The 40,518-nt window shown below is 32.0% G+C and carries 42 protein-coding genes, 1 tRNA gene and 2 pseudogenes; 26 read left to right on the top strand and 19 right to left on the bottom strand.

Translation table 11 applies throughout. From position 1 onward, the window contains the following. Positions 1–140, bottom strand: a pseudogene (locus tag AW732_RS09055) (ammonia monooxygenase); the annotation flags it as partial. A 254-nt stretch (positions 141–394) separates the two neighbouring features. On the opposite strand from AW732_RS09055, the gene AW732_RS02500 reads away from it, so the two are divergent. From AW732_RS02500 to AW732_RS02510, 3 genes are all read left to right on the top strand, one after another. Then, positions 395–964 carry a methane monooxygenase/ammonia monooxygenase subunit B gene (locus AW732_RS02500; RefSeq protein ID WP_067958067.1) on the top strand — a complete coding sequence of 190 codons (570 nt, stop codon included), beginning with the start codon at positions 395–397 and terminating at the stop codon, positions 962–964. A 92-nt stretch (positions 965–1,056) separates the two neighbouring features. Further along, the gene (locus tag AW732_RS02505) at positions 1,057–1,374 is read left to right on the top strand and encodes a hypothetical protein (protein ID WP_067958069.1); all 318 of its coding nucleotides are present in this window, start codon (positions 1,057–1,059) and stop codon (positions 1,372–1,374) included. A gap of 37 nt (positions 1,375–1,411) precedes the next feature. Then, entirely contained in the window at positions 1,412–1,939 is a 528-nt protein-coding gene (locus AW732_RS02510; protein WP_067958071.1) for a hypothetical protein, read from the top strand. Between the two features lie 140 nt (positions 1,940–2,079). Here the strand turns inward: AW732_RS02510 and AW732_RS02515 are convergent, their stop codons facing one another. Further along, positions 2,080–2,349 carry a hypothetical protein gene (locus tag AW732_RS02515; RefSeq protein ID WP_067958073.1) on the bottom strand — a complete coding sequence of 90 codons (270 nt, stop codon included), beginning with the start codon at positions 2,347–2,349 and terminating at the stop codon, positions 2,080–2,082. A 110-nt stretch (positions 2,350–2,459) separates the two neighbouring features. Continuing rightward, the gene (locus AW732_RS02520) at positions 2,460–2,792 is read right to left on the bottom strand and encodes a hypothetical protein (RefSeq protein WP_067958076.1); all 333 of its coding nucleotides are present in this window, start codon (positions 2,790–2,792) and stop codon (positions 2,460–2,462) included. A gap of 124 nt (positions 2,793–2,916) precedes the next feature. Between AW732_RS02520 and AW732_RS02525 the strand changes: the two genes are divergently transcribed. From AW732_RS02525 to AW732_RS02590, 14 genes are all read left to right on the top strand, one after another. Then, positions 2,917–3,366: a 30S ribosomal protein S15 gene (locus AW732_RS02525; RefSeq protein WP_067958078.1), complete on the top strand. Its 450-nt coding sequence runs from the start codon at positions 2,917–2,919 to the stop codon at positions 3,364–3,366. Continuing rightward, the gene (locus AW732_RS02530) at positions 3,366–4,787 is read left to right on the top strand and encodes a DHH family phosphoesterase (RefSeq protein ID WP_067958082.1); all 1,422 of its coding nucleotides are present in this window, start codon (positions 3,366–3,368) and stop codon (positions 4,785–4,787) included. The genes AW732_RS02525 and AW732_RS02530 overlap by 1 nt, the downstream gene beginning before the upstream one ends. Beyond that, positions 4,750–4,992: a KEOPS complex subunit Pcc1 gene (locus AW732_RS02535; RefSeq protein ID WP_067958084.1), complete on the top strand. Its 243-nt coding sequence runs from the start codon at positions 4,750–4,752 to the stop codon at positions 4,990–4,992. The genes AW732_RS02530 and AW732_RS02535 overlap by 38 nt, the downstream gene beginning before the upstream one ends. A 1-nt stretch (position 4,993) precedes the next feature. Further along, complete coding sequence (serS, locus tag AW732_RS02540) at positions 4,994–6,259, top strand: serine--tRNA ligase (protein ID WP_067958160.1); 1,266 nt, start codon at positions 4,994–4,996, stop codon at positions 6,257–6,259. A 40-nt stretch (positions 6,260–6,299) separates the two neighbouring features. Next, on the top strand, positions 6,300–6,911 hold the full coding sequence (locus AW732_RS02545) for a 30S ribosomal protein S3ae (protein WP_067958086.1): 612 nt from the start codon (positions 6,300–6,302) through the stop codon (positions 6,909–6,911). A gap of 26 nt (positions 6,912–6,937) precedes the next feature. Beyond that, positions 6,938–7,369 carry an RNA-binding domain-containing protein gene (locus AW732_RS02550; protein ID WP_067958088.1) on the top strand — a complete coding sequence of 144 codons (432 nt, stop codon included), beginning with the start codon at positions 6,938–6,940 and terminating at the stop codon, positions 7,367–7,369. 177 nt (positions 7,370–7,546) lie between these two features. Then, on the top strand, positions 7,547–9,010 hold the full coding sequence (locus tag AW732_RS02555; RefSeq protein ID WP_067958091.1) for an NAD(P)/FAD-dependent oxidoreductase: 1,464 nt from the start codon (positions 7,547–7,549) through the stop codon (positions 9,008–9,010). Between the two features lie 40 nt (positions 9,011–9,050). Then, positions 9,051–9,845 (top strand): AAA family ATPase, encoded by a 795-nt coding sequence (locus tag AW732_RS02560; protein ID WP_067958096.1) that lies wholly within the window; start codon positions 9,051–9,053, stop codon positions 9,843–9,845. Beyond that, positions 9,846–11,408 carry a VWA domain-containing protein gene (locus AW732_RS02565; protein WP_067958099.1) on the top strand — a complete coding sequence of 521 codons (1,563 nt, stop codon included), beginning with the start codon at positions 9,846–9,848 and terminating at the stop codon, positions 11,406–11,408. 87 nt (positions 11,409–11,495) lie between these two features. Then, the gene (locus AW732_RS02570) at positions 11,496–13,061 is read left to right on the top strand and encodes a pyridoxal-phosphate dependent enzyme (RefSeq protein WP_067958104.1); all 1,566 of its coding nucleotides are present in this window, start codon (positions 11,496–11,498) and stop codon (positions 13,059–13,061) included. A 28-nt stretch (positions 13,062–13,089) separates the two neighbouring features. After that, complete coding sequence (locus tag AW732_RS02575) at positions 13,090–13,545, top strand: ASCH domain-containing protein (protein WP_067958107.1); 456 nt, start codon at positions 13,090–13,092, stop codon at positions 13,543–13,545. A 57-nt stretch (positions 13,546–13,602) separates the two neighbouring features. Next, complete coding sequence (locus AW732_RS02580; RefSeq protein WP_067958109.1) at positions 13,603–14,163, top strand: TATA-box-binding protein; 561 nt, start codon at positions 13,603–13,605, stop codon at positions 14,161–14,163. 8 nt (positions 14,164–14,171) lie between these two features. Beyond that, entirely contained in the window at positions 14,172–14,393 is a 222-nt protein-coding gene (locus AW732_RS02585; protein WP_067958111.1) for a hypothetical protein, read from the top strand. Between the two features lie 69 nt (positions 14,394–14,462). Continuing rightward, positions 14,463–15,044 (top strand): hypothetical protein, encoded by a 582-nt coding sequence (locus AW732_RS02590; protein ID WP_067958113.1) that lies wholly within the window; start codon positions 14,463–14,465, stop codon positions 15,042–15,044. Here AW732_RS02590 and AW732_RS02595 read toward each other — a convergent pair. Both AW732_RS02595 and AW732_RS02600 read right to left on the bottom strand, forming a co-directional pair. Next, positions 15,039–15,713 carry a hypothetical protein gene (locus AW732_RS02595; protein WP_067958115.1) on the bottom strand — a complete coding sequence of 225 codons (675 nt, stop codon included), beginning with the start codon at positions 15,711–15,713 and terminating at the stop codon, positions 15,039–15,041. The genes AW732_RS02590 and AW732_RS02595 overlap by 6 nt on opposite strands. Positions 15,714–15,810: 97 nt before the next feature. Next, positions 15,811–15,993 (bottom strand): hypothetical protein, encoded by a 183-nt coding sequence (locus AW732_RS02600; RefSeq protein WP_067958117.1) that lies wholly within the window; start codon positions 15,991–15,993, stop codon positions 15,811–15,813. A 110-nt stretch (positions 15,994–16,103) separates the two neighbouring features. Between AW732_RS02600 and AW732_RS02605 the strand changes: the two genes are divergently transcribed. Further along, entirely contained in the window at positions 16,104–16,445 is a 342-nt protein-coding gene (locus AW732_RS02605; RefSeq protein WP_067958119.1) for a P-II family nitrogen regulator, read from the top strand. A gap of 153 nt (positions 16,446–16,598) precedes the next feature. Here the strand turns inward: AW732_RS02605 and dusB are convergent, their stop codons facing one another. Continuing rightward, a complete protein-coding gene (gene dusB, locus AW732_RS02610; protein WP_067958121.1) occupies positions 16,599–17,561 on the bottom strand; it encodes a tRNA dihydrouridine synthase DusB in 963 nt (320 codons plus the stop codon). 31 nt (positions 17,562–17,592) lie between these two features. Next, positions 17,593–19,737, bottom strand: a complete 2,145-nt coding sequence (locus tag AW732_RS02615; RefSeq protein WP_067958124.1) for a thrombospondin type 3 repeat-containing protein — start codon at positions 19,735–19,737, stop codon at positions 17,593–17,595. A gap of 118 nt (positions 19,738–19,855) precedes the next feature. On the opposite strand from AW732_RS02615, the gene twy1 reads away from it, so the two are divergent. Then, entirely contained in the window at positions 19,856–20,887 is a 1,032-nt protein-coding gene (twy1, locus tag AW732_RS02620; protein WP_067958126.1) for a 4-demethylwyosine synthase TYW1, read from the top strand. On the opposite strand, the gene rdgB is transcribed toward twy1, so the two are convergent. Both rdgB and AW732_RS02630 read right to left on the bottom strand, forming a co-directional pair. Further along, a complete protein-coding gene (rdgB, locus tag AW732_RS02625) occupies positions 20,847–21,413 on the bottom strand; it encodes an RdgB/HAM1 family non-canonical purine NTP pyrophosphatase (RefSeq protein WP_067958129.1) in 567 nt (188 codons plus the stop codon). The genes twy1 and rdgB overlap by 41 nt on opposite strands. Then, entirely contained in the window at positions 21,397–22,017 is a 621-nt protein-coding gene (locus AW732_RS02630; protein WP_067958163.1) for a KEOPS complex kinase/ATPase Bud32, read from the bottom strand. Before AW732_RS02630 ends, rdgB begins: the two co-directional genes overlap by 17 nt. 36 nt (positions 22,018–22,053) lie before the next feature. Here AW732_RS02630 and AW732_RS02635 point away from each other — a divergent pair, with 36 nt between their 5' ends. Further along, on the top strand, positions 22,054–22,371 hold the full coding sequence (locus tag AW732_RS02635; RefSeq protein ID WP_067958132.1) for a hypothetical protein: 318 nt from the start codon (positions 22,054–22,056) through the stop codon (positions 22,369–22,371). Positions 22,372–22,374: 3 nt separating this feature from the next. Here AW732_RS02635 and kae1 read toward each other — a convergent pair whose 3' ends face one another. Further along, the gene (gene kae1 / locus AW732_RS02640; RefSeq protein WP_067958133.1) at positions 22,375–23,358 is read right to left on the bottom strand and encodes a KEOPS complex N(6)-L-threonylcarbamoyladenine synthase Kae1; all 984 of its coding nucleotides are present in this window, start codon (positions 23,356–23,358) and stop codon (positions 22,375–22,377) included. Position 23,359: 1 nt separating this feature from the next. Next, entirely contained in the window at positions 23,360–24,547 is a 1,188-nt protein-coding gene (locus AW732_RS02645; protein WP_067958135.1) for a redox-regulated ATPase YchF, read from the bottom strand. A 72-nt stretch (positions 24,548–24,619) separates the two neighbouring features. On the opposite strand from AW732_RS02645, the gene AW732_RS02650 reads away from it, so the two are divergent. Next, positions 24,620–25,168 (top strand): AAA family ATPase, encoded by a 549-nt coding sequence (locus AW732_RS02650; RefSeq protein WP_067958137.1) that lies wholly within the window; start codon positions 24,620–24,622, stop codon positions 25,166–25,168. A gap of 31 nt (positions 25,169–25,199) precedes the next feature. After that, entirely contained in the window at positions 25,200–26,711 is a 1,512-nt protein-coding gene (tgtA, locus tag AW732_RS02655; RefSeq protein ID WP_067958138.1) for a tRNA guanosine(15) transglycosylase TgtA, read from the top strand. A gap of 39 nt (positions 26,712–26,750) precedes the next feature. Here the strand turns inward: tgtA and AW732_RS02660 are convergent, their stop codons facing one another. Then, complete coding sequence (locus AW732_RS02660; protein WP_007403030.1) at positions 26,751–27,053, bottom strand: 4Fe-4S binding protein; 303 nt, start codon at positions 27,051–27,053, stop codon at positions 26,751–26,753. A 142-nt stretch (positions 27,054–27,195) separates the two neighbouring features. After that, positions 27,196–27,408, bottom strand: a complete 213-nt coding sequence (locus AW732_RS02665; protein ID WP_067958139.1) for a hypothetical protein — start codon at positions 27,406–27,408, stop codon at positions 27,196–27,198. 112 nt (positions 27,409–27,520) lie between these two features. Here AW732_RS02665 and AW732_RS02670 point away from each other — a divergent pair, with 112 nt between their 5' ends. The 4 genes from AW732_RS02670 (at position 27,521) to AW732_RS02685 (ending at position 30,128) form a co-directional block, all read left to right on the top strand. Continuing rightward, a complete protein-coding gene (locus AW732_RS02670) occupies positions 27,521–28,786 on the top strand; it encodes an MBL fold metallo-hydrolase (protein WP_067958141.1) in 1,266 nt (421 codons plus the stop codon). Position 28,787: 1 nt separating this feature from the next. Continuing rightward, positions 28,788–29,630, top strand: a complete 843-nt coding sequence (locus tag AW732_RS02675) for a DNA glycosylase (protein WP_067958143.1) — start codon at positions 28,788–28,790, stop codon at positions 29,628–29,630. A 33-nt stretch (positions 29,631–29,663) separates the two neighbouring features. After that, positions 29,664–29,738, top strand: a tRNA-Arg gene (locus AW732_RS02680). Positions 29,739–29,777: 39 nt separating this feature from the next. Next, positions 29,778–30,128 carry a hypothetical protein gene (locus AW732_RS02685; protein WP_067958146.1) on the top strand — a complete coding sequence of 117 codons (351 nt, stop codon included), beginning with the start codon at positions 29,778–29,780 and terminating at the stop codon, positions 30,126–30,128. Here AW732_RS02685 and AW732_RS02690 read toward each other — a convergent pair. The 6 genes and pseudogenes from AW732_RS02690 to AW732_RS02715 form a co-directional block, all read right to left on the bottom strand. Continuing rightward, on the bottom strand, positions 30,125–30,586 hold the full coding sequence (locus tag AW732_RS02690; RefSeq protein WP_067958148.1) for a plastocyanin/azurin family copper-binding protein: 462 nt from the start codon (positions 30,584–30,586) through the stop codon (positions 30,125–30,127). The genes AW732_RS02685 and AW732_RS02690 overlap by 4 nt on opposite strands. Positions 30,587–30,638: 52 nt before the next feature. After that, positions 30,639–32,237 carry a cytochrome b N-terminal domain-containing protein gene (locus tag AW732_RS02695; RefSeq protein WP_067958150.1) on the bottom strand — a complete coding sequence of 533 codons (1,599 nt, stop codon included), beginning with the start codon at positions 32,235–32,237 and terminating at the stop codon, positions 30,639–30,641. Then, positions 32,221–32,826 (bottom strand): Rieske 2Fe-2S domain-containing protein, encoded by a 606-nt coding sequence (locus AW732_RS02700; protein ID WP_067958153.1) that lies wholly within the window; start codon positions 32,824–32,826, stop codon positions 32,221–32,223. The genes AW732_RS02695 and AW732_RS02700 overlap by 17 nt, the downstream gene beginning before the upstream one ends. Before the next feature lie 45 nt (positions 32,827–32,871). Further along, positions 32,872–36,672 (bottom strand): S8 family serine peptidase, encoded by a 3,801-nt coding sequence (locus AW732_RS02705; RefSeq protein WP_067958154.1) that lies wholly within the window; start codon positions 36,670–36,672, stop codon positions 32,872–32,874. An 8-nt stretch (positions 36,673–36,680) separates the two neighbouring features. Continuing rightward, positions 36,681–37,619 (bottom strand): hypothetical protein, encoded by a 939-nt coding sequence (locus AW732_RS02710; protein WP_067958157.1) that lies wholly within the window; start codon positions 37,617–37,619, stop codon positions 36,681–36,683. A 142-nt stretch (positions 37,620–37,761) separates the two neighbouring features. Then, positions 37,762–40,518: pseudogene (locus AW732_RS02715) on the bottom strand (hypothetical protein); the annotation flags it as partial.

Consider the following 40,518-nt stretch of genomic DNA (forward strand, 5'->3'; position numbering starts at 1 on the left):
GTTTGATGGAGAGAACCATCAACGAAGTTGTCTACTTCGACTGATGCTGCAGTGGATCCCATAGCTATGACGATGAGCCAGATTTTCTTTAGTCTCTGGATCTCAACTTCTTTTGGAATTAATGCGGGCATCTGTGCCATGGTTACATATGGGTAAATTCGGCATATAAAGCAAGAGTTCATAAATTCAAGATTTTATTGAAAAAAATATAATTTTTTTATTATTAATTTGAAATAAATTATTTTTAATACATTAAATTTAACAAAAATTTTATTGTTTATTCATTAAATTCATTGTATAGCATTGATGGTTAACATTAGAATAACGTCGATCCTCGTCAAGAAGGTAAAACATATAACGATGAAATCTACCTCTCCATTAATAGGGATATAATATGGTCGAAAAAAAGATTTTCGTATTCGGACTAGCTGTCGTACTTGCACTAGGAACATTAGGATTCAACTGGGTTGAATCAATAATGCCAACTGCAGATGCACACGGTGTCCAAGCACAACTCCAAAGTCGTTTCATCAGAATAGAAGATGAAACCTTCAATAGACAATCCCTACAAACTGGCGAAACCTTGACACTTCAAGGAACACTAGTCAGTCTTGTAGAAAGAGACCTTAGAGGATGGTTATCCATTTTCTCAGAGTCAACCAACGCAGGTAACAGATGGGAAATGTTAGCAAGAGACCCACCAGGAAACGTCTTTGACATTGCTGGTAACTCAGTTGTAGAATACTCATTGTCTGCAAAAGCACTTGAAGCAGGTGTATACCACGTACACACCCAACTCAACGTAGCTCAAGTTGGTCCAGGACTCGGTCCAGGTCAAACAGTTGTCGTAGAAGGTGACCCAATTGTCAAACCAATTCCATATACTAACATCGCATATCAATCAGTTATGATCGGTGTAGGATATGTAATCACGTTTGCAACTAGACCTTGGCAAGTTATCTAAAATAACCCAACCTTTTTCATTTTATAGATACTTCTTACGCTTTGCGTAAAACTATCAGGAACTTTTTATTCACAATAAAACAATAGAAAAAAATGTTAGATTTTAAAATCACAAAATTAGATCTCAATCAAAGTTATTTTTTTGGAGAAGTTGAATTTCGGTCAGATATATACAAAGTAAATATTCAAAATGAACGAAGAGGGAAAATTCTAAGATTGCCATTCCCAATAGAATCCAAAAAAGACAGAATTGTTGTCAGAATTTCAGGACCTGAAGGAATTCTATTTGTAGAAGATTATCTCCCATACAAAGGAGAATCAGAATGGTTAGAAATAGACTCTAATGAAATTGCATTTTTTCTTGCAGATCATCAAGACCAATTAGATACAATTGAAGTAATGTATGAGTAAAAGAAAGGACTTTAAGGAATCCTAATAAAATATTGACATGATTTGGCCAGGTACTGGAGACCCATATAAGAGGAAAAAAGCAATAAAATTTCTTCTAATTAGTGCTGCAGTAGGTGGAATTGCAGTAGTACTTACAACTATAGGGGTAAATCCAATGATAGCTCAACAAGCACATAATGCATGTATACAAGATATGGAAACAGATTGGAAAATATCATTTACATTTGAAATGATTATGGATGGTCAGAAAGCAGAAGTTCAGCCAAATATAGGAATTTCAGATGAATGTCAAAGGGCGATATACACACTATCTAACGATGGCACAGTTTATGCAGAATGGACAGAAAACCCCAATTTTGAGTTAGGGCATTTCCTATACATTTCCAAATTTCAAATCAGAGACATGGAAGAATCAAAAACTGAAATTTATGTAAATGATAGATTGGCAGAAAATGGTCTAAAAACACCATTACAAGACAAATATCACTACAAAGCAGTGTTTACTTCAAAGAATTATGATACATCTAAAGACAAAGACTTTTTGCCACCATTACCAGAAAACTAATTCGTAGAATAGAATATTCAGACTTGGTAGAATAATGAAATTAATTTAGATATCTACAAGAGGTAATTTCTAAATTTGAAAGTCCGTGGATGAACTAACTTGAAAAAATTAAAAATAATGAAAAGATGTAAGTGGTAAGTTTACCAATATTTACCGTTGTCTGGAATAAGACCGATACCTTCTCTTTCAAAGTGTCTGTCTAATTCATCAACCCATCTCTCACGGTTGTCTTTGTAAGCCCATCCGTGTACACGTAACCAGAATGAAATTACTCCAAGAAGGAATATTGTGAACATCATGGTTCCGAAGATGTAAATCATTACATCATAGAATAATGGATCATAGTTTGGTCCTAATTGTCCTGTAAGTGTTGACAGGAGACTTAGGAAAGTACCTACGATAGGAATCATAATATTTTTGCACTATTTGTGCGATATATACATTTCTTTTATTCTTACAAAGTACGAGATCAGTATCACTAAGAGAAAATAATAAAATGAAAAGGAAAAATGAGGTTTTTTTATCCTCTGCCCATTGCTGCGTATTTACCTGATCTTCCTCTAATGAAGAAGGCTCCTGCAATACCACCGAATACTGCACCTGCAATTATTGCTGCACCAACAACACCATCTGCACTAATGTATGGAGTTCCTGAGCCAGCTGCTGGGTTTGCTTCAGCAGAAGCAACTCTACGAGATTGAATCTCAAGTGCTTCCTCTAAAGTATATGATCCGGTTTGTCCTTCGCTACCAACGTTGCCCATGTACTGTGCAAATGCAACAGAACTTTGTGCAGAGAGTCCGATAGTGAAGACAGCGATTAAGGATGCTGCTAATAGTATTTTTGTATTCATACCTTTTACCTGTCGTTTTTGCGGCTAGTGACTTATTTAACTTTTATTCTAAGTGTCATTTTTAGGATATAGTTGCGAGATCAGCAAAAGTAACGTTTAATTCTGCTTGTAAATGAGCCACATCATGGGACGAATGCATACTCATAGACATGGAAAATCACATTCAATTAGACCAGCAACTCTACGTGCACCATCATGGATCACATTAACGCCTGCTGAAATTGAAGCATTAGTAATAAAATATGCTAAAGACGGTTTAACTCCAAGTCAAATTGGAATTAAATTAAGAGATCAACATTCAATTCCATTAATCAAACCAATAACAAAAAAGAGTATTGGTCAAATTCTAGAAGAAAATGATTTGAAACCAGAAATGCCTGAAGATTTAGAAAATATTGTTAACAAAGCAGTAGGACTTCAAAAACACCTAAAAGAAAATAGAGGAGATAATAGAAACGTCAGATCCCTAGAATTGATAGAAGCAAAGGTTCACAGATTATCTGTATATTATAAAAAAATTGAAAGAATTCCAAAAACATGGAAGTATAAATCAGTGGTTGCTCAATTAGAGTAATGACAAAAGTGTTTGAAGAATCATTATCACTATTCAAAGATAAAATATCAGATTGCATAAAATCCAATAAATCGATTTCAATTACAACACACAATGATTGTGATGGATTAACATCTGGAAGCATTATCACAAAAGCGTTAATCAGAGAAGGAGCAAAATGTACTATTAGAACATCAAAAGAATTTAGTAAAAATGTAGTTCAGTCATTAAAAACAGATTCAAGAGATTTTCATATTATTACAGATTTAGGAGGAGGTTTTGAAAAAGACTTGAGTCAAACACTAGGAGATGATTGGATAATTTTAGATCATCACCAAATTTCAGATGAAGAAAAAGAAAATGAAAATATCATAAATTCATGGAAATACGGAATTAATGGAGGTTTAGAAATTTGTGCAGGAGGAATGGCATATTATGCAGCAATGGCACTAAATGAAAAGAATTCAGATTTGTCTGAAATTGCAGTAGTTTCAGCTTTAGGGGACAGACAAGACAAGGGAGAAAACAAATCATTTACAGGTAAAAATTTTGAAATTGCCAATACTGCAAAAGAATTAGGTCTGATTGAAATGGATTTGGATTTATTATTAGTAGGAAAAGAAACTAGACCATTAGCTGAAGCATTAGCTTTTACATCACAGCCATTTATCGAAGGATTAACATGGAATAAAGAAACATGTCTATCTCTTCTAAAATCATCAGGTATTGAATTAAAAGAAGAAGGGAGATGGAGAGTTCCGTCAGAACTAAATGACGATGAAAAAAAAATAGTGATTGAGACTATTGCAAATTTCTCATCAGAAAAAAATACTTTAGAATTAATGTCAGAATTAATTGGATATACATACACATTTCTAAAAGAAGACAAAAGAGGCTTTCTTAGAGATGGTAGAGAATATGCAACTATGCTAAATTCATGTGGTAGAATTAACCGTTCAGGAGTGGGAATGGCAATATGTATGGGAGACAGAAATAAGATTCTAACAGAAGGAGAAACAATTCTAACAAATTATAGAAAAATGATTAAAGAATACATGAATGTGTTATCAAATGAACGATGGCGAATTTCAGAAAATGAAAATTGTGTAATGGTCAACGGAGAAGATATTGTTCCCGAAACAATGACAGGAAGTATATCATCATTAATTGCAGGATCACCTAAAAATGCTGGAAAAGTAGTAATTCTTAGAACCAGGACAGAAGAAAATACCATTAAGTTCTCATCAAGAAAATCATTTGGATGTAAATCAAATGTAAATCTTAGTGACTTGATGAAAAATGGAGCTGAAAAATTTAACGGTATTGGAGGAGGGCACGATAGTGCAGCAGGTGCAAAAATAACTAAAGACAAATTGGACGAATTTTTGAAATATTTAGAAGTAAATGTCGTTAACGTGTCAAGTACAAGTAATTCTGAATAATATATCCAAAAAAAAGGCTAAAGCAGTCAAAAAGGCATTAGAGCCAGACAATGTTAATTTTCCAAAAGGATTGAGTCTTTATGTTGAAAATATTGATAGCAAACTAATTTTTAATTTTGAGAGTAAAGAAAACATGAAACAATTAGTAGGCACAGTAGATGAAGTATTAGAACATATCCAGGTTGCATTAAAGGTGATTGAATAAAATGTTAGATCCCAAATTAATCAAAGAAAAACCAGAAGTTATCAAAGAGATGTTAAAAGCAAGATCAGTAAAATTTGATCTTGAGGGATTAATTGATTCAGATCAAAAAAGGCGAGAATTTATCATTAAGACTGACGAATTAAGAAAAAAGAAAAATCAAGTAGCATTAACCATATCAGAAAAAAAGAAAGGTGGAGAAGACATTTCTTCAATTTTAGCAGAAATGAAAGATGTTTCAGAGGAACTTACAAAATTAGAATTAGAACAAAATAATATTGAAAAAAAATATCTAAAATTAGCATCATCTATTCCAAACCTCATTCATGAGTCTGTTCCAATAGGAGAAGATGATGAATCAAATAAAGAAATTAAGAAATGGGGAGACATTCCAGAGTTTGATTTTAAAATAAAAGATCACATAGATATTTCTGAAGATTTAGATTTAGTAGATTTAGAAAGAGCCGCAAAAGTTGCAGGTGCAAGATTTTATTATTTAAAAAATGATTTAGTTAGATTAAATCAAGCATTGATTAATTTTGGATTAGATTTTCTTAGAGAAAAAGGATATTCTGTTGTTCAGCCACCATATATGATTAATCGAGAATCAATGGAAGGTGCAGTAATTGCAGATGATTTTGAAGAAGTAATTTACAAAATTGATAATGAAGATTTGTACATGATTGGAACTTCAGAACATGCAATGGCAGCAATGCATTCAAAAGAAATTATTGAAGGAAAAGACATACCAAAAAAATATGCAGGTATTAGTCCTTGTTTTAGAAAAGAGGCAGGAGCACATGGAAGAGATCAGAAAGGAATTTTCAGAGTCCATCAATTTGATAAAATTGAACAATTTATTTTTTCAAAACCGGAGGATTCTTGGAAAGAGCACGAGAAATTATTATCAATTGCAGAGGAATTTTATCAAAAATTAAAAATTCCATACAGGGTGATGTTATTGTCTACCGGAGACACAGGCAATATTTCAGCAAAAACATACGATATTGAAGCATGGATGGCTGGACAAAATGCATACAGAGAAATTGTTTCGTGTTCAAATTGTCTAGAATATCAAGCAAGGAGACTGAAGATCAGATTCAGAGATAAAACAAATGATGAAACACAGTATGTTCATACTCTCAATAGTACACTAATTGCTACAACAAGAGTTCTAGTAGCAATTATGGAAAATTTTCAAACAAAAGATGGGCATATTCGAATTCCTGAAGTATTACAGGGATATATGGGCAACCAGAAAGAGATCTAGTGACATACCCTTATATTTTGGATTCAAGGCTCGTTAAGAATTGGCACGTAGAAAAGGTCGAATTAAGGACAAGTGGAGAGAAAAACGTTGGGTAAATGTTAATGCTCCAGATTCATTTAACAATGTTCCATTAGCTTATGTTCCAATTACAGATGACGAAAATGCTTCAGGTAGAGTAATTGAAGTTACATTGTTTGATATTCTCAAAGGCGATCCATCTCAACATCAATACAAAATCTATTTCCAAATTGATAAAGTAGATGGAGATAATGCTTCAACTATTTTTAAGAGATTTGAATATTCAAAAGAATTTTTGAGAAGTCTAGTTAGAAGAGGTTCATCCAAAATTAATTTTATAATTGATATCAAAACAAAAGATGGTTATGTTTTCAGAATTAAGATAATTGCCTTAACATATAGGCCACTAAATACATCAAGAAAACACGCACTAAGAATTATTGCCAGAGATGTAATTAACAAAACAGTTCCTGAGATGACTGTTGAACAATTTGTTCAAGCCACTTGTTATAGCAAAATCAATTCAGATATTATGGCAGCATTCAAACGAGTAATCAAAGTTAGACATGTAGGTCTTGAAAAAGTAAAATTAATCAGAACTGCAGATAAAGAAACTAAATTACTAGAAGCATAAGTAATTAGAATTATCTATTTACAACTATGAGCAACAAATTAGAAATTTCAATTGATATGATTGTTCATGCAACTGAAGATTTATCAAAAATAGTGGAACCTTTTATTGAGATATTTGATATTGAAGATGAGATTTTTCACAAAACTGAAACTACGGGTTATTTTGAAAATCCCATCATTTTGTTGAATACAAAACTTGTAAAAAAACAGGCAAAAAGATTTATGAAAAAATTTTTGGATTTGCTTTCAGTTACTCAGATTAATCAATTAGTTGAAGAGATTGAAGAAAGAACTGAGGATTCAAAATTTCATTTGAGATTAGATAAACAAGAATTTGTTCAAGGTAAACTAGTATTTAGTCAAAATGATACAATTAAGATAAAAATTCACACTCCAATATATAACAAAAAAAATACTCGTGAAATTTTTTCTGAGTTATTTCAGAGTCAACTAAATTAAATAGGAATAGACAGATTAATCAATTTGGGAATGAGGAAATAACAGCCGCTCCAGTCTGAGCTGACGCTTTGAAGAAGCCGCGACGAACCGACCCCAAAATTAATCAAATAATGATGAAAGAAATTTCGTTTTTGTTACATGGTTTATTATAAATACGGATGAACAAGTTATGATATTATGGCAGATTATGATGTAATCATAGCAGGAGGGGGTCTAGCAGGCACTATTACAGCACAATCTATATCACATTATTCAAATCAAAATCTAAAAATTCTTGTTGTTGACAGAAACCCAGAAACTTTACCTGGAAGAAAAGGATTGGCAGGATGGGTATGTGGAGATGCATGCTCAAAAGAAGCAGTAGATTTCATGTCAGAAAGAATTAAGGTTCAATGGACAAATCCGGAAATTGAACATGATGTAAAAGGAGTAATGGCATTTTCACCAGATAAAGAAACAGCAATTCCATTTGACGGGGATGGTTTTATGTTAAATCGTACAGAATTACCAAGAATTCAAAATGAAAGATGTAAAAAAATGGGAATTGAGTTTGAATTTGAAATTAGTTTAACAGGTTTAATCTATGAAGGTCAACAAGTAGTTGGAATTCAAGGTGTAGATAACAAAACAAAACAACCTTACAAAAAAACATCAAAATTAGTTATTGATGCAACAGGTGTGACATCTATTCTAAGAAATGGACTTCAAAACTCAACTAAAGTTGAAAAGAAAATCAACATTGAAGATTTAGAAATTACTGGAAGATACATAATGGATTTCGAACCAGGACAAAAAGATCTCACAGAATTTGATCCAGATTATTGTATTATTCATTTAGACCAAGATATTGCACCAGGAGGATATGGATGGGTATTTCCAAAATCAGAAACTAAAGTTAACATTGGTTTAGGTGTTGAAAAAGCATTTTTAGAAAAAAGGAACAAAAGATTAGGCAAAAAAGATAATGTAGAATCATTGATGAAAGAATACCTTCAAAGAAATATAGCAATTAAAAATGCAAAACTTTCAGAAGATCCTACAGATACTTTAGGAGGGAATAATTCAGGAATTTTCCAAGTTTCAGTAAGAAGACAAAATGAATGCATGGTTTCCGGAGGATACATGATGGTTGGAGATTCTGCATGGATGCCAAAACCAATTGATGCAGGAGGAATTGGACCAGCATTAATTGCAGGAACAATTCTTGGAAACAACGTAGCTAAAGCATTAGAAGCAAATGATACATCTGAAGCATCATTATGGGAATACAATTTAGATTTCATTAAGGAATATGGATACAAAACAGCAGGTCTTGAACTTTTTAGAAGATTAGTACAACAAATGAATAATGAACAAATCAGTTATGGTATGAAGCACTTTTTAGGAAATTTGGATGTTGAAGCAATTAGTAAAGGTGAACATCCAGACTTTTCAGGATTAGGAAAAGTTGGAATGATAATTAGAGGGGCATTGAATCAAACAGTTGCAAAAGGACTCAAGTATACATCTTCAGAAAACCAATGGTTAGTTGAACATTACAATAATTATCCAAAAGATCCATCAGGATTTGATCAATGGCAAAAATCATTACATCAAAGATTGGATGAATCATTTGCAAAAATTGAAGCATTTGGAAAATAGATCCAACATTAAATATTGTCGAGATTAAGGAAATAAAGCCTTGGAAGAAATTCAATATTTAGATTGGAATAATTCTAGTGACATTATCAAAAAAGCATATGAAGCAGGACTTTTTGTTCTCATAATTGGGCCAAAAGGAACAGGAAAAACTTCACTAGTTAGAAATTTTACAAAAAATAACAATATCAATTCTGAATCAATTAATTTTAGTTTAAGAACCAGAGAAAGTCATTTGATTGGAACAAAAACATTGACAGATGGAACTGTCAGTTTTGATGAGGGTTTATTGATAAAATCAATGAAGAATGGAGATTTACTTTACTTGGATGAAGTAAATGCTGCTGAAGCAGATGTTTTACTTAGATTAGATGAAGCTCTAGATGACAGAAGACAAATTGTGTTAAAAGAAGCAACTGGAGAAGTAGTTAAAGCAAAAGAAAATTGGTTTGTAATTGCAACCATTAACCCATTAACACATAGTGGAACAAAAGAACTTCCACCACAAATTCTAAGTAGATTTCCAGTAAGAATTAGATTAGAATATCCACCTGAAGAAGTCGAATTAGATATTGTAAAAAAACATGTTTCAGGCAATCATGATTCTGAAATAATCCAAGCTATAAAATTAGCAAATACATTAAGACAAGCTGCAGCAGTTGAAGAGTTATTTTATTCACCGAGTTTAAGAGAAACTATTGCATTTGCAAAATTATTAGATAAACAAATGTCACCTAAAGAAGCTGCAAATATTGTTTTTGGAAATGTTTACACGCAGTGGGGAAATATTGAATATCAAAAAGTCAGTGACATCATTACTTCAATGTTCGGAAGTTAAATGCAATCAATTCAATTACAAAATGATTCTTTAGTAGAAATAGCAACTTTTCTAATTAGACGATGGTCTGAAGAAGAAAATGTTACAATTGAAATTTCAGATAATTTACAAACTAAAACAAGGTTAAAAGAAAAAAAAGTAATCTTAACGCCTTTAGAGAAACGAATAGGTAATGATTTTCAAAAATATAGACAATTCAGAACGTCATCATGGTATGAAGCAATGAAAATAAAATATTCTGAAAAAATTCTAAGTGATGATCATGCTTTTGGATTTATCCTAAATACAATGGAGACCAAAAGAGTGGAACAGTTAGGAAGAAAAATTTGGAAAGGGATGGATGAAGAGATAATTTTCAATTATTCATATATGCTTGTATCAAGGCCACAACTTCATACAGTTTATGGAAAAGCAAGAATCGTAGAGGCATTTTACCAATATTTCATGTTTGGTGCAATCAAAGGAGAGTTACAAGAAAGTCATTTTGAAAAAATCAAAAAAGCAACAACATTTGCAAAAAAAATTGTGATTGAGTCAATTGAGAATAATCAAAAAACTAGTTGGATTGAAAAAAATGTGGCAGAGATAATAAAAATTTTAGATATTGATTCGTTATTGACAATTCCAATATCAGTAGCATTTATGAAAGCAGGAATGGCATTATCAGAAGAAGAATTAAAAAAAGTGTTAAAAATTATTGCAAAAAACAAAGAAGGTGATTTTGGTAAAATAGATGCATCATCAGTTGTAAAAGGAGATAATGTTTATGATGAATACAAAGTGTTAATTGAAGAAAATAAAAAAAATGAAAACAAAGGACTAACAACAGAATCAGTAGGCATACAAATTCCATCCACAAAAAATATTGATGAAACAGCAATCTATGACATGAGTTTGATTAATGGATTAAAAATGAAATTCAAAGAATGGAAAACAGGATGGAAGGAACAGCATTTAAGATCAGGTGATGAATTTGATGATGAAAATTTTATTGAAGGAAATGAACCATTTTTTACAGATTTCAAAAAATCAATTAAAACAAAAATTATAATTTTATTAGATCATTCATCAAGCATATCATCAGATGCAATTGAATATAAAAAAGCAACAATTGCATTATGTGAAGTTTTAGCATTTCTTAGAGTGAAATTTGCAGTATATGCATTTAGTACTGAAAATCGTTCAGTTGTATGTTGGTCAATAAAAGAGGAAAATATGAAATGGAATAACAGTACTGCAAAAAGATTGGCACAAATTGTTGCAAATGGATCCACACCATTAGCAGAAGTATATGATAAGATGTTTTCAACACTTCAAGCAAAACAACCAAATATTTTCCTGACATTAACTGATGGAGAACCATCTGATTCAAATGCAGTTAGAAAAATGACAAAATCACTTAAAGGAATAGGAATTACCATGGTTGCTTTAGGATTAGGTCCAAATACAGTCAGAGCTACAACTATTGCAAATAATCTAAAACATTTAGGATATGATAAAACTATGGCAGTAAGCAGACTAAAAGATATTCCAAATAAAGTCATTAATCTTCTAGATGTATAAATTCAAGAAGTAAAAACATAAAATAAATCCATAAAATATATCAGATATTTTATATGACCTTGTAAATTTTGAAAAATTGAAAGAAAATTGGGAGAAAATCAGAATAGCGATATTGACAAAGTTCTTCTTGAGAGATTTGAGACTGAAATTTGGAATAAGGTGCCTCATTTAGAAAATAATCAAGAAGGTGCAAAAATTGTTAATGCAACACCACTAGTAGATATTACTGCAGATTTTAAAGAATGTGCCAAAAAAATTTACAATTTAGATCTCTCAAATTCAGAATTACAAGTTTACGGAAAATTAGATTCAACTTTACTAACTGGTTCAATTAAGGTTAGACCAGCTGCAAATATCATTCATGAAGCAATCAGTACTGGGAAAATAAAAAGTGGTCAAACAGTTATTGAAGCAACATCAGGTAATTTCGGAATTGCGTTAGGAATGTTATCAAAACTTGGTTTACAAGTTGTAACAATTGTTTCAAGAAAATTACAAGAAGGAGTATTTCATGAATTAAGAAACATGGGAATCAAAATTATGGATTTAGAGATGGATATTTGTCCTGCTCCAGGAATGGAAGGAAAGAAAGATGAGTTAGTTGCAAAAGCAACAGCTGCAAATGTTCGCTCACAATTAACTCAATTAGGTTTTGATCCTAGTATTTTTGACAATTCAATTACAGAAATAGAAGCACTATTGGGTAAACAGGACATTATCAATTTAGCAAAATTACTTTCAAAAAAATACAATTGTTTTTGTCCAGAACAATATGACAACGATTTGAATGTGAATGCACATAGAACAATTACTGGAGCTGAAATAGATCAACAACTTCATGAAGATGGAAATTCTTTAGATGAATTTAATATTCTATGTACATTTGGTACAGGTGGAACATCAGGCGGATTAAGCAGATACATTTCAGAAAAATATGACAAAAAAGGAGTTCACGTAATATTCCCACCAGGAGGTCAAGACGTTGCAGGAATTAGAACGCATAACAATGCAGACGGTCTAAAATATTATCAACCAGAAAAATATGCAGGAGAATATGAAGTAGATTTTGAAAAAGCAAAACCACTTTTGAAATTCTTTGTAGAAAAAGGACACGATATTGGTGAAAGTAGTGCATTGGAATTATACGCAACTTTACAACTTGTTAGTGCAAATAAAGGAAATAAATTCGTGGTAATGATTTGTGATGGAATAGAAAAATATAGGAAGAATTTGGAAAAAATTGGAAAAATTCAGCCGCCAGGACAAGTTTCACAAGAAGAGGTAGCCTCAAATGCTGCAGATTATGATAAAGTTATTTGGATACATACTCAATATACTCCTCAAGAGGGAGGAATCGAATTACTTGCAAAATCTTTAGGCATAGATAAAAGTAAAATCGTAATTCCAAATGCACGAACTGCACAACAGCTATTATCAGGACAAGGAATTCCTGATGAAATAAACAATTCAATTCAAGAATCAAAAGGTAAATCACTTATGGTTTGTATGGCAGGAAGAACATCATTAATGGCAGCAAATGTATTAGCTGAGAAAGGAATTGTTACAGATAGTTTAATTGGAGGAATCACAGAATTACCTGAAGCTAGAAACAGTCAACTTTCAGAACTAGTCAAACAAGCATCACAATTTTAAATAATTAAAAAGTTTACTAAAAATAATTATGAAATGTCTTTCAATTTGTCAGCCATTTGCAAATTTAATCATCCAAAATAAGAAAACAATTGAATTAAGAAAATGGAATACCGATTTCCGGGGGAGTTTTTTAATTCATGCCCCAATTAAAATTAGAAAGGAAGATTGTGAAAGATTAAAGATAAATGAAGAATTTACAACTGGTGCAATCATAGGTAAAGCTGAACTTTTTGATGTAAAAAAATATGAGTCATTAGAAGAAATTAAAAATGATAAAGACAAACATTTTTCTTCAAAAAAATTTCAAAAAAAAACATATGGTTTTATTTTAAAAAATGCTAAACCGTTTAGAATTCCTATTCCATGTAAGGGTAAATTGAGATTTTTTGATACAGAACTACCTAAAATAAAAATTAAAGAAAATAAAATTGTCAACGACATGATTGAGGAAGAATTTACATATCAATGGGTTGGCCACCACTAAAAAAGAAATTCAAAAAACATCACTAGTATATATAAGGAAGTATATAAAGAACCACGCATGCCAGAGACAAAACCAATAGTCAGCATAGTAAACGTAGTAGCATCAGCATCAGTTGAACAAAAGATGGATTTAGATGAAATTACAAAAAAATTTCCAGAAACAGAATACAATCCAGAACAATTTCCAGGATTAGTATTTAGATTAGCAAAACCAAAAACGGCAACTTTGATTTTTAGGACAGGAAAAATGGTATGTACAGGAGCTAAATCAGAAGAATTAGCAATTGCAGCTGTAAATACAGTTGTTCAGAAATTAAGAAAAGCAAAGATCAAGGTTAAAAAAGATGCAATAATTTCTGTACAAAATATTGTTTCGTCAATTAGTCTTGGCGGTAAAATTCATTTAGAAAAATCTGCCAAAACATTACCAAGAAGCATGTACGAACCAGAACAATTCCCAGGTTTGATTCACAGAATGCTTGACCCAAAAACAGTCATTTTGATTTTTGCATCAGGAAAACTTGTTTGTACAGGAGCTAAAAAAGAAACAGAAGTCTATAGATCAGTGCATAATTTACATTCATTATTAGAAGAAAAAAATTTAATGATTTACGATTAATAAAAAATATGTCTAATGACCAATTTAAAAAAGAAAAAATGAAGTTGACTCCTGAAACAGGATTTAATTTAGTTGGAAGAGATTATTTTGAAAATCCAGGAAATCAATTATACATTATTGAACATTTTGATATGTATCAAGATGCATTAAATGCAAAAAAAGATAGAAAAATTCAAGATGAATATTTTATACTTTACAAAGATCAAAATAACGAATTTTGTTCAAGATAAAATTGAGAAATAGCTAACTGTAGAAAAATTTACAAGATATTTTATCATAGATTAGAAAAATTTGAAATAATGTCTAATGAAACAAATGATATTATTGATACAATATATGAAAAAAAAGTATCAAATCAGGCACAAAATTTACCAGAAAAAGGTTTTCGTAAAAGTTCTAAAGCGAAATACCAAATTTTTGATGAATCAGAATTTACTCGTGGTAGAGAAGTATTAGGAGAAATAATTGTACATGGCATGTTAGCCTCTGGGGGAACAGATATTGATTGGTTAATTGAACACAAAGGGAGTTTCATTATTTTAGAATTCAAAGGATTCCATAATGATAAAATCAACATTCCACAGGGACAAATAATAGCATATGAGAAACTGTATGAAAAATTAAATCAATCTACAAAATGTTATTTGTATATTGTAGGATGTGATGATATTGACTTTTCTAATCCAGATTCATCAATATGGATTTTTGAGATGAATCAATGGTCAAACAACATTATTCCAAAAAGTACTACAGATGTTTACGATGAAAAATCAAATAAGCAAAATAAGTTTATAGTTTATCGTGAATACATGGAAGAAATTACTGTAGATGGATTACGAGAACTAATAGATTCACATTGGAAAGAATTTGAAAAATTATGAGTTAAATGAAAATTTTAGTGATTTTGTAATGGTACCATCTTCAACTTTAATATTATATGTACCAGAATTTTCCCATCCTTCGCCATCAGCTATAGCTAGCGTAGAATATCTTCCATCAGATTTCACAGAAACTTGTTCGGCCCATACAAGATCATTGTTTGGATTTAAAATTGATAAATTTACAACATTTGAATTTTGAGATATTCCATTTATAGAAATCAGATCAGATTTAGCATATGTAGATAAATCAGTTTGAATAGACAATTCTATTTCAATTTCAGATATGATATTTGATGGAGGGGAATCAACATTATTTGAAACCAAAAGTGCTGCTGCAACAATTATCACAACTGCTATCCCTCCAAATCCCAAAAATAATTTTGAATTTTTATTACTTGGATTATGTGTAGGTGTAGATGGTTGTATAATAACAGGTTCAGGTTTTGGGATTTCAATTTTAGGAATTTCAGGTGTAGTTATTTCAGATTTTTGGCTAGTTTGAGGTTTTCTACCCAAATGCTGTTCGACTAATTTCTGAACATAATTTCGTTCATAATTACTAATTACTTCATTATTTTTGCAGGCTCGTGCAATTTGTTTAAGTATTCGATCATCACCAAAATCCCCATCTAATAACGAATTTACATCATCAAGTAGCATATCACTCATGTTAATTTTTCCTCACATTCATTATTTATGAATAGCTTGTTTAAGATTTCTAGAGATTTATTCGTAAATAGTTAATTTTTTAATTTTTATATATAATTTAAAAATTTTTTCTGTGAGTTTTCTGGGCTTGTATAATGACAGTTCTAATGTAATCCTTTGCAGTGGAATCAGTAACACCCATTTGTTTAGCCCTGCGATAAATTTCAGTTTCTTCAGGGTTACTCAAATAACATTTCAACAAATAATTTAGTCTGTGAGATCTTTTTTCATCACTTTTCATAATTTTCTTTTTATTTTATATTAAAAAGAAAATAGGATTACACAATAACCAATAATTATCGATAAGAAATAGCAGAGGGTATATTTTGATCCTATTATGAAATAGATTTAATGAAGAAAATTGAAGCAATTATTCAAGCAAATAAAATTAAAATAATATCAGATGCAATTACAGGAGTTGTAGGCGGATTTACGATTATAGAAGGAAACGGGAGAGGTTCAGGAAAAAGACAAAAAATCAGATCAGAGAGAGGAACAAAAACAATTCGAGCAGAATACAATAAAGTTGCAATTATCAATACAATTGTAGATGACTCAATTGTAGAAAAAGTATGTCAAATAATTGAAGAAGAAGCATATACTGGTGAAAACAGTGATGGAATTATTACAATTAGTAATGTCGATAATGTTTTAAACATTGGAACAAAAAAGAAAAATTCTGAAGCTCTGTAATTATTAAAAACATAATCTGCTGAGAGGTCACTACTCCTCTCAGGTTGTTATCCTTTTGGAGGACATATTTTTGAAGGGATGTTATTTATTACAATTTAAGTATAAAAGCACAAGATAGAATCTAAGCACAATTTTTTCATAAATAAAAATAGATTAAGATGTGGAATAAGCATCTTTCATAATTTTTTCTAATTCTTCAATATTTGTTGCAAAAGTAATTTTAGAGCGAATTTTTGAACCTCCCTTCATACCTTTAGTAAACCGCATTGCTTGGCCTTTGAGATTTGCAAATTTGATTTTGTATTTACTTGTTAAATGTAGATATTCAAAAAAAGAATCTAATCTATCGTTAAAAGAATATTCATGATAAGAGTTAGTTTTAAGATAATCATTAATTTGTTCAAATAAAAACGGATTACCCATTGCACCACGTCCAATCATTACATAATCGCAGTTTGTTTCATCAATCATTTTTTTTGCATCTTCAGGAGTAGCAATATCTCCATTTCCAACAATTGGAATATTTGAAATTTCTTTAAGTTCTTTAATTAATTCCCAATCTGCATTTCCAGAATATCCTTGATGTACTGTGCGTGGATGAAATGTAATCATTTCAATTCCTTCATCTTCTGCAATTTCAGCAATATCTTTAAACAAATAACGACTTGCTTCAGTAACGCCTGAACGAATTTTCAATGTTACAGGTTTTTTTACAGCATTTACAAGAGTTTTGAATATTTGTTCTGTGAGATTTGATTGTTGTAATAATGCACCACCTGCCATTTGTTGTGTAATGTGAGGTGCTGGACAACCCATATTGTAATCAATAATATCAAAATAGGGTTCAACAATTTTTGCAGCTTTTTCTAATGCATTAAGATCTGAGCCAAATAATTGCACAGATAAGGGACGTTCTTGTTCAGAATATTCAATAAATTCTGTGATACTTTTCAGATGTTCTTTTAGTTGTTTTTCTTTTGCAATGATACTATGAATACTGGTAAATTCTGTTACTACAAGTCCTGCACCCATTTTTTTACATTGTAATCTAAGCGCAGGATCACTAACTCCAGCCATTGGTGCCAAAAACGCTTTACTGGAAAATTTTGGTAGCACAAAAAAATTAATTTTTACAGATATTAATTATTTAAGGAAGGGAGTCAGGACAGCCGTCTGTATCTTTGTATTTATTCCAAGTCTCAGGTTCAGATGGGCATGAATCAACTTCATCGTCATAACCATCGAAATCAGAATCAGTGATTGGAACAACAGTAGATTCTGCGCCAAATACATCTGGACAGCCGTCAAAATCTAAGAATCCATTATAATTTTCGCGTTCATTAAGACATTGATCCCATCTATCATCAATGCCATCCATATCATTATCTAGTGATTGGTATTTTGGGGAAATAGCAGAATAGTCACCAGGAATTGTGTCAGGACAGCCGTCTGTATCTTCAAAATTATTGTAAACTTCTTTATTATATTTGCAAATATCTACTGAATCAATTATCCCATCAAAATCTGCATCAGATAAGGAATTTACAGTAACGTTGTCAGGACAGCCGTCTGTATCAGCAAAGCCATTGTATCTTTCAGGTGCTGTTGGACACAAGTCCACACCATCTGGAATTGCATCATCATCAGAATCAATCAAAGATGGATCAACAGGTATGGAAATTCCAATTTTGTCAGGACAGCCGTCTGTATCAGCAAAGCCATTATAATTTTCAGATTCACCTATACATTGATCCCATCTATCATCTATACCGTCATTATCAATGTCAGGTAGTTGGTATGTGAACAACTCTATTGTATCAACAGAATCAGGACAACCGTCATTATCTTGGAAGCCATTGTAAGTTTCAGAGATAGTTGGACAAAGATCTACAGAATTTGAAATTCCATCTTGATCAGAATCACTAAGGATTGGGTCATCAGGACAACCGTCATTATCTAAAAATCTATTATAATTTTCAGCTGAATTAGGACAAAGATCAAGATTATCTATCAATCCATCACCATCAGAGTCATTGGAGAATTGTTGATCATATATGGTGTCAGGACAACCGTCATCATCTTGGAAGCCATTGTAAGTTTCTACTGAATATTTACAATCATCAAAGGCATCAAGAATAGAATCATAATCTGAATCAGTTTGAGGTATAAAATCAGGACAACCGTCTGTATCTTGGAAGTTGTTAAAAGTTTCAGGTAATGAAATACATTGATCTACATCATCAAAAATATTATCATAATCTGAATCATAGACAGTTATTGTAGAAAATATATCATCAGGACAGCCGTCTGTATCTTGGAAGTTGTTAAAAGTTTCCGGAACTAATTTACAATCATCTTTACTATCTAAAATTCCATCAAAGTCAGTGTCATAATCAGCATAAAATTCAGGACAACCGTCATGATCTTGGAAGTTGTTAAAAGTTTCAGGTAATGAAATACATTGATCAATTGCATCTAAAATTCCATCACCATCAGAATCTTTTATCAAATTATCAACAAACAATTCAGTTGAACGTTCATCAGGACAGCCGTCTGTATCTTGAATGTTGTTAAAAGTTTCTTTTTGATATGGACACATATCAATAGTATCTCTAATTCCATCTAAATCAGAATCAAGTGGTAAATTGTCTGGAGATATATCAGGACAGCCGTCATCATCTTCAAAGCCATTTACTCTCTCTCGCTCATTAATGCATTGATCATTTACATCTAAAATTCCATCAAAGTCAGTGTCAGGATTAATTATTTCATCAGGACAACCGTCAAAATCTGCAAAGCCATTCCAAGTTTCAAGAGTTGTAGGACAATTATCTAAAAAGTCTTGAACCCCATCAGAATCAGAATCAATTGCAAGGGTATCAGGACAACCGTCTGTATCTTCAAAGTCGTTAAAAGTTTCTGGTACTAGTGGACAATTATCTAACATATCAGGAATTGAATCAGAGTCTTGATCAAAAATTAATTCAGACGTAACATCATCAGGACATCCATCTGTATCTTCAAATCCATTAAAAATTTCTGGAGATAAAATACATTGATCAACATTATCAGGAATTGAATCAGAATCAGAATCTAACCAACTAAGATTTCTAGAAGGACAACCATCTATTTCACCAAAATAATCCTCTTGCAATCTAGGACAATCATCAACATCATCTAAAACACCATCATTATCAATATCAAGGTCAGTAGCTGCTAAAACTGGAGATACCGAAATACTTAGAGTAGAACCAAGCATGAACAAAAGTAATAGAGCAGATTTAACTTTCAATTTATGATTTTATTCAGTAATTCCAGTTATTAAATTACACTTTAGTTTCGGCAAATGTACTACTTTTGACATATAATATTCTAAATGAATTTAAGTAAATCAAATTACAAGTCATGATATGAGTTGTTCTGGAGAAGTAGTAGAAAATGACCAAGAAAACCTCATTCAAATTAAACCAGCCATAGCAGCACAACTAAAAAAAGCGAAATATGGTGTAGCAGACCATTCTACCGTAGAATTATGTCATTGGACCAAAAAATCATTCAAACATGAAGGAAGTTGCTATAAACATCAATTTTATGGAATTTTAACTCATAGATGCATGGAATTTTCACCAGCTGGGATGTATTGTGAAAATCGGTGTGTTTATTGTTGGAGACCAATGGAATTTTATGATGCAATGAAAATGGAACCAGAACAAGTTGCAGAACCTGAACAAATTTTAAGAAAATTAATGGATGAAAGAAAAAAACTGATTGATGGATTTTATGGAGATTCAAGAAATGATAAACAAAGATTAGATGAATCACTATTGCCAACACATTATGCAATTTCATTATCAGGAGAACCAACAATGTATCCAAAATTACCTGAATTAATTAAATATCTAAAATCATTAGAAGCAACAAAATCAATTTTTCTTGTAACAAATGGACAAGAACCAGATATGATTCAAAAACTGCAAGATGAAGATGCATTACCAACACAATTGTATTTATCTACAAATGCAGCAGATTATGAATCATTTATAAAAATTAACAAACCAAAATATGATGATTCATGGGAAAGATGGAATAGAACATTAGATATGTTAAAAGATCTTGATACTCGAACTGTTTTAAGAATTACATTAATTAGAAATTATAATGATCAAAAAGAAATGATACCAGCATTTGCAGATATGTTTAGAAAAGCTAGTCCACATTTTATAGAAATAAAATCTTACATGCATATTGGTCGCTCAACAAATAGACTCGAACATGAGAACATGTTAGAAATGTCAGAAGTAAAAAAATTCAGCGAAGAAATAGCTAAACAAAGTAAAATATTTTCAGTGATGGATGAAAGTCTTGTTTCAAGAATATCAATTTTACAAAATAACGAGAGATTTATTGATCGTTGGATTTCGGCTTATGCAAATACCAATTAGAAAATTTTTTGAGTGCTTTGTACCTATGTGAAATATTATTTTTATCAATTAATTCACCATATGTCTTTTTTTGATTTTTTGGAATGAAAATTGGATCAAAACCCCAACCTTTACCTTTTTCTAACTTGGAAATAGTTCCAAAAAGTTTTCCTTCAAAAGATTTCAAATTATTTTTATCACAATAAGTTATTGTTGAAATAAATTTTCCATCTCTTGAACGATTTAACAGTTTTAAAATTCCTTTATTGCCAATGGTTTTTTGAACATAAGAAGAATATGGACCTGGAAAACCACCTAAAGAATCAATATGCAATCCATCATCTTCAATTATTAGAGGCGCATTACATTTTGAAAATGCATCTTTAGCTTTTTTTAATGCAATTTGTTTAATTGAATTTGATTGAATTTCCTCTAAAGTTAATTTGAAAAATTTAATGGATATTCCAAAAGAATCTAAAATTTCTTTTGCTTCTTTAAATTTATGAATATTAGACGATACAAATAGCAGATCAGACAACTTGTGCATACCTACCACGACTCTCAATTTCTGAAACCAATTTTACAATTTTTGTCTGATAAGTAATTCCAACTATAGATTTGTACCCAATAAGAAAATTTTTCCAAGAAGATTCCATAATTTTTGCATGAGCACTGTTTAGAATTTCTTTAATTAGTCGTAAATCAACAGCGTGATCTTCGGGTTTTATTGTATTTTGAGAAAGTCCAAAATCAATCATGTAAATAATATTTTTAAACAAAATAAAATTTGAGGTCGTTAAATCACCGTGCATTACTCCATTTTTGTGTAAAAGTCCAACTAATTTTCCAATTTGTTTTGATATTATGATGATTTTTGAGTCTGGTAAATCATGAACAGGTTTTCCAGGAATTTCTTGCATTACAATCATACTCTTTTCTAGATTTACAAAATAAACAAGTGGTGCTGGAATTCCAAATGATTTAACTTGTGAGAGCATTTGTGATTCTTTAATTGTACGTTGTTTACGTATTTTTGAATCTAATGAAGAATTTCTATAAGTTTTAATTTTTCGAATTTTAAAAAGGGATTTAGAATTTTTCCAAGTACCTGTGTAAATATCAGCCTCAGCACCCTTTTTGATTAATTTCATTAACATTATATCCAAAAGAATTCAATAAAAGTCATCATGGATGATGGAGAAAACAGGGTGAAACAAGAGGACTGTAGTGAAGATAAACTAGGTCCAGGAATTCTTACATTAACAAACAAAAGATTAGCGTTTGATAAAACACAAGCAAGAATAATGGATTTTTCAAAACGTATGGGCGATACAGTGCTTGATGTACCATTAGAAAATGTAATCAAAATTTGGAAAGAAGGTCTATTTATAAAAAAAGTTTGTTTTACAGCAAAAACAGATGAAGGAGAGCAGACTTACAAATTTGGAGTTTTTAATACCAAGTCATGGGTAAAATCTATAGAACAAACAATGAATAAAAAATAATTTTTAATAATTTACTACTACAGAATCTAATCTCCAGGATTGAGTTACAAAAGTATCTTTCAATGTAGCACTTTTTTTAACTTGTGATTCTAAAAGTCCAGTCCAACAAATTTGGCTACCACAATCTCCAGCATATTTTAATGGAACAACAAAAAATTTAGCTCCATGTCTTTTACAAACATCTTTTAACATTTCAGATAATCTTTTGTTTGCAGCAACTCCACCAACAATCATTAATTCTTTTTTGGATGTAAAGGATAATGCACGTTCCACTGTTTCACTAATCATTGCAAATGCTGTTTCTTGAAGGGAATAACAAGCATCAACTTTACTTTTTTCAGAAATAGGTTTTGTAGCAGATAACAATCCTGAAAATGATACATCATTTCCTTTAACAGAATAAGGTAATGAAACATAATTTGTAGAAGTTGAAGCTAATTCTTCTATGTTTTTTCCACAAGGAGAAGCAAAACCCATGGATCTTCCAAATTGATCAAGTAATTGACCCAATGTAATATCTAACGTTTCACCAAAAACTCTCCATTGTTTATTTAAAAATGACAAAAGCATTGTATGTCCTCCTGAAACTAAAAGAACTAAAGGATCATTTGCTCCTGTAAGTAATTTTCCTAATTCAATATGCCCAATTGCATGATTAACCGGATAAATCGGAATTTTATAAAATGAAGATAACGATCTGGCTACTACAGCACCTACTCTAAGACAAGGTCCTAATCCAGGTCCTGCAGCATATGAAATAATATCTAAATCTTTTACAGATACATTTGCTTCATTAAGGCATTCAGATAGCACTATTGGACTATTTTCAATATGATGACGAGATGCTTCTCGTGGATGAATTCCCTGACCAGCTTCTGGTCGAAAAATTTTTCGGACATCAGATAAAATTTTACCTTTTTTTCCTTTTTTTTCAATTATAGCGCAAGAAAATGTGTGTGCAGTACTTTCAATTCCTAAACCAATCATACTAACCCCTACTTAATGTTGATACAATTTTGATTACGTCACCATGTTTTAATTTTTGTTCGCCACTAATTCTTTGTTTAGTTTTGCAATCTATTGCATGTAGAAATCCTTTTGCAATATCGGCATGAATTAAACCTGCCAAATCTTTAGCAGTTGAATCTTGAGGAAGTAATTTTGTATCTGGCAAAATAACACCATCTTTGTTAGTTAGTTTAGTTTCATCTTCTACAGGATATACAGTAATCAAATTTAGTGAATCAAAAACAGCAGAATTTAGAATTTTTTGAATTCCAGTTGATTCAATTTTAGAAAAAATTGTACTAACTAGATCAAGTGCTTTTTGTTGAGGAGCAGGAATTTCTTTTTCAGAATTAATTTTAAATCCATTTTCACCAGAATTGTAATTAATTATTCCAGCTTTGGTAGCTTTTCTTAATAGTAATTCAGTTTCAGCACTACAAGGAATTACAGTATCTGAGATTTTTTTTATAATTTCAAGATCTTGACAAAGATCTGCCTTATTTGCAGCAACTATCATTGGCTTGGTATTTTTCCTTAATTCTTTAACAAAATTTTCTATATCAGAATCATTCCATTCTTTTGGATTTCTAGTAATGAGACCTTGTTTTTGTAATACTAACTGTACTTGGTAATCTTTTATTCCCAAACCACTGAATCTTTTTGCAATTCCATCAGTAAGTTTTGCACGTTTTTGATCGACTTCACGAGTAATTTTATCCCATTCTCTTTTTAGAATTTCAATAAACCATTGATCAAATTCATCTTGAACAAAAGCAACGTCTTCCAAAGGATCATGTGTTCCAACAGGTACTGATTGACCTTGAATATCAGTAGTACCTGCAATATCAACAACATGAATTAAAACTTCAGCTTGTCTTGCATCATCAAGAAACTGATTTCCCAAACCTTTTCCTTCGTGAGCGCCTGGAACCAATCCAGCAACATCAATTAATTTTATTGGTATCAATCTTGTACCATTAATACATAATTCATTTTCATGTTTTAGATCAAAGTGTTTACAAGCACAATCAGATTGAACATATGCTACACCAACATTTGGTTCAATTGTCGTAAATGGAAAATTACCAGAAGCCACAGTAGTTTCAGTTGCAGCAGAAAAAAATGTTGATTTACCAACATTTGCTTTACCAAGTAATCCAATTTGCATTACAAAGAAAAATGTAATTGTACTTATTAGTATTGCAGAAATCGTTTAATCTAGTTCCAATGATTTTAGATTATGTCAATAGTAATTACTGGAAATCCAGGCGTTGGTAAACATACGATAGCAAAAAAAATTTCTCAAAAAATGAATTTTTCAATAATTGATATCAATATTCTTGCAAAAGATTCAGGCATAATTGAAAAACAAGAGGATACAAATGACGTGGATACTCAAAAACTTGCCAAGATTATCAAAGAAATTGAATTAGATGAAAAAATTGTTGTAGGTCATTTGGCACCATACGTATTAGAAAAAAATCAAGTCACGATAATGATCATATTAAGAAGAAATCCATATCATTTAGAAACAGTTTACAAAGAAAGAAATTATTCAGAAAATAAAATTAAAGAAAATGTTGGTAGTGAAATTTTAGGCGTCATTACTCATGATACAATGGAAAAATTTGAAGAAAAAGCATTTCAAGTTGATGTAAGTGAAAAAAACATAGAACAAGTAGTTGAAAAAGTACTACAAGTCATTTCTAAAAAAGGAAATAATGATCAAGTAGATTGGTTGAATTTAGTAACAAAAAATAACGATTTAGAAAAATTTTTTACTCACTGAATAAATAACGCCTTTAATTTTCTCATATCACTTGTTTCAAATTTCTAAAACAGATCTAGCTGGAAGAATAGGAATCATGTTTACAAATCATGGTAAAATTAACACTCCTGCATTTGTTCCTGTAATTCATCCAGTAAAACAAACAATTCCTTCAAAAAAAATTAAAGAAATTGGATTTGATGTTGTTATTACAAATGCATACATTACAAAAAATCATTATGGGAATGAAGCAGTAGAAAAAGGAATTCACAAAATAATTGATTATGACAAATCAATTATGACAGATTCTGGCGGATATCAAGTACTAGAATATGGAGACTTGGAAGTTCTACCACCAGACATGGCAAATTTTGAAACAGGAATATTGACAGATTTTGCAATTCCATTAGATAAGCCAACAGGATACGGATTACCAATTAAAAAAGCTGAATCATATGTAAAACATACTTTGAAAGTTTGTAAACAAACACTAGAGGATAGCAAAGATAATGGGCAAATTTGGATTGGCCCAATTCAAGGTGGAGAACATTTTGATCTAGTATCAAAATCAACTAAAGGATTAATCAATATGGGTTTCAAAATGTTAGCATTGGGAAGCCCAGTTGAATTTATGGAGTCTTATGAATATAGATTATTAGCACAGATGATTGTATCTGCAAAAAAACAAATGCCAGAATCAGTTCCATTACATCTTTTTGGAGCAGGTCATCCGCTTACAATTCCATTTGCCGTTGCTTTAGGATGTGATTCATTTGACTCGGCTTCATACATGTTGTATGCCAAACAATCAAGATACATCACAGAAGATGGAACACGATATTTATCAGATATTGAAATTTTTCCTTGTAATTGTGAAATATGTAGCAAGTATACTCCTGAGGAATTACGTCAACTAGAAGAAACATCAAAGATTAATGAATTGGCAATTCATAATTTGTATGCAATTAAACTAGAAGTTGATAAAGTAAAACAAGCAATTCATGAAGGAAGACTATGGGAATATGTAATTAAGAAAGCAAGGGCCCATCCAAAATTATTTGAAATGATAGATGTGATGACTGAAAATTATGAATTCTTAGGACTAGGAACCCCAAAATTCAAAGAAAGAGCAATTTTTCTTTATGATAAAGATGATCAGTTTCGTCCAGAAATACAGTCATTTCACAATATTGTTAGAAAATTCAAATCAAAGAAAAAGAAATTATTGATTACTAAAGAATCCAGTACTAAACCAGGATATCTATCCCAACAATACTTGTCACTAAAAAAGAAGATTAAAGACTTTGATTCATTTCAAGTATGTCAATATAGTCCTCACTTAGGATTAATCCCAATTGAAATTTCAGATATTTTTCCTGCAGCACATCATGAAGCATCTAGAATTAATTATAATCCAGAAGAATTTACAGAATTTGAAAAAACTTGGACAGAGTTCTTTAAGAAAAATAATTTTTCAGAAATTAAATATGACAAGAATGATGAATTCTTAAAATATTTTGTTAAAACATTATCAAAGAATATCAAGAAAAAATCTTTAGGTTAATTAAAAATAAGAAAAAAGAATGTGCTAAAAGATTTACACTTAAAGTGCTGCGTCTTCTGCCCAACCTTTGATGAAGATACCGTTTTTGTGAAGAGGTACTGGTTGTCCAGCAGTGTAATTCATTGGTCTCATCCAAAAGATTGATTTTGTTGGGCATACACCGATGCATGCACCATCAGAAATACATCTTTCTGGGTAGAAAACAAATGCTTTACCTCTCTTCCAGCCTTCAACAGGTTTTACCCTAAGGACATCAGGACCAAGAGTTGTACAGATTTCTACACATAGTGCACATCCGATACATCTTTGTTCATCAATGTCTGGAAGTATTGCTATTGGCATTACAAAAACAAATGACCAATATGACTATTTAAACCATGATTGAATATCATAACCCTGTTATGAAAATGATCGACAAAAAATTAATGCGCAGAATCTAGAATTAAAAAATTTAAAAAACAAAAAGTTAACGTGAATTTCACGTTTATTTTCTCATTGCATCAATTTGACCAGATGTTACCCAATCGAGTAATTCTGCTGATGATGGATTAAGGTCTGCTTTCTTGTTCATAAGATTGTTAACCCAAATCCAGTTGATCTGGTTTAGAAGTACTTTATTTCCTTCATCGCCTGCACGAGTTTTTGCTACGACAGCTTGGTCTTGTTGAGCTATCCACTCATCATAGGTTCTTCCCATGAGGATCCATTCTTAGCTGTCACTAATTAAAGCTTTTGTCGATTCCATATTAGGTATAATGATCGCTTAAAATCTAAAAAGGTTTTAAGGACGAGAAAAACGCATCAAAGTCTTGGAAGTACAAGTATTAGGTGCTGCAAATGAAGTGGGAAGATCAGGATTTTTAGTTGATTGTAATGGTACTAAATTATTATTAGATTATGGCGTAATGTTTGGAAAAAGAGGTTCACCACCACAATACCCATTACATGTAAAACCCAAAGATTTGGATGCAATTTTGATTACTCATGCTCATTTAGATCATTCAGGAAATGTTCCATCATTGTTTGTAAGTGGAAATACAGATGTTTATGCAACTCCACCGACATTTGACCTTTCAAAATTATTGATTAATGATATGCTAAAAATTGAAAAAAATTCACATCCATTTGACTTGCCTGAATTAAACAATATGATGAAAAATGCTAAAGAAATTGGATTTAAACAAAAAGTGACAAAAGGCAATGCAACATTTGAATTTAGAGAGTCAGGTCATGTTATAGGTGGAAGTACAGTTTTAGTGGAATCAGAAAAAAAGAAATTATTCTATACAGGAGATATCAAAACAAATGGCTCAAGAATGTTACGAGAAATGGACACAGATATTGGAGAAATAGATTTACTAATAACAGAAAGTACATATGCAAAAACTGAACAAATACCTAGAAAGACATCAGAACAACAATTAATTGAATTTGCAAATGAAGTTATGGACAGAAAAGGAATATTATTCATTCCGTCATTTTCAGTTGAACGTTCTCAAGAGATGGCATGTATTTTACGAAGTGCAAATTTTAAACATAAAATTATCATGGACGGAATGGCATTAAAAGTAAATGAAATAATGTTTAAACATCCAGAATATCTTAGGGATCCAAAAATATTTTCTGAAGCAATTAAAAGTTCAACTGCAATTTATGAACATGCAGAAAGAAAACGTGCAATGGGAGAACCATGTGTTGTAATTTCACCAGCTGGAATGCTAGTTGGAGGAAATGCTGTATACTACTTGCAGCAATTATCATTTGATAGTAAGAATGGAATTGCACTAGTATCATATCAAGGCGAAGGTACACCTGGAAAAAAATTACTAGATACAGGAAAAGTATCAACTAGAGGAAGTGATCTTAATGTTCAAGCAGAAGTAAAACAATTCCAATTTTCTGGACATGCAGACAGAAATGAATTATTTGATATGATAAAAACAATTAAAGGAAATCCCAAAGTATGGGCAGTTCACGGGGATTCTGAGTCTTGTCAGACATTTGCTCAAGAAATTCATGAGCAATTTGGTTTGGATGCATATGCTCCAACAGTTAATGACAAAATAACAATTTAAGATGAGAAATAAATTCACTATAGATATAGATAATTCAATAAATAGTGGTCAAGTTTTTCTTTGGCAAAAAAGTAAAAATTATTGGTATGGAATAGATGGTCAAAATATTTTAAAAATTAATCAAAAGGGCAAGATACAATCAATGCAAAATATGAAAACAAGTTTTTTGAGAAAAAATGACGATATTGAAAAAATAATTAAATCAGTTTCAAGAGATAAAACAATCAAAAAAGCTGTAAAAAAATATGAAGGATTGAGAATATTCAATCAAGATCCCTTTCAATGTATGATTTCTTTTATTATTTCATCAAATTCCAACATTCAAAAAATTAAAAGCAGTTTAGAAAAAATTTCAAGAAAATTTGGTAAAAAAGTGGTAATTGAAGATCAAGAATTTTTTTTATTTCCAAAACCTGAAAAAATTGCAAAGGCATCAATTAGTGAAATTAAAACTTGCGGAGTAGGATATAGGGCCCCATTTATCAAAGAGGCAGCAAAAATGGTGACTGAAAAAAAAATAAACTTTGAGTATTTGAAAAATAGCAATTATGATGAAACAAAAAGAAATCTTCGATTAATTCCTGGAGTAGGAAATAAAGTAGCAGATTGTATAATGTTATTTTCTTTAAATAAATTGGATGCGTTTCCATTAGATACGTGGATGATCAAAATTTTAGAAAAATATTATTCAAAAGAATTTCAAATTGAAACAAAAACAATTACAGAAAAACAATATGAAATACTTCATGAAAAAATTGTAGATTATTTTGGACCATATTGTGGATTTGCTCAGCAATTTTTGTTTAAAATGGAAAGAGAAAATTATGAAAAAAAATGGCTGTAAACCCTTAAAATGTCAATTAATTGGTAGGTTTCTGGGCCTATAGCTCAGCATGGATAGAGTGTTGGACTTCTAATCCAATGGTCAAGGGATCGAAGCCCTTTGGGCCCACTTAACAAATTATTTATTCAGAATTAAACAAAATTCTGTATGGGAGATTTAGAATTCAAACTAAATTCAACTGATATACATCAAAATTCAGAGATTGTGGGTACAATTGATGTTTCATATCCAGGACGGTATGATGGAGTAGTAGTCAATACAACAATTTTGGACTCAAATGAACATATCATTTACAAATCATATAATCAAAAAAAGATATCACAGCACGTATCAAGATTATTTATCAACAAGGATACAATGCCTGAAAATAAAGCAGAATTTTCAGCAGTAATTGAATTTGAGCCAACACAAGAATATGAGGTAAAATTTAGAGTATCAATAATAGAACAACACAAAGAAATTGAAAGTAAAATAATTTTTGCTAAATATTCTAACTAGAATCTACTCTTTTCAACCTTTAAGGAACCAATCATCCAAGGATGTGGTTCACAGTGGTAGTGTAGTTCTTGTGGTTCAGTGAAAATAAATTCATAAGATTCTCCTGGCATTACAACTCCAGGGGAATTAAATTCACCACTGTATGCATCCATATGTCTATGATCTGCAGTTACAGTATGTGGAGTATCATCATCATTCATCCAAATTACATGGTTATCTATTGTCAAAGTAATTGTTGGACTGTTTGGAACATAACTAGGGTTTCCTTCAGTAGCTGCACCTTGAGCGATACTGATTATGAAACTTTCAGTTGGTTCCAAAATATGTATATCAACAGAAGGTTTTTCTAAAGATTCTGGAAGCCAAAAAGATGTATAAAATACAAGTACAGCTCCCATTCCAATAATTAATGCAACTACACCAATGCCATATGCATGACTTGATGTAGAAGTACTCATAATTTTTGTAGATTTTCCAAGTTCTTATAAAGCTTGGTTAGAATTTGTACATTCAAGGTTTTGTTAGATCTTGAGAACCCAAATTAGGATCACTAGTTGAGTCAGTATTCAAATCAGCTTTTGTTGTGGGTGTTGGAACTGTTGGTGCAAACTCTTGAGGTTTTTTTTCTGAAGCATCATCTGGAAGTTCAGATGGTTCACCAGTTGAATCACCTGTAACTTCTGGAGTTGTTTCAGATTCAGATAATTCTGGTAGGTCCTCTTCAATTTTAACAGGTGCTGGTGGAGGTGCATTCTTTTGTTGGGCAATAGCATATCTGTAGATATGGAAGAATGCTGCAAATACCAACAAAATTATTCCAATTAAGAACAATGAAACATTCTTCATTCCTGTTAATGCCGCATTGTAAGCTGCAATGTTGAGGAATACTTGGAATGCTAACAGTGCAACTAGTAACCAATTAATCCACTTATCTGAAAGATTGATGGTTGCAACTTTTTGTGGACCAGCACTTTTTGCAAGCTTTGATTTTCTTTCAGCTTCATTTGCAAGTTTAATCATCATGTATGTGAATCCAAATCCTAGTGGGACTAGCAATAGCATTGTTCCGTAGAAGAATATTGGATCAATTACTAAACGTTCTACTAATGGAATTGATACGTCTGGAGAAATATAGAATCCCCAATAGGTTGTTACCATAATCTGTGCAAGACTGGTAATACCAAATGCAGTAACCATTGGTCTATCTCTCCATGAAAATTTCTTGTATCTATCAAGGAATGGAATCAATACCAGCGCTATGATAAACACTAATGGCCACAACAGACCTGTAACAAACTTATCATATTGAGTTCTCATAAAAGCATAAATTCCAGTAAGGTACCACTCAGGAACTGTAACGCCTGGAGGCACTGTAGGTTCAAATTTGAATCCTAAATCAATTGGGAAAACACCACCAGTAATCAAAATTGCCCCACCAATTGCCATAACCATTGGAACATCAAATACAAGGAATCTTGGGAAGTGTACTGCCATTAATCCCAGCATTACAATAGGTAGCAAGAACACGTGTTGTGCATAAAATCTTAAAACGAAATCTGAAAATCCACTACCCAGCGCCGCATCTCGAATTGTAGGGCCAACTACAGGGATAGAAGTTGTCAGCGACGCAGCAATACTGATTGCAAGTTCTGCTCTTTCACTAAATATTACATCATAACCAGTAAATGCTTCAAGAATAGTAACAACTCCTAAAATTACACCAGTCATCCATAAGACTTCATTTCTAATTTTGTATCTTCCACTAAAGTATTGATAATACATGTGTAAAACAGCAAGTAAGACCATAGCGTTAGAACCATGATAGTGAATGTTTCTAATATGAAAACCAAATGGTACTTCATCATTAATGAATTCAACACTATCCCATGCTCTATCTAAAATTGGTTGATAGTAAAACATCAACAGAGCTCCGGAAACTCCAAGAATAATAAATACAGTAAATGTTAACATTCCTAAAAATCCAAATGGACTTACAAATCTTGCAGGGAAAGAAAATTTTATAGCTGTAAAAATAGTTCTATCTACTCCATCCCAAATCCAATAAAGTAGGGCTACTATACCCGTATGTCTACTAAGTGAAACGGCCATATCCAATTACTCCATTACTATTTGCATCAAATTTAGGTGGTAAAATGTAAACAAACCCGTCTGAATCTACTTCCAAAGTCAATTCAGGTAAAGTATCTGATGGAGCTGCTTGTAATGATGCAGGGCCAACAAATGCTGTTCCAGTTAGTGGATCATACATACTTCCATGACATGGACACTCACCTCTCTTTCTTCCATCATCAGGCCAATACTTCCACAAACACCAAAGATGAAGACAAATCATACTGTATGCACGGATACTAGTTGCGTCACTTTTTCCGCCACCTAATTCTTCAGGTAATCTGATAAATTGCCATTTACGAAATGCTTCTGCATCAAGTGCTGCATCTCCAGTTGCAGGATAAGTAATTACTTCAGCATGATTAATTTGATAAGAATTCAAATTTGCATGTGAGCCATCAGGTAAAATTACAGGAACTTTTTCCAAAGATGCTTGGTTTGGATTTGGCATATAGTCTCCAAATGGAATAAACGGTGCAAAAGCCAAACCTGTGCCTGCAGCACCCATTAATCTTAGAAAATCTCTACGGGACAGACCCTCAGATTTTTTAGTCTCAGCCTCTGACATTCAGCTAGAATACTCGACAAAATGGATATAAACCTTGTTTGAATTTTAGGTGTTTTTTTGTCTAATTATGAATATCATAGAGATTCCGATCGCTGTACCTACAACAATTCCAATAATTAATCCAATTTCAAAATCAGAATTATCAGTAGTTTGGAATAATAATTCATTTTCAGAAATTACTATAGGAGGATTATCAAGTTCGGTGAATTTTGTTGAATTATCTGAATCGATAACAATTGATTCTGATGGAAGAATAATTTCAGAGTTAGAAATGATGTCAGATGACAGATTTGTAAATTTTGTTTTTAGTGTAATTGATTCAGTAGTTGAATTTCCTCCAAATAATGTTGAATGTGTTAGTAGTGTATAGGTACCAGTTTGATTAATTGGAACATTTAGTATTGTTGATGTATTATCTTTATTTTTTACAGGATAAAATCCACCACCCTGACTAAAGAGAGAATTTCCTAACCAATCAAGTGAAGGCCATCCAAGAAAATGACCAAAAACTCCAGAAGGAACATTTGTTTGAATAATTTTTCCAGATGGATCCATTACAAATACTCCAAAATTAGTGTCATCTGATTTCCATGAAAGTTCAATGATTGCAGTATCAATCAAATCATTTTGAATATCAAAATAATATTGTCTCCAATCGCCAGCCATATATCGATTAGACATATCAAATGCACCTTTTGTAAATCCATTTCCATAAATTACATCATCAGTTAAAATTCCTTCAACAAAAATAACAGAATCTTTTTCGGTTACAGATTCTTTTACAACAAATGATACAGGTGCATTAACAGAATGTTCACTACTTTTAAAATTTAAAAATCCCTGATAAACACCAGTTTGATAATTCTCTGGAACAATTAGCGTTACATCCACAGTTACAGAATCATTTGGAGGAACGTCAATTACTTTAGAATCAGGCCACAGTACAGACCACTTATCATTTTTGTAATAACTTGCAGATAAAGTATAGTCCATTGATGTTGAATTTTGATTTGTATCACCCAACCAATAAGAATAACGAGACGGAACAGGATAAACTCCAACTAGAGGCTCTCCTTGGAATTTTTCTTTGGGTTCTGAAACACGTAATTCCTGAACTGTTCCCCATGAACCAGCTCTATTAACCATAGATAATTCATCAGAAGTTATTTCAGTATTGTTATTTTTATCAATCCAATCATACAGGTATAATGAAGAAATTTTTAGATCATCAGCATATGTGTCAGCAGTTGAATTCATAAATTGATCAAAAGGGAAATTGAGATTTAATATCATTAGTGAGGAATCATCAGGTATTGGATTTTGAGAATCAAAAAAATCCCCTAATCTATCATTGTCCTGAACATCTGATAATTTTACATAATTTGTAGAGTAAACCCCAGTTTTATTTAAAATAGAATCTTGTTGTCTAGGGATTGTTTGACCATCAAAACTAGAATTTTTTAACAATGAAATATTTTTGGATTCTAAATTTATTGTTAGTGTATTATTTGTAGGATTGTTTATTGTAAAAGTTGTCATTGTTCTCTCACCAGGAATTAATTGACCTGCAAACCAACTCGTCATAGGAAATGATTTTGATGAAAATTGAAATTTTTCTAATCCAATTTTTGTTGAATTAATATTTACAATTGAAGGTTCAAGAATTTTTTTAATATTTTCATAAGAGGCGTTATTATAAACAATAAAAACTCCATTACTACCATGAACATAATCTAAAGCAGATTCAATGTTTGTTAATCCAGATCCCTGAGTAAAAGGATCATTTTTTAGATCAGTTGCAGTCGACATCAAAATATTTTTTATTGTAAATGAATCATAATCTTGATATTGTTTTTTCATTTCTTCCATCAAAATTGCAGCACTTCCTGAAACAAGTGGTGCAGCCATACTTGTTCCACCAAATAATGAAAAAGGTTCATCTTTAGAATCTTTTAAAATATTTGAAGGAACAAATCCGTGAGCACCAATACTCATAAGATCAGGTTTAGGATCACCAATTAAACTAGGCCCTCTACTTGAAAAATCAACTATGTGGTTATGATGTATAGTATTATTTCCAAATCGCGGTTGATCCTTAAATGGTCCATATCCAACAAATACATTATTTGTAGTGGCACCAACTGAAATTCCAAATGGAGAAGAATTTGGCAATCCAATAGTTCCATAGCCATGACCAGAATTCCCCGCACTAGAAATTATTGTCACGCCTGGATAATCATCATGTAAAGAATGAGGCGTAGAAAGAACACTAAGAATCAAAGACAAGATATCCATACCTGGAGCATGTTTTGAATTCGGAAAATTTGAAATTCCCCAACTATTTGATATAATATCTGCTCTGGGTTTTCCTGAAAATTCCCAAGTGGATTCATTATTTGTAAATCCAGATAACCATAACCATCCATAAACAGTATCACCAAACCATAATGCTTTTACTGGTAAAATTTTTGCATCAGGAGCTACACCAATTATAGAATATTTTTTTGTATCATTGTAAATATCATAAGTTTCATGACCTCGTGAAGTAATAGATGCAGCACTAGCAGTTCCATGTCCCATAAAATCAGTCATCACACCAAAGAAATTTCCATCAGGATCTATCGGCGGAAGTAATGTACCATTTATTGCATTAAGAGAATCATCAATGATTGTAGAATTATTTCTTATTACACCATAAACATCTAAAACATTTGCACCTATTGTTCCTGCACTATAATCATTTTTTCCATCATCATCATGATCATATAGTAAAAACTCATCTCCACTACCCAAAACAATAGGAGTTTCATCAGTAAAATCAAAATCGTAATTAGATTTTTCATTTGAATCAGAATTATCTCTAGTATAATCTTGCCAAGAAGTACTCAAATCAGGAATAATAGTGTCATAGACGCCAGAAGAAATTGAATCAACAACTAAAACTGGAACGACTTGAATTTTACCAAACAATCCACCTTGATACATCACACCAAGATGATATATCCCACTTTGGGATTTGATAAAATCTGTAACACTGTGGCCAATTTTCATATCATTGGATAATGTTCCATTAAAAATTACTGAAGAACCAAATTGAGGAAAAAATGAATTGTAAACTTGGATAATTGTTTCTTTTCCACCTTGAGACACATCAAGAAAAACACCATCTCTTGTATGATAGATTGAAGAAGTCACGTTTTCTAAAATTGGTTTTGTAAAATTTCGAATTGTATCGTATTGACTAATGTTTGCTGCAAAAGTTGCATTTGTTAAAATAATTCCTTGGCCATCAGGATCCAACATAATAGGGCGATTAAATTTATCTCGTGCAAGTGAATGTTGAATATCAGGATTTGAGAAATCAACACCAGTATCTACAATTGCAACAACAACATCATTTCCAGTTGAATTGTATTTTTGTTTTGCAATAGTTGAACCAGTAATTTCACCTATTCGTGAGACATCAGGTATGATTTGTTCAGACTGATGAAAATCTAATTTAGAATCTTCAATTACATAGTATCCTTGAGAGATTAAATTAGATGCAGTTGTTTCTGAAAGTAAAGAAACAGAAAAAAAACCATGATCAGACTGTACGTCATACCTTGAATTATTTTTTAAAATATTATCAGGCAATGAATTTGAGCCAAAAATTAGATATCTTTTAAAGTTATTTTCAACAAAAAAATTAGAATTTATATCAATAATTTCAGAATCAGTAATTATTTTATTTTCTGAATTATCAAAAGAGTTCTGTCCATCAAATGGAAGTGCATGTATACTAATAGGTGAAAAAAGTAAAAAAAGAATTAAAACTATAGTTATTTTAATTTCAGATTTTTGCATAATTCAAACTATCTACGTCTAGCAATAATTGTAATTTGTAATGCAACTATAATTCCTATAGATGCAATAATTGGAAACAATAAGGAATTAAGTTGTGATGAAGCTTCTTCAATGGAATTTACAGATGTTGAAATATTATCAGTACTTTCATTGATATTTGTACTTGCAGTTGATAAAGTATCATCAAATCCCGAAATTTCAGATTTTAAAGTATTTAGTTCATTAGAAGTTTCATCTAAAATAGAGTTTAGTTTACTAATTTGTTTATTGATTCCTCCAAGATTCTGACTTAGAACATGAGTTGCTGCAAAACCTTTTGATGAAACCCCTTCATTAAAAACAGAAATTTGAAAGACATGAGTACCTTCTTGTCTTGGAGTGTAATCAAAATAATAGACTCCAGCATACAATGTCTTAAAATAATCTTTTAATGATAATGATGAGCCATCAGGTAAATGGAGTTGAGAATTTCCAAGAAGTTCAACAGGATCATTTCCAATATTTAGTCCATCACGAGTTGTTTGAATGAATACACGAAATGATTGATTTATCGCACCAGTTTCAGGTGCAAATACAACAGTATCAATTTGTCTTTCTATTGCAACAGAAATTAATTCTGTAGTTGATGAAAATTTAATTTCAATTTTCTTGGAGAAACCATTTTGTTCGGTACTTAATACTTCAACAACATAAGTTCCATACGGAACAGTTGGTGAAGGCTCAGGCCAAGTTAATAATTGATGGTTAAAGGTTCCGTCAGGATTTGTTTGTATTTGTTCAAATTTAGTAATAGATTCATCTGGTGCAAATAGTCTTAAAATTAAATTTTCTTCAGGTAAACCAGTTCCATAGACTTGTAGAGTGTGATCAGGGGAATAGACTTTACTGTTAGTAGAAATTTCTAACTCTGAGAAAGAATCCTGAATTGGAATTAATAGAAATATCAAAAGAACGGAAAATAATACAAAGTAATTCAATTTAATTTATTTCCAATCTACTCCTAGATATTACTTTTGAAAAAATTGTGCATAACTTTCGTTAAGAGGTATTCAAAAAAAAGAAAAAAAGGAAAATTAGAACTAGTTATTCTTACTGTACACTTATTGTTGTACTAACTGGTGGTGATAATGCCGTTGGATTATCTACTGATTCCCAAACGAATGCAGTTGCTGTGTAGCTACCACTTTCAGTTGGAATCCATGATAATGCAGGGCTGAATGATTGACCACTAGATAATGAACCTGTAATCCATGCGAGGGAGACTGTTACACCGTCACCGTCCTGAACTTGTACCAAGTATGCGAATGCTTGCTCTTTATCTTGACCATTTGCTAAGTCAGCAGTTAGTTGTACTTGTTGGTCAACGGAAACTGCGTTTAAGCTGTTACCGAATGCATCAACGGTTCTCAAGTTAGCAGCTGGTGCTCTCTCGAGAGGTGGTACAACAGTACCGATTAGTGATGTGGCTGTGATATCGAGTTCATCTGCAGTGGTGTATGGATCAGGTAGTGTATTGTCCTCATATTCTGCGGTGACTGTGTCACCTTCTGCTACTCTGAGTCTATGACCAGAAGAGTCGTTGGAAGTAGTAAAGAATACTGTTCCCTCGAAAATTCCAGTTGCCTCATTAGTTTCAGTTACAGTAAGGTCAATACCTCCGGCATCGGAGTCAGACCAAGCGTCAACTGTAAAGTTGTCGATTGCCTCTGGGTTTAAGTTCATATCTGCGTCAATTACTCTTACAACACCTGTTCCGCTTGCTGGATAGCTGGCCTCGAGCCATTGTACTTCACCGATATTCCATCTAATTAATGCAGAACCAACAACTGTTTCATCCTCTGAGAATTCAAAGGAAACGGTTAGACCGTCGTTATCGGTTGTTGCAAGTTTACCCTCTGTTGGACCGTTTCCGGTCGTCAAGGTGGTTGCATTATCTGTAATATCATTGGTACCGTCACCGTCTGCATCGTGTATCATACCTGCAAGTGTTACCTCACCGATAAAGATACCAGTGTCTGCTCCTGATTCAACGAGTTTGTATTGATCTAATTCGTTACCTCTAGTTGAGACCTTTATTGGGTCGCTACTAGTGTTACCAATTTCGTCAACTAAACCGCTGTCCATGTTATGGTCAGGGGCGACAATTGTGATGTAGACTTTGTCAGTCCATGTGTATACTTTTTGATCGAGTTCTATTGTTGCACCAAAGTTAGAAGTATAGATAGTTAAACCAATATCTTCATCATCTTGTCCAACATAGTCAGCTCCGGCTGGACCCCAGTCAGTGTATTCTAATTCGATCATTTCACCTCTATCTAGATTTTCACCAGAAAGGGCTGCAGGGATTTCTAGGACTACTTGGAAGATTCCAGTAGAGTCACCAGTTTCTCTGAGCTCAGATGGTTCAGGATCAAAGGTAGAGTTTTGATTACCAACAGATACTGTTGCAGCATCACTGTCCCACTCAATCAAGTCAAGTGTTACAGAGTTTGCTGTATCATTATCAAGGTCAAAGTCTGGCTCATTTAAGGTTAAGATCATATCTGAACCAATTAAGTAGACAGATTTGTCGGATTGTAATACACCGTTTCTAAGGTCGAAAGTTGCAGAGTCAGTTACAGTTTGTGATTTACCAGATGCATCGTAGTTATCAGTGTATGTTACAGTGATAATATCACCTTGTAACACACAACCGTTTCCAGCAGATTTACCATTAAATACAGATGGACAATTATTTGTTGGTCCATCAGTGTATGTAATGGTTTGATCATACTCGAATACACCAGAATCTGGTGAAACTTCTACGATTTTAGTGGCAGCATCTTTACCTACTTCAGCGACTTCAGTTGAATTAGATCCTCTTTCGATTTTGATTAATACAGATGAGTCTGTAATTGTGTCTTCACCTTGGGCGGAGACGTTGTAATCAGCATCTGTGACTCTAATGTGAACTTCTACATCACCTTGGGCTAATGCTCTGGCATAGTTTGCAGTAGTGTGCTCTGCAAATCTAGTATCAGAGGCATCTGCACCATAAGGTACTGGGTAGACTGTTCTATCAAAAGCAACAGAACCGGTGTTTGCATTAATGCTTGCACCATCTCCTACTTGGATAGATTCACCGGATGAGTTTCTGAAATCTTGGTAGTTAACTTCAATGTCTGTACCAGTTACTGTAACAACTGTATCAGTTGCTTGACTACAATAAGAGGTTGGGACTTGGAAGCTACCAGTAAAGATACCAGATTCTACACCTGTCTCTACTAATGTAAAGCCAGTTGCATGTAGACCATCATCACCTGTTGCAGCTGCTGAACAGTTACCTTCAGTGTAATCTACCCATCCTTCGTCATCAAATGTAATATCGAGAACTAAACCGGTGGCCAAGGTTGTACCTTCACCAACTACATCTCCAGTTGCCTGGGTTGTGTAGACATCGATTAGTTCAGAATCTGAGTTCATGTCTTGATCATCTAAAGTTACAACAACAGTATCTGCAATCTTGTAATTGTCCATATCAAATGAAACTACACCACTGTGTGTTGGAGCTTCTACTTGATCTGCAATTTGTGTATTAACACCATCTGCTCCCAAGTCAAGGTAATTGACTCTTGGAGAATCCTCGTCAGTCATATCTTGTTCGATAATAATATCGACATTTTGATCGATTGTTGAGAGGACAGTGTAGGTTGCTGGTTTATCGATATTGATTTGGTTTAACATTTCATATTCGATTGAACCTACAAAGGTTGCAGAGTTGTCATCAGTTTCCTCTAAGAGGATTCTGTAGATTGCGTTATTGATACCAGGTCCAAATGAGAAGACATCAAGTGCTACAGGAACATT

Source organism: Nitrosopumilus sp. Nsub (assembly GCF_001541925.1).
Classification (GTDB): domain Archaea; phylum Thermoproteota; class Nitrososphaeria; order Nitrososphaerales; family Nitrosopumilaceae; genus Nitrosopumilus.

Bases quoted from the DNA above. Each gene is read 5' to 3' on its own strand.
- AW732_RS02520 (WP_067958076.1), bottom strand. From the start codon at position 2,792: ATGAATACAAAAATACTATTAGCAGCATCCTTAATCGCTGTCTTCACT.
- AW732_RS02575 (WP_067958107.1), top strand. From the start codon at position 13,090: ATGAAATGTCTTTCAATTTGTCAGCCATTTGCAAATTTAATCATCCAA.
- AW732_RS02665 (WP_067958139.1), bottom strand. From the start codon at position 27,408: ATGGGAAGAACCTATGATGAGTGGATAGCTCAACAAGACCAAGCTGTC.
- kae1 (WP_067958133.1), bottom strand. From the start codon at position 23,358: ATGATTGGTTTAGGAATTGAAAGTACTGCACACACATTTTCTTGCGCT.
- AW732_RS02590 (WP_067958113.1), top strand. From the start codon at position 14,463: ATGTCTAATGAAACAAATGATATTATTGATACAATATATGAAAAAAAA.
- rdgB (WP_067958129.1), bottom strand. From the start codon at position 21,413: ATGCACAAGTTGTCTGATCTGCTATTTGTATCGTCTAATATTCATAAA.
- AW732_RS02635 (WP_067958132.1), top strand. From the start codon at position 22,054: ATGGATGATGGAGAAAACAGGGTGAAACAAGAGGACTGTAGTGAAGAT.
- AW732_RS02685 (WP_067958146.1), top strand. From the start codon at position 29,778: ATGGGAGATTTAGAATTCAAACTAAATTCAACTGATATACATCAAAAT.
- AW732_RS02505 (WP_067958069.1), top strand. From the start codon at position 1,057: ATGTTAGATTTTAAAATCACAAAATTAGATCTCAATCAAAGTTATTTT.
- AW732_RS02650 (WP_067958137.1), top strand. From the start codon at position 24,620: ATGTCAATAGTAATTACTGGAAATCCAGGCGTTGGTAAACATACGATA.
- AW732_RS02630 (WP_067958163.1), bottom strand. From the start codon at position 22,017: ATGAAATTAATCAAAAAGGGTGCTGAGGCTGATATTTACACAGGTACT.
- AW732_RS02510 (WP_067958071.1), top strand. From the start codon at position 1,412: ATGATTTGGCCAGGTACTGGAGACCCATATAAGAGGAAAAAAGCAATA.
- AW732_RS02585 (WP_067958111.1), top strand. From the start codon at position 14,172: ATGTCTAATGACCAATTTAAAAAAGAAAAAATGAAGTTGACTCCTGAA.
- serS (WP_067958160.1), top strand. From the start codon at position 4,994: ATGTTAGATCCCAAATTAATCAAAGAAAAACCAGAAGTTATCAAAGAG.
- AW732_RS02555 (WP_067958091.1), top strand. From the start codon at position 7,547: ATGGCAGATTATGATGTAATCATAGCAGGAGGGGGTCTAGCAGGCACT.
- AW732_RS02515 (WP_067958073.1), bottom strand. From the start codon at position 2,349: ATGATTCCTATCGTAGGTACTTTCCTAAGTCTCCTGTCAACACTTACA.
- AW732_RS02500 (WP_067958067.1), top strand. From the start codon at position 395: ATGGTCGAAAAAAAGATTTTCGTATTCGGACTAGCTGTCGTACTTGCA.
- AW732_RS02580 (WP_067958109.1), top strand. From the start codon at position 13,603: ATGCCAGAGACAAAACCAATAGTCAGCATAGTAAACGTAGTAGCATCA.
- AW732_RS02535 (WP_067958084.1), top strand. From the start codon at position 4,750: ATGTCGTTAACGTGTCAAGTACAAGTAATTCTGAATAATATATCCAAA.
- AW732_RS02565 (WP_067958099.1), top strand. From the start codon at position 9,846: ATGCAATCAATTCAATTACAAAATGATTCTTTAGTAGAAATAGCAACT.
- AW732_RS02660 (WP_007403030.1), bottom strand. From the start codon at position 27,053: ATGCCAATAGCAATACTTCCAGACATTGATGAACAAAGATGTATCGGA.
- AW732_RS02525 (WP_067958078.1), top strand. From the start codon at position 2,917: ATGGGACGAATGCATACTCATAGACATGGAAAATCACATTCAATTAGA.
- AW732_RS02700 (WP_067958153.1), bottom strand. From the start codon at position 32,826: ATGTCAGAGGCTGAGACTAAAAAATCTGAGGGTCTGTCCCGTAGAGAT.
- AW732_RS02695 (WP_067958150.1), bottom strand. From the start codon at position 32,237: ATGGCCGTTTCACTTAGTAGACATACGGGTATAGTAGCCCTACTTTAT.
- AW732_RS02675 (WP_067958143.1), top strand. From the start codon at position 28,788: ATGAGAAATAAATTCACTATAGATATAGATAATTCAATAAATAGTGGT.
- twy1 (WP_067958126.1), top strand. From the start codon at position 19,856: ATGAGTTGTTCTGGAGAAGTAGTAGAAAATGACCAAGAAAACCTCATT.
- AW732_RS02600 (WP_067958117.1), bottom strand. From the start codon at position 15,993: ATGAAAAGTGATGAAAAAAGATCTCACAGACTAAATTATTTGTTGAAA.
- AW732_RS02605 (WP_067958119.1), top strand. From the start codon at position 16,104: ATGAAGAAAATTGAAGCAATTATTCAAGCAAATAAAATTAAAATAATA.
- AW732_RS02690 (WP_067958148.1), bottom strand. From the start codon at position 30,586: ATGAGTACTTCTACATCAAGTCATGCATATGGCATTGGTGTAGTTGCA.
- AW732_RS02550 (WP_067958088.1), top strand. From the start codon at position 6,938: ATGAGCAACAAATTAGAAATTTCAATTGATATGATTGTTCATGCAACT.
- AW732_RS02705 (WP_067958154.1), bottom strand. From the start codon at position 36,672: ATGCAAAAATCTGAAATTAAAATAACTATAGTTTTAATTCTTTTTTTA.
- AW732_RS02530 (WP_067958082.1), top strand. From the start codon at position 3,366: ATGACAAAAGTGTTTGAAGAATCATTATCACTATTCAAAGATAAAATA.
- AW732_RS02645 (WP_067958135.1), bottom strand. From the start codon at position 24,547: ATGCAAATTGGATTACTTGGTAAAGCAAATGTTGGTAAATCAACATTT.
- AW732_RS02595 (WP_067958115.1), bottom strand. From the start codon at position 15,713: ATGAGTGATATGCTACTTGATGATGTAAATTCGTTATTAGATGGGGAT.